The following is a 57671-nucleotide window of genomic DNA, read 5'->3' on the forward strand; positions in this document are numbered from 1 at the left end:
ATGTTTGATTAGCTCATAAAATACTAATTTGTGTTATCTCTAACACTGTTTTGAACCAACAATTTAATGTTGTGTTCGGAATTAACGTTGACATATTGCAATTCAGTTTTCAATGTTCATTTCTTCAATCACAAGAAACAATTTTACTCTCTTTGACTTAGAAAGTCAAGAAGTTTTTTGAAATTATTTTTTGTATTTCATTTGTATGTTTGTCGTTTTGTTTCGTCCGACAAGTAAATACTATACACGCTTAAAAGTCTTTTAACAACGGTAAAATTTACACTTAAACACTTTTAAGGGTTATCTTATTAACCAAAAACCAAACTTTAATTTAGAAATAATGATTAATGTACCTTTTTTAACTGTTATTTCTATTAGTAAGGTATCAATATCTGTAAAAAAAGCTCTATATACATACTTTATTTTTATTTTACATTTTCTTAATTTTATTTATAAAAATAAGGCTATCCCAAAAAGGAATAGCCTTATACTCTATTTACTATGCGCTTCATGCATTGCTACATCTCTGTTCTACCCATTATAGCTTTAGATAATGTAACTTCATCTGCGTACTCTAAATCTCCACCTACAGAAAGACCTTGTGCTAAGCGCGTTACTGTAACACCTATTGGTTTTACTAATCTTGATATATACATAGCAGTGGACTCTCCCTCTAAATTGGGGTTCATCGCTAGTATCAACTCTTTAACCTCTTCGTCTTTTAAGCGCTCTATCAAACTAGGTATATTAATGTCTTCAGGTCCAATTCCGTCCATTGGCGATATAGAACCGTGCAACACATGATACAACCCTTTATATTCACGCATCTTTTCCATTGCAATAACATCTTTATCATCTTCTACTACACAGATGACAGTTCTCTCTCTTTGCTTATCTTGGCAAATATAGCATGGGTCTTGTTCTGTGATATGGCCACATACACTGCAATAAGTTAGTTCTCGTTTAACATCTACAAGTGCTTTGGCAAATTGAACAACATCGTCTTCTTTCATATCTAATACATGAAACGCCAGACGTTGAGCCGTTTTAGGTCCAATGCCTGGCAGTTTCATGAAACTGTCAATAAGTTTCGAGATTGGTTCAGGATAATGCATGCGATCACATTCCAGGAATGTTTAAGCCTTGCGTATGCTTACCTAAACGTTCTTGTGTAAGTTCGTCAGCTTTATTCATCGCTTCATTTGTAGCAGCAATCACTAAGTCTTGTAACATTTCAATGTCGTCTGGATCTACTGCTTCTTCTTTAATTTCTACGTCTAGCACTTCTTTATGGCCTGATACCGTTACAGTTACCATACCGCCACCAGCTGTACCTTGCACTTTTTCTTCTTTAAGCTTCTCTTGTTCTTCGCCCATTTTCTTTTGCATTTTTTGCATTTGTTTCATCATTTGTTGCATATTTCCGCCACCGCGCATAATTATATCCTCCTTAAAACTTTTACATCACTTTGTTGTGATTTATCTTTTGTCTCATTATACATGCCTTTTCGAACATTGTCATGTATCACTCTTCATCTATAACATTTACAGTACTTTCACCGAATAAGTCTTTTGCTTTTTGAACGACATCTACTTCCTCAGGGGTTTGAGTCGTAGTTTGTTCGTCATTTCCCGCTTCTGTTGTTGAACCAGTTTTTCTATTTTGAAGATATTCCGTTCTCACTCTCATCCATTGATCTGCTGGCACTCCAACTACTTTAACTGTTTTATCTATAATATTACAAACGACGTTTTCGATGTTCTCTCGTTTTTCATCATCTTTATTAACAATTTCACAATGAATCTCTTCTTCAAACTTGATAAGCACATGAGTCTCACTAGCTGCAACCGGTTCAGAATTTTGCAACAAGCTAACTAAAGATTTCATATCATTATTTTTTGCATGATCGACAACTTCTTGCCAATGATCTTTCAATTGTTTGATATCATCTTTATTCGCTTTATCTAAAACTTTGGCAATTTGTTGCATTGAAAAGGCATTTTTAGATTGTCCACTCTTGCTAGACGTACGCTTTGTTTGCTGCGGTGGTGTACTTGTTGCTATTCCATTTGCTCTAATTGATTTAAGTTCATTTTCAAGTTGTTCCATTCTTTGTAGCAATACATCATTATTAGGCTCTGTTGCAACACCTATTGTAGCAACTGTTTGAACATGCTCCGGAGTTTCTTTAATCATTTCAGCTAATTTCACTAATAACACTTCAAAATGTACGCTTTGATTCACACTGAATCGGATTGAAACAAGTGTATCGTTAATAATATCTATCATTTTATAGAGTATATCTAACTCAAAATGCATCAATGCATCATATTCAGTTTCTACATTAGAAGTTTTATTCATAATCGTATCTCTAACAAAATAAATCATATCATTAATCAAGCGATTAACTTCTTTACCTTGAGACACAAATTTATGATATGTTGCAAAGGCATTTCTTACATCACCATCTACAACTTCTCTAAACAATTCATTTAACGCATTTGCATCTACACTCCCCGTGACATTCAGAGCATCTTCTAAGGTTAAGCGTTCATCACCAAACGCAATAGCTTGGTCCATAATACTTAACGCATCACGCATACCGCCCTCTGAAGCTTTTGCTATAAAGTCTAATGCCGACTCATCATAAACAATTTGTTGTTCGTCTGCTACAAATTTCAATCTCTCTACGATTTCATTTTGACTAATCGCTTTAAAATCGAACCTCTGTGACCTCGAGATAATTGTAGGCGGAATTTTGTGGGGTTCTGTTGTCGCTAATATAAAAATTGCGTGTGCTGGGGGTTCTTCTAACGTTTTAAGCAATGCATTAAACGCACCAGTCGTGAGCATGTGCACCTCATCTATGATATAAACTTTAAATTTCGATTCACTAGGTGCATATTTAACTTTATCTCTAATATTTCGAATTTCATCTACACCGTTATTACTTGCGGCATCAATTTCAATAACGTCTGAGTTTGTACCACGAGTGATACCTTTACAGATTGCACATTCATTACAAGGCTCACCATCTGTACGCTCGAGACAATTAATAGCTTTGGCAAACACTTTGGCGATACTTGTTTTCCCAGTACCTCTAGGCCCACTAAATATATAAGCATGTGATTGTTTACTTTTTGAAATCGCATTGCGTAGTGTTTTAGTAACATGTTCCTGTCCTACAACATCGTCGAAACTTTGTGGTCGGAACATTCTATATAAAGCTTGATAATTCACTTTCGCACCTCCAATTACATTCATCATTCATTATAGCATTGTATTTTCCACTTTGAATATTAGTTAAAAGCTTCAGAATAAATTACATCACCTTTTGGTTGTTCAAGTAATTGATCCCATAAAAATTTAACCATAAAGTATTTCGAAGGCACATCAAATGGACTATAAATCTCAAAATCTTGCGCTTCTTCGTAACCAAATTTACCATAATACGATGGGTCACCCAATACAATAATTGTACTATAGTCTTGTGCTTTAGCACGTTCTTCAGCAGCTTGAATCAACGCTTTACCTATACCTTTGCCTCTATAATCTAATAATACAGATAATGGGGCCAATGCTAAAGCAGTATAACGGTCATCTCCATTTACAATTGTAATTTCAGATAACATGATATGACCTACGACTTCACCATCATCATTCTTAGCTACCACTTCTAATTCGTAATTATATTCAGGCGCCTTTCTCAACTTCTCCACTAATTCTTGCTCATCGTGATTTGATTCTGCCACATCTAAAAAAGCCGCTTCAATAGCATCTAAACTTGTCTCATAATCATTTTCAGTTAAAGTACTTAAGTAAATTTGCATGGCTATCCCCTCAAAACGTTTAGTTTTATTTTTAAACATTATAACATCAATAAGCGCATTTCATTTGGTCGGATACTAAAACAACTTTACAGCATTTCTTATATTTTAATATAAAAAAAGAGCGACCGCTATCAAAAGATAAGTCGCTCTTTATATATGTATATTTGGATTTACTTAATTTTTAAAATTAAAACCGTGAACCTTCGCTTTGAATACGTATCACAAACGTAACCAAAGTCGACAGCTAAATCTCGGCAACCCTACGGCACATACGATGATCCACTTAATGCTGCTTCCGTCAGGACCTGACATGGTTCATGGGTTCATATTGCATAGGACCGAGATCTTCAAACACTACGTGCTTTGGGCAGACTTCACAAAAACGTATCCTTAGCAAAGGAATTCAGTCTCGCGTAAAGCGGATTTCGAGTACAGGGAACCGCTACCTCCCCACCTATCACGGCAAAATATATCATACTATATTCTTCTATCTGAATGCAAGCATTAGCTTTCATTTAATAAATAGATTATTAGAAGCATTCACAAAACGGTCATCTTGTTAATTTACATTATATTTTATGACGTCTTGAGAAATCTTTAAATTTAAACTCTGTCGCTAAATGTCTAGAAATATTATATTGAAATTGTGTAGTATCTTTTAGATGCACAATTCCTCGTACAGTAGCTGTATACGCCGGGGATACATTACCAAACATCTCGTACTCCAAGTCACCGAATGCTTCAAATGTTATAGCTTTATTAGAATAACTAATATCTAATCCTAATACATTTTCTACATATTCATACAAAGACGTTTTTGCAATCTCGAACGTCAAACCTGGAACAATAGCCTCTATTAAATAATCTTCATCGATTATTTTCACTCTATCATTAATTTTTCTAGTACGAATAACGTGCCACAGGACTTTGCTTTGAGAAATATTTAACGCTTCTTTTACTCTTGGCACATCGCCTGCTGGTATTTTTTCTAAAACTTTCACTTCTGTTTCATGCTGTAACCCTAAGCCCTGTTGCACTTCTCGAAAACTCGTTAAATCTGCAAGTGGAAATTCTGTTAGACCTTGATAGATTACAACCGATCCTTTACCGCGTATTTTTTGTATCATTCCATCTCTCACTAATAAATTCAGCGCTTTACGGACAGTTTCACGTGACGCATCATAAGCTTCTACTAATTCATATTCTGACGGCAATTGTGTACCATAAGATATGCGAGATTCGATGATGTCTGTTCGTAAAGTTTCATATATTGTAATAAACTTTTTTTGTGTCATATGAGCTCACTCACTACCCTTTTATAAATTATTGTGCTACAACAATTGTACCGAAGCCATCTATCAGCCCATCAGAGATGTTGCCATGTTGTATCATCACTTGTCCTTCAATATCTAGGTCCTTAGGTATAGAAACACGTTCTTTCGAAAAGTTCGCCACTACTAACCAAGTCTCATCTTTATAATGACGTTTATATATAAATAATTCGTCATATTCCATATATAATGGTTCTATACTCCCATAAGTTATAATATCGTATTCATGGCGTAAGCGAATTAAATCCCTATAAGTATGCAAAACAGAGTAATTATCTTCAATAGCAGCTTTAACGTTGATTTGGTCAAAATTATCTGGGATGTCTATCCAAGGTGTTCCTGTAGTAAAACCGGCATTTTTCTCGTTCGTCCACTGTACAGGTGTTCGTGAGTTATCTCTAGATTTTTGACCTAATATTGTTAGTATCTCATCTTCATCATAACCAACACGCTTCATATTATTAAAAGCGTTTAACGATTCTATATCTCTATATTGATCAATACTACCAAAACCAGGATTCGTCATACCTATTTCTTCCCCTTGATATATATACGGTGTTCCTTGCATCATATGTAATACAGTTGCCAGCATCTTAGCGCTTTGTTTGCGCAACGTTTCATTACTATCATTTCCAAAACGTGAAACAACTCTTGGTTGATCATGATTGCACCAAAAAATCGCATTCCAACCGCCGCCTTCATATATTCCCAGTTGCCATTCCATTAATATATCTTTTAATTTATGAAAGTCTAATCTTGCATTCGACCATTTTTCACCATTAACGTAATCCACTTTAAGATGATGGAAATTGAAAACACTACTCAATTCTTGACGCTCAGGAGACGTATATTTTATACAATGTTCAATTGTTGTCGAAGACATCTCACCCACAGTCATTAAGTCTTTACCACCAAATGTATGCTCATTCATTTCATGTAAATATTCATGTACACGTGGACCGTCTGTATAGAATTCTTTACCAATTTTTTCTGAATTTTTAAATTCACCTTTTGAAATTAAATTAATAACATCGAAACGGAAGCCATCTACACCAAAATCTATCCAGTAATTGATGATATCGTATAACGCGTGCCTCACATTTGGATTATCCCAGTTCAAATCCGCTTGTGTTACATCAAACAAATGTAAATAATATGCATCTGTTTTTTCATCGTATTTCCATGCATTTCCTCCAAATTTCGATTCCCAATTTGTCGGTGGTTGTGCATCGGATGATCTTTTAAAGAAATAGTAATCTCTAAATTCACTGTCGCTATCTGCGTATGCTTGTTTAAACCATTCGTGCTCTGTAGATGTATGATTTATTACGATATCCATCATTACCTTTAAATTACGTTTATGAGCTTCTGTAACAAGTGTTTCTAAGTCCTCTATCGTGCCGAATTTTTCATTTATTTTATAATAATTACTAATGTCATAACCATTATCGTTCATTGGAGATTCATACACAGGCGTTAACCAAATGTAGTCTATACCTAAATACTGTAAGTAATCTAACTTTTCAATAATTCCTTTCAAATCACCTTCACCGTTACCTGTCGTGTCATTAAATGATTTCGGATATATTTGATAAACTACTGACTTTCTCCAATCACTTTGACTCATAGAATTACCACCTTTACTTATATTATTTAAAAGAAGAAAAACCCGCCAAGTCGTTTTAGCGAGTTTAGTTGTATTGCTTTAGAGTGCTTATTCTTCTACCATTTCTTTTGCTTTATCTTTACTAAATTTTGACAAGAACACCGTTAGAATTGCCGGAATCACCATTGCCAAGAAGGTACATACAAGGTAGATACCCCAATACTCACTTTTAATTGAGATAAAAGCAGGAACGCCACCGACGCCAACACTACCAAGCACGCGTGTTGCACCAATGATTGCTCCTAACACACAAGATGTTGATATCGCTGCGACAAACGGATATTTCAATGGTAAATTGACACCAAATAATGCAGGTTCTGTCACTCCTAAGAAACCTGAAACACCAGAAGTCATTGCCAAACCTTGTTCTTTGCCCATTTTACGTCTTCTATAAACAAACCAAGCGCCGAACGCTGCTGACCCCTGACAAATATTAGATATCGCCAAAATCGGCCATAAGTATGTTCCACCGAGCTCACTACCCATAAGTTGGAAATCAACAGCTAAGAACATATGATGCAATCCAGTAATAACAAGCGGTGCATACAGTAAACCATAAATAGCGCCACCTAACCAACCAGCATGTCCAAAGACGAACGTTACGCCATTTGTAATACCAGTACCTAGCCATAACGCTACAGGACCAATAACAATAAACGCTAAGAAACCTGTTATTAGTAATGCAATTGGACCAACGACTAACATTTTAATTGAATCATGAATATATTTATTTAAGAATTTTTCAATTTGCGCTAAAACATATGCTGCAAGCAAAATCGGCAACACTTGCCCTTGATAATTCAGTTGCTTAATTTCTAAACCAAAAATGTCCCATGTCGGAATGTTACCTTTTGCAATATCATACTGCGAAACAAGCTGTGGGTTCATTAAAATCAAACCTAGTACCAAACCCAATATTTGACTTCCTCCGAATACACGCATACTACTCCAACCAATTAACGCTGGTAAAAATATGAAAGCTGTACTAGCGATTACATTAATAATATTTGATATATCACCTAATTGCGGAAATTGTTCAACAAGCGGTTTCGGACCAAATAAGTCTTCCATTGTAAGTAAGTTATTAATCCCCATAAGCAAACCAGCAGTTACGATTGCTGGCAAGATTGGTATAAAGATATCTCCCAATAGCTTAATCAATCTTTGTAGAGGGTTCCCTTTCTTGGCTGCCGCCGCCTTTGCATCATCTTTGGACGATTCGCTAATCCCTGTTTCTGCTATCAATTGCTTATAGACTTCATCTACCGTTCCCGGTCCAATAACGATTTGATATTGGTTGTCCGCCTTGAACTGACCTTTCACTAAATCGTTATTACTCAGTCGGTCTTTGTCTACTTTATCATCGTCTTTTAAGACAAGTCGTAAACGTGTGACACAATGTGTTGCTGTGTCCAAATTATCTTTGCCCCCAACAGCTTCGACTATATCTTGCACATCTTTCTTTTTAACGGCCATGACACTCCACTCCCTTATCCTTTTAACATTAAAGAAATTATAACTTGTCTATACAAGTTTTGCAAAGGCTTTCATTTAAATTACACAGACTTTTCATCTCATCAATATACACCCATACAAAACTGTACCATTAACAAAAGTTTAAAGAAGCAATAAAACACTATTTGCGCACTCATCAACTAAACTGATTAACTTTTCATTTAAAGCTTAATACTTTTTGTTGGAACAGTATTTCATTTTAAATTTCACATTCGATAGTTTAATGATATGTATAATTTTCCGGACAGCTTATAACGCACAATGCATTCTAACTTAATAAGCACATCAAAAAAGACAAGTACTCAATACGATATTGAATACTTGCCTCATCTATTCATTAGTCTTGGTTTTAAAAATATAATGGCGGAGGAAGAGGGATTCGAACCCCCGCGGGCCGTTAAGCCCCTGTCGGTTTTCAAGACCGATCCCTTCAGCCGGACTTGGGTATTCCTCCAAACACAATATTCATCATATTATAGCCATTTGTAAAAGTCAATCAAAATTACAAAGTTACACTAATGTTTTTTCATTTAAATAAGAATCCACAGAATCTGCAACCGCTCTGCCTTCTTGGATTGCCCAAACAACTAAGCTTTGCCCTCTTCTAGCATCACCTGCAGCGAATATATGAGGTTGATTCGTTCTAAAATCTTTATTATCAGCTACAATTTTATTGCGTTCTGTTTGAATATTAAAAGCATGTGGCACGGTAGTTTCAGTACCTACAAAACCAATTGATAGAAGCACTAAATCCGCTGGCCAATGACGCTCAGTACCATCTACAACTACCATACCCTCATCGGTTTCTTCGAGTATTTGTGTATAGACGCCTTTGACATTACCAATTCTATCCACGTCATAGCGCATCGTTTGCACACCGTAAGCACGTGGCTCAAAACCAAAGCGTGATTGATATTCTTTATGCGCATAATCCATTTTAAACACAGGCATTGCTAACGGCCAATACGTATTCTCATCAAATTCAATTTCTTCAGGCTGTTTTGTATATTTATTAAATTGTACGATTGATTTACAATTTTCACGCAATGCAGTAGCGACACAGTCAGCACCTGTATCTCCGGCCCCGATTACGATCACATTTTTACCTTCAGCAGAAATAGATGGTTCATCGATTTCACCGTTTAAATATTGGCCTTGTTCTGTTAAATAATCCATCGCAAAGTGAATACCTAATCCCATTCTACCCTCTAAAGGTAAATCTCTCGCATTTTGGGAACCAGTACACAAGATAATAGCATCAAATTGCTCGCTAAGCGTCTCTTTGCTAATATCCACACCAATTTCTGTGTCTGTTTCAAAACGTATGCCAGATTCTTCCATCACTTTTATACGACGACGTACTACATCTTTATCTAATTTCATATTAGGTATACCATACATCAACAAACCTCCCGCTTCGTGTGCACGTTCATAGACTGTTACGTTGTACCCTAATTTATTTAATTCATCTGCAGCAGTTAAACCAGCTGGACCACTGCCTACTATAGCTACAGATTCGTCCTTACGATGCTCTGGTACTGTCGGTTTGACCCAACCATTTTCAAAAGCTTCATCTATAATCGTTCTTTCAATCCCTTTAATAGCAACTGATTCACGATTGATCTTCATTACACAAGATTGTTCACAAGGTGCTGGGCAAACACGCCCTGTAAATTCAGGGAAATTGTTCGTTTCATTCAACCGTTCATAGGCAGTTTTGAAATCTTGTCTATAGACAAGGTCGTTCCATTCTGGAATATAATTACCGATAGGACAACCAATGGTTTCTCTACCAAACGGTTCTCCAGTCTGGCAAAATGGTGTACCGCAATCCATACAACGAGCACCTTGTTGTGCCGCTTCATCTTTCGTAAATCTTTGTTGAAACGCGTCGTGATTCTTCAAACGATCAACCAAAGACAATTCGTGTAATTGTTGTTTGTCATAATTCATAAACCCTTTGAATTCACCCATAATAAATCCCCCTTCTACAATTAATATACGGCAGTCAATCGTTGCTCTGGTTCTATATAAGTGCGCTTATCATTAAAAGCGTTTAATAAAGCTTGATCAAGTTCTGTTGAATTTTTCTTTTGTAAGTCGATCTTTTGCATCATTAGCTTGTAATCCTTAGGAATAACTTTAACAACTTTATCTGCAACGTACTCAAAGTTAGCCAAAATGTTTTTCGCCTTCGTACTATTTGTATACTTCACATGTTCTTCTAACATAGTTTTCAAAACATCATATTCTTCTTCTACAGTAATGAAGTCGAAATCCAAACTATCTAATTTATTTTCTGATTTAAATTGTTCTATATTAGATGGGAAAATGTAACTCACACCCCCACTCATACCTTGGCCAAAGTTTTTACCTACATCACCTAACACCACAACTCTACCACCAGTCATATATTCAAGACCATGATCACCAATACCTTCAACAACTACTTGCACACCACTATTTCTAATACAGAAACGTTCACCAGCTTTACCACTTATAAAAGCTTTACCATGTGAAGCACCATAAAAACAAACATTACCCACGATAATTTCGTTTTCACGTTGCTGGTTCGGCGCTTTAACGATTACTTTACCACCAGATAAGCCTTTACCTACGTAATCATTAGCATCTCCCGTGTGGTGAATTGTTAAACCACTTGGTGTATAAGCCCCTAAGCTTTGTCCTGCGTGACCAATAGTCTCAGCGTAAATTGAATCTTCTGGTAACCCGCCCTTCCCATGCACTCTTGTAATCGCACTACCAGTAATAACACCGACATCGCGTTGTTCATTTTTTAATTGATATCGCCCACTAAATGATTGGCCGTTTTCAATGGCAGCTTTAGCATCTGGGTAAAATGCTGTTAAATCAAAACCTTCATCGAGATGATGATTTTGTTCTATTTTTTTAAATCTTTCACCTTCATGTTGATATAATAACGCTTCAATATTCATCGATGCAGCTTTAGGACGGCTGCTAGCTAGATTATCTTTACGTGTTAATAAATCAGTTCTACCTACAAGTTCATCTACAGTTCTCAACCCAAGTTCAGCTAGTATTTCACGCAATTCTTCAGCAACGAAGTGCATGAAGTTGACTACATGATCAGCTTTACCATTAAATAGCGCTCTCAAATCTTGATTCTGGGTAGCGATACCTACTGGACAAGTATCCTTATGACACACACGCATCATAATACATCCAAGTACTACTAATGGCGCTGTCGCGAAGCCAAATTCCTCAGCGCCTAACGCACATGCATAAGCAACATCTTTACCTGTAAGTAACTTTCCATCGGTTTCTACTTTCACTCTTGATCTCAAACCATTCATCATTAAAGTTTGATGCGTTTCTGCTAGACCAATTTCCCATGGCACACCTGCATGTTGAATACTCGTTTTAGGTGAAGCACCTGTACCACCGTCATAACCACTAATAACAATCTTATCAGCGTATGCTTTAGCAACCCCAGCTGCAATTGTACCTACACCAGTTTTGGAAACAAGTTTCACCGTAATGTTTGCATCTTTATTTGCATTTTTTAAATCGTGTATTAATTGTGCTAAATCTTCTATTGAATAAATATCGTGATGCGGCGGCGGTGATATTAAACCTATACCTGGTGTTGAACCCCTTACTTCAGCTATCCATGGATATACTTTAGTACCTGGTAATTGTCCGCCTTCCCCTGGTTTAGCGCCTTGCGCAACTTTAATCTGAATTTCTTTAGCGTGTTGTAAGTAATCGCTCGTCACACCAAAACGACCGGATGCAACTTGTTTGATTGCACTAGAACGGTTTCGTCCTTCTTCATCGACAATATAACGTTCTGGATTTTCTCCACCTTCACCGCTATTACTTTTACCGCCCATTTGATTCATCGCTTCAGCTAATGTTTGATGCGCTTCTTCAGAAATAGAACCATAACTCATCGCACCTGTATTGAAACGTTGAACAATAGAACTTGCAGGCTCAACCTCACTAATATCAATAGCTTCTTGCTTTTTAAATTCCATCAAATGGCGAACATGATCGGTACGTTTGTGATTAACTTCATGTGAAAATGTTTTAAATTTTTCATAATCATTTAATCTACATGCATGTTGCAACAAATGAATAGATGTCGGATTAAAGGTGTGATGTTGACCTTGTTTACGCCATTGGAATGTACTTCCTGATTCTATATATTTATTTATAGGTGTTTGTCTTGCTTTATTTTCTTCATCTATCATATTTATAGATATACCTGAAAGCTTAGTTTGCGTACCCGTAAAATATTTTTCAACAACTTCAGAAGATAATCCTACTGCTTCAAAAATTTGTGCCCCTTGATAACTTTGAACAGTAGAAATCCCCATTTTAGCCATAACTTTTATTACGCCTTCAGATAGTGTATCCGTATATGTTTGAACATTTTCAGAAATATCCCCTTCTAAACGTTGGTTTCGTACCAACTGTTCAATTGTACGTTGTGCTAAATAAGGTACTATTGCGTTTGCACCATATCCTAACAAACAAGCAACATGATGCACTTCTCTTGTTTCTCCCGATAAAGCTACTATACTCGTACGCATGCGTAACCCTTCTCTAATTAACAACTGATGTATATGACTCACTGCTAACAGCATCGGCATAGCGTAACCATCATTTGTACTCACTAATTCACGATCATCTAATACGAGGATTTCCTTTCCTTTTTCAACAGCTTGAATCGCTTTATCTCCTAATTCATCTAAAGCTTCCTCTAAATTATTTTGATAAACCGTAGATAAATGCATAACACTAAATCTACTCTGCTCAATAACTTCTAATTGCGCTTCTGTTAACACTGGTCGTGCTAATTGAATACGATTCAACACGTCTTCATTCGGATTCAATAAATTTCCTTCGCTACCTAAATAAGATAGTTCACTTGTAACTATTTTTTCACGGTAAGCATCGATAGGCGGGTTCGTGACTTGCGCAAACAATTGTTTGAAATAATTAAATAGTGTTTCATGCTTTTCATTTAAAGCCGCAATTGGAACATCGTAACCCATTGCACCGATTGGATCTTTCTTATTTTCGACAATTTCCGTCAGATATTTATCCATTTCTTCTTTTGTATAAACGAACTGTTTTTGTAAACGTGTTAAACTTTCATCGCTCCATTCAGAATTTTTATACGATACTTTAGCTAAACCTAAATCTACCTTGAATTGATTCAACCAACTTTCATATGGATGTTCATCTGCAATACGGGCTTTCAATTCGTTATTTTCTATTACTTTGTTTTGTTTAAAATCGACTAGCAATAACTTCCCTGGGTTTAATTGACCTTTAAACGCTACATTATCTTCTGGTACATCTACCACACCGACCTCCGAGGAGAATACGATATAATTATCTTTCGTAATTGTATAGCGCCCTGGTCTCAAACCATTTCTATCCGTTAACGCCCCTATCTTATCTCCATTACAAAAGGAAATCATTGTAGGACCGTCCCACGGTTCCATCAAATAACTATAAAACTCATAGAATGAACGAACATTAGCATCATTAGCTTTATTGTATAACCAAGGTTCCGGTATCATCAGCATTGCAGCTCTCTCAGGTTCCATAGCTAATGATAAAAATTCTAATGCATTATCTACAATGGCAGAGTCACTACCATCTTCATCTACAATTTCTTTAACCTTATCTTTATCATCACCAAATATTGTTGCTATTAAATCATTTTGTCTTGCTCTCATCCAGTTCACATTACCTTTTATAGTGTTAATCTCACCATTATGCATGAGCAATCTATTAGGATGTGCACGTTTCCAACTTGGAAAAGTATTTGTACTAAAACGCGAATGTACAAGTCCTAACTTTGAAACATAAGTTTTATGATTTAAATCTTGATATAAAGCTTTAATTTGGTCTGAGCGTAGCCAACCTTTATACACAATTGTTCTATGCGATAAGCTTGTAAAATATAAATTCAAACGCTGTTGATTAGCGTAATTTTCAATTTGTTTACGCGCTAAAAATAATTTTCTTTCTATGTGTGAAACATCATTTAACGCAACGAACACTTGTTGTATATGTGGCATCGTTTCAACTACGTGTGATGCAATTGCATTCGTATCTACAGGAACATCTCTATAACCAATGACGCTTAAACCTTCTGCTTCAAAGTGGGCATTAAATTGTGTTTCATGTTGAGATCCAGCTATCTTCTCATTAGTAAAAAACATTCCAACTGCGTATTTACCTTCAGCCGGTAAATCAAAATCAACTTTTGTTGCAAAATATTCATATGGTACTTCCGTCATAATACCGGCACCATCGCCAGTAATACCATCTGAGCCGATTCCTCCGCGATGATCTAACCTACATAACATTTCTAATGACTTTTCTACAATCTCGTGATTTCTCTGATTATCCATATTGGCATAAAACCCTATACCACACGCATCATGTTCTTCGCGCCCATCATATAAGCCTACTTTTTCACCATATTCAAGCATGACCCTCACCTCTTTTACGAAAATTCTGAATATTGAATTAAGTAAGTAAACTATATAGCAGTTGATTAATCTGTTCAATATATAAATTAGATGATATCATTCTAATTATTAGAATGATTTGGAATAGGAGTTATTAACTATGGAAATCAAACAATTAAAATATTTTATAGAAGTAGCTAAAAGAGAGCATTTGTCAGAGGCTGCACTAGAATTAGACATTGCGCAATCTGCTATCAGTAGACAAATCACACAACTCGAAAAAGAATTACAAGTTACATTATTTAAAAGAGAAGGTCGTAATATCCACCTTACCGACGAAGGTAAACATTTATTTACAGAAGCGACTAAGATTATCGATCAACTTGATGAAACTATACGCTTATTCCATAACCAATCCGAGTCGAATCATTTTATCATTCGCATCGGGTATGTTGAGAGCTATATTTCCCAAGTGCTAACTTTATTAATACAGGCCTTTGAAAATAAAAGCGATTCAGTAGTAGAACCCATTCTAATGGAAGAAAGTGATATACTCAATGCTTTACTCACTGATCAAATCGATATTGCGTTTACAGAGTTAACACAAACGCTCAAACAGAATTCTTCATTAAAGATTAACCCTTTATTCGAAGAGAATTTTCATATTTACGTTCCAAAAGACGATCCAATTACTATGGCAACTAATCCACCGTTAATTCAATTTTCAAACAAAATGATATACGAGCTCTATGCCTTACCTTCCAATATCAGGCAAACATTGGAAAAAGTAGTCGAAACTCCAATACGTACAGTTACTCATACACAAATCGCACAATATTTACTTAATAAAGAACGTGGATATATCATCGCACCTTCATATCATCTGCTAGATAAAAACCCACAAAAATGGGTAGATGTTTCGCTAGAACACACAGAACTGAGACGTACAATTTGCAGTGTCGTCCGCCCAGATAATCGTAAAAACGATTTACAATTAATGCTTACAACTATTGAACAATTATTAAGCCGTAGTGCGACTTACCATTAGCCTAGCGTTAAAATTACAACCTATAAATCTTTGAATTCAATAAAACTGGGGCGTATAATCACATTGTCTAAAAATAGAGAGGATTGAGTCAGCTTGAATTCAACTAAAAAAATATTGAAGCGCCCTTTTAATTGGGTTGTCTTTGTTTTTTGCATTATATTTTTAGGAGTTTTTATTTTCACTTTCATGAACGCTAAGTTTTATGACATACCTATAGGTCAAATTACCAGTATTGAAAATAAATCTACATCCCAAATCACAGATGAACATCATAACAAAGATACAAAACACAAAGAACAGTTAACAATCAAAATACTCAACGGAAAATACGAAGGTAAAACAACTACCATTCAACATCAATATATTGAGTCACAAGCAGACAGCGAAGCATATTCAACTAATAACAAAGTCCTACTACATATTGATGACAAACTCAGTAGTGCATATATCACGGAAAAGAAACGCGATAGCCTAATCGTTGCCATTACAGGATTATTTTTATTAACTGTATTACTAGTAGGTAGAAAAATCGGTCTACAATCTATTTTATCATTAGTAATTAATACAATAGTCGTCGTCTTAGCCATTTATATTCATAATCAATACCCTAGCATCAGTTTGTTCGGTTTGATGAGTATAGGCATTTTCATTTCAACAATCCTAACTTTAATATTGGTTACAGGATGGCAATGGCGTACACTTGTTACAATCATCAGCACATTACTCGGGACATTCATCTGCGTCGGAATCACGCAATTAGTCATACATTTCACTGATGGTTCCGGTATAAAGTTTGAAACAATGAGCTTTTTAACTTTGCCACCTAAAGAAGTATTTCTCGCTTCTGTGTTAATTGGTACCTTAGGAGCTGTAATGGATGTCGCTATAACTATCGCAAGTGGTATGGCAGAAATCTTACGCCGTACACCAGACATCAGCATGACGCGTTGGGCGATAGCTGGACGCAATATTGGGCAAGATATCATGGGCACTATGACTAATATCTTACTTTTTTCGTATTTATCAGGCAGCTTACCAATGCTACTCATTTACTTAAAAAATGCAAATACAGTTACATATACCATTTCTATGAATTGGTCACTTGAAATTTCCCGGGCAATCACAGGGGGTATTGGCATCGTACTAACAATTCCAATAACAATCTTATTGATGCAACTATGGTTTAGAATGAGAGGTGCTAATCAATGAGCGCTATTACAATTTTAGGACTAATATTATTCGTATTAATGCTTATATTCGGCGGTAAAAAAGGTCTTATCTCTTATATGACGCTATTCTTGAACTTTGTCATTCTTTTGATCGCAATTGTCATTATTATATTCGGTGCACCGATTTATCTCGTGACACTTATCTTCTGTATTATCATCGCAGCGTGTAACTTATTTATATTAAATAGTTACAACACTAAAACCAAAGCTGCGTTTTACGCGACTATTTTAACTACAGTGATACTAATCTTGGCAATTTATCTTTCTGTTTCAATCGGTGATTTACAAGGCTTTACGACAGAAGAACAAGACGAGACTTATATTTTTTCAATGAATATTGGTATCGACATGATCAAATTCATGGTCTTTACAATTGTGTTAGCAGTCATTGCAGCCGTGATTGATTTAGCGATTACCATAAGTTCTCCAATGTGCGAATTAAATGAAACGAATCCCGAATTAACTCAGAAAGAATTATTTCATTCTGGCATGCGTGTTGGTAGAGAAATATTAGCAACTTCAGCCAATACCATTTATCTGGCTTATTTTGGTGGCCAACTGACATTATTTTTCTGGTTCTTCAAACTTAATTATTCATTTGGCCATGTAATTAATTCGAAAATTTTTGCACAAGAATTTATTTCAATTCTTTTAGGCGGGATTGCCGTTGCTATTAGCATTCCAATTACAGCTTGGCTAACTGCTATTTTAATAAAAAGACAAAATATTTCATCCTCACAAAATAATCAACAATCATAACTTGAACCTATCGGGATTAGAACATGCACTTATGCCTATGTCTCGATAGGTTTTTAATATATACAAACTTTCAAACTTGCCTCTCACTTTCCCAATCGTAAAAACCAAAACTTAAGAGCGTCTATTCAATTTATTCAATTCGCCACTGAAATATGCATTTTCCCCATGAACTACATAGTCTAGACCTTGTTCTTCTTCAATTTTATCCGCAGCAAGTTCGCTAAATAGACCAATTACTTTTGCAATAATATATGTAACTAACCCACTAAATATAATCGTTACGACTACTGCCAATATTTGAACCATTACCGCCTGTATATTACCGCCAAATAGCAAACCATTTGAAATGCCATCATTAACTTTTTGAGATTGGAATACACCCGTTAATATCGCACCGATAACACCCCCGATACCATGGATTCCAAATGCATCTAAGGCATCATTATATTTTAATTTCACTTTGATATAATTAATCGCAAAATAACAACATACGCCACCTATTAATGCAATTAATATAGCACTTGTATAATCAACAAACCCTGCTGCAGGTGTGATTGCTACTAAACCTGCTAGCATTCCAGACAACATACCGATTAAACTTGTCGTCTTTTTCATCCAATATTCTATAATCGACCAACCTAATGAGCCTGCGCTCGCTGCTAACACAGTATTAATAAATGATGTCATTGCGATATGATCAAATGTTAACGCACTCCCTACATTAAACCCATACCAACCAATCCATACGAATATGCCACCTATTAATGAAATAATAAGATTATGCGGTGGTCGTTTATCAAAGTTTTTACCTGCACCTATCATCACTGCTAACACTAGTCCTGAAACACCGGAAGTGATATGTACTACTGTCCCACCGGCATAATCTATCGCACCAAGTTGGTCAATCCAACCGCCGCCCCACACCCAATGCGCTACAGGGCTATATACTAAAATCACCCATAAAAGCACAAAAATAAGATAAGGTATAAACTTCATTTTTTCTGCAATTGAACCAGATAATATCGAAACAGCAATTGTACAAAACATCATTTGGAATAACATAAACAATCCCAGTGGCACATGTGGAGCTATTTCCGTTTGCGTATCAAATCCAACATGTTGTAACCCCAAATATGTAAAATCACCTAAGATTGTATTTCCTGAACCGAAACTCAAACTAAAACCGAGTATTACCCATGCGAATGTCACGACTATGATAGCAGACATACTTTGCATAACTGTGTTCAAAACATTTTTAGACTGTACTAAGCCTCCATAAAACAAACTCAATCCAGGGGTCATCAACCACACTAATAACGTACAAAGAAATAAAAATAATGTATCATTCATATTCATAGCACTCACTCCTTTGTAGAAGATCATACCCCCTAATAAATTGGATCGCAAAAATGCGTCACATAAAATAACACACTGTGTTAATTTATGTGACGCACACATTCACTTTTTATAAATTCTGCTTCAAAATATATACAGGTCGGTCCTCTAAAAATGATGTTCCTACGTTTTGATAGCGACATTGTTGATATAATTTTTGAGCTACTTCATTATCCGTATTTACCGTCAAATAGATTTCATTAACATCAGGAAAATATTGCCTTAAATAGTTTGGTAACGATTGAATGACTTGTTTACCATAACCATGACCTCGATAATTCGAATCAATGCTAAATGATCTGAAAAATATCGCGTTTTTATTGTTTGAATAAGGTGCAACGCCATCCCCTTCATGCAATGTAAAGAAACCAACGCATTCCGACCTCGCATTATATACCAATGTCGGGTGGCGTTCCTCATCATTAGTAGCGAGCGTAATATTTTCTTCGGGGGTTTTTGTAAACTTTCTATCTTCCGCTGTAATATTGAACTGCTTTATATCTGAAATAAGCACTTCTTCGTAAGGAACAACGTTAATAGTCTCCTGTTGATTTGATTGCGCATCAATCCATGTTAAAACTGCTGGTGCAATTTTATAGCTTTCTGATTTATGTATCCACTGCATATCTGTAATTTCTTGGTCTGGTTCAATTGAATCCCAATTTATATTTTCTGTTGTATAGTAGCAATTCAGTTCTGTTTGTGTGTTTTTCTGAGGATATGCTTCTCCAACAACCGTTTTAAGATAAACAAAAGAAGACTCTGGTAAATCAAGTTGTAATTCTTCTTGTATTTCTCTTTTTAATGTTTCTGTATGTGATTCATTCTCATCTATCTTGCCACCGGGAAAATAATATTTTTCTCTATTTCTAACTTGAACAAGTAGTAAATACTCATTAGATTCAATCACCAAACAAACACATTTAATCATTTTTTATCACTCCATCCCCAATATTAGCAATCTTACTATTTTTATATGAATATCGCTTATGTTATCATATTTCAATATTGTATACATCTTATATTTTAAGCGACATTAGACACTTAAACACCAATCGTAAGTTTATAAAGTGTTATAATATTAAAATAAAAGTGCATTTTTAACAATGGAGGGTTTAACCAAATGGCTAAGAAAACAAAGATCAATCGCATTTCAAATGCTGTTAATTTTGTAGGTATTGCAGTAGAAGGTTTTAATTGGTATGCCTATCAGTCAAGAAACAAAAAATTAATCTATGCTAGTATGGCAATTACTAGCGTTGGCGCAGTATTAGATTTCTATACTGCTTTAAAATCACCGCGTAAATTCGCCAAAATATTTTCAACTTTCACACTTGCAAGCACGCTATTCACAACAGCAAAACGAGTTAAATCTTTACGCAAAGAAAGTGTATAATAGAGCATTACACTTTTCATTAATATTTTGTAACTTCAATTTCGCAAGTCTTGCATTATACTAATTTATTTTAAATGCTCATATAAAAAGCTCGTATTACAGTATGAAATATATAACTGTAGTACGAGCTTTTACTATATTTATTTAGTGAATATATTTATATGATTTAACTTGTGACGCTGGAATTGTTCTATACGTAACAGTACCAGGTGCAGCAGAATAATTCATTTCAGATACAGTGATGCTACCGTTCGAATTTACTGATTCTACAAAAGCAACGTGACCATAATACCCTAAATCAGACTGTAAAATAGAACCTACTGTTGCATTATAATCAATAGTATAACCATCAGCTGCAGCACCAGTGTCCCAATTATTGGCATTCCACCAATAAGTACTGATACCTTTACCGATTTGTGCACGTTTATTAAATACATGCCAAGTACATTGTCCCCAATCATATAAGTTAGAATGATTGAATATAGGTGACTTGTAGCCTGATGATCCTGTAGAACCCGTTGAACCAGAACTGCCAGTAGATGCCGTACCTGATACTTTCAATTTTTGACCAGGGTAAATATTAAAATTCGACAAACCGTTTAAGCTCATGATTTTTTGGTATGTCGTTCCATATCTCGCAGCTATTGCTGATAATGAATCACCACTTTTAACTGTATATGTTGTTGTACTTCCACTACTTGTATTTCCTGAAGTATTCGAACTACCAGTAGATGCCGTACCTGATACTTTCAATTTTTGACCAGGGTAAATATTAAAATTCGACAAACCATTTAAACTCATGATTTTTTGGTATGTCGTTCCATATCTCGCAGCTATACCTGATAGTGTGTCTCCTGATTTAACCGTGTATGTCGTCCCAGTTGATGTGTTTGAAGTTGTATTGGAGCTTGATGTTCCTGACACCTTCAATGATTGATTTGGGAAAATAACATTTGAAGTCAAATTATTCAATGACTTCAATTTGTCCACTGAAACATTAAATTTATTCGCTATTGACCATAATGAGTCACCACTCTTAACTTTATAAGTTGTAGCGGCATCTGCGTTTGTTGACGAAACTGCTGCTATGGCACTTGTGCCTATTACAGTCGCAATAATTTTTTTACGCACTTATGTAAACCTCCTAATATATCTCTATTACACTTCGTGTCTATACTCACTCTTTTATTATACAATGTAAAAATGTACATTAATATATTATTTAGATGACATTATGATTACAAACAAGAACATAAAATATAAAAATTGTAATATACAACTTATTTAGGAACGTTCAAAGGTTAATATATTTATATTATCAATACCAAAATAATCATCTAATATCGCCAAATAATTATCACTTGTCACAGTTTTCTTCACTTTTTCACCGTGCTCTGTAATAGTTAGATGGGAATTAGACAATGTTATACGGCCAGTATCAGTCGCTTTACTTATTATTAATTTTTTCACAAATATAGAACTAGGATTGTGTTGGTTATAGGTAATACCCGCTTCAAAGTCTGAAATAGTTTTAGGTACATCCATCGCTCGATATTGAATTTGCCATCCACCATCCTTATACTTACACATCTCAATGGTTTGCGTATCTATATAAGAAGCTTTGAAATAACCATTTATATCACTGATGACTTCTTGAGGATCAGATAAAGGCATAGCCTCTTTAGGTACATCCGCGTACCCAACATCTACTAAATAGTTTTGTTGATTTATCGTTACCTTGAGCGCCATGTGAGACCCTCTCATTGCCCATCCATCTCCCGTATTAATCGTCGCGGATATCAACTCGACGTCAAAACCTTTTCCAACCAAATAGTTTTTGAAAAGACGATTTTGTTCATAACAAAAACCTCCCCTATGTTCTTGAATAATTTTGTGGAGCATAGCCTCATCATTTAATGCAATAGGTTGCTTATTTTGAACATTTATATTTTCAAAAGGAACATGCGAAACATATTGATGAATATAATGGTTTAATGATAATAAATCATTTTGCTTATATTTTTCTGTTTCAACTTCTAAATAATTTTCTAATTGACTGAAATCTGTCATTTTAATTCCCTCCGTCCACACTATCCTGTAATACACATACATTTTAATCCAATAACATTACTGAAAACAATTTTTAGATTTTAAAAAATCGATTAATTCCTGATTTTTTGCAATAATAAATACAGGGATGACAAAATGTATAGGGCATGATAAGTTTGACATTATTCGGATATACAGATAATGTATACTTTCGATACTTTTTAAATAACATCAGAAATCAACACAACTTTATACGTTCTTAAAGTTTTTCATTATAGACGTATGACTAACTATTAAAAATTCTGATTTTTCTAAAATTATAAAATAATATATCTAGGGGGTCATCACTTGGCTAAAGAACAAGAACAACAAACGAATCCACAAGACTTACGTATACGTAGTAAAGTAATTAGTGAAGGGGTCAGTAGAACACCAAACCGTGCTTATTTACGTGCACTCGGATTTGAAGATGAAGATTTTCAAAAACCAATGATTGGAGTTGCCAGTACTTGGAGCGAAGTTACTCCATGTAACATGCATATTGATGGTCTAGCACGCGCAACAAAACAAGGCATTAGTGAAGCAGGTGCTTCGCCGTTAATTTTTAATACCATTACAGTTTCAGACGGTATCTCTATGGGGACAGATGGTATGCGTTTTTCATTACCTAGCCGTGAAATTATTGCTGATTCCATAGAAACAGTTGTTAGCGCCGAAAACCTTGATGGGGTTGTAGCTATAGGTGGCTGTGATAAGAACATGCCTGGTTGTATGATTGGAATTGCTCGCTTGAATTTACCTGCTGTATTCGTTTATGGCGGAACGATTTTACCGGGAAAATTAGATGGCAAAGATTTAGATGCCGTATCTGCATTCGAAGGCGTTGGACAATATAATAATGGAGAAATTGATAAAGAGGCATTACATAAAGTAGAATGTTCTGCGTGTCCTGGTGCTGGGGCATGTGGTGGTATGTTTACCGCTAACACGATGTCATCAGCAATTGAAGCGATGGGTATGAGTTTACCAGGGAGTGCTTCTCATCCTGCGGTTTCTACAAATAAATCTAAAGATAGTAGAGCAGCAGGAAAAGCTGTTTATAAATTACTTGAAAAAGGCATTTATCCAAAAGACATAATGACTAAAGAAGCCTTCGAAAACGCAATTACTGTTGTAATGGCATTAGGTGGTTCAACAAATGCTATTTTACACTTGCTTGCTATCGCACATACTATCGAGGTAGATTTGACACTAGATGATTTTGAGAAAATTCGTAAACGTGTACCTCATATTGCTGATCTTAGACCAAGTGGTAAGTATGTGATGGCACACCTTGACGAAGTGGGTGGCATCCCTGCTGTTATGAAATTACTACATGACAAAGGGTTAATTCATGGTGATTGCTTAACCGTAACTGGTCATACAGTAGCTGAAAATTTAGCTGAACAACCAGACCTAACTGATAATAAGGAAATCATAAATTTCGAAGAACCTAAACATGCAACTGGTCCACTTGTTATCTTAAAAGGTAACTTGGCTCCTGAAGGTGCTGTAGCAAAAATTTCTGGGCTTAGTGTCACTTATATCAAAGGACCTGCACGCGTTTTCGATTCAGAAACGAAAGCAACTAAAGCCATCCTAAATGACGAAATCAAACCTGGCGATGTAGTAGTTATTCGCTATGCAGGGCCTAAAGGCGCGCCGGGTATGCCCGAAATGCTATCTGCGTCCTCTATCCTTGTAGGAAAAGGACTGGGCGAATCTGTAGCATTACTTACAGATGGAAGATTTTCTGGAGGTTCTCACGGCCTAGTGATTGGTCACGCTGCACCTGAATCTCAAGTTGGTGGACCAATGGCACTCTTAGAAGAAAATGATACAATTACCATTGATGCAGAAAAACTTGAAATTAGTTTCGATGTTTCAGAGGAAGAACTTGAACGTCGCTATCAAAATTGGGAAGTTCCACCTCTAAAAGCGACTAGAGGCACACTCGCTAAGTATGCTAAACTTGTTTCTTCAGCGTCAAAAGGCGCAATAACAGACTAAATACCATTATAATATAAGCAAAAAGGTCTTATTACAAAGTGTTTTCTAATACATTGTAATAAGACTTTTTTCTATATAATGTGCATTTATTCACAAAAAGACACTTTATAATGCGCAATTGTTTATTTATTTTATTTTTAGCCGTTGGCGAATGATTTTTCACAACTTAGGGAATATCAAACAAAATTGAACGCAATTGTATTATATTAAACTTAACAAAACAAAGCGAGGTGAGTTACATGAGCTTTATCATTGATATCATCAAAAAAATCGTTGGTTTATTCACAGGTAAATAATTTCTAGAAATTATTTGAGAGATCGAGGCAGTCAATGTCTCGATCTCGTTTTTATTTTATTTTTTATAATGTATGCTACATTTATTCTCCTACACCACGCCATTCAAGTTTTAATATACCCATTTTAACAGCGTCAAAATATTGCCCATTAACACTTCTTGCTTGTCTAATTCTAGCTTCTTCTTGCATACCAACTTTTTGAGCAAGCTTAATCATTCTTTTATTACCTGACCATGTCGAGATTCCTAACCTATGAACAAAATCTTTCTTAAATAAATAATCAATCCATAGTTGAAATACTTCTGTCCCAATACTACTTTCCCAATAATCACTATTGTAAATAACAATACCTATTTCTAACCAATTAGTATTTTTATCTATCCAATATGAACCGACAGTACCTATGAAATTGCCATTCATCATAATTGCTAAAGTGCTTTCTACATTTGAATAGATATAGCGGTTTTTCTCTAGCTCGTTAATAAATGACGATTTATCTATTTGCGGTTCCTTGATATAAGGACCATTCCACTTTTTAGCGTTTTGTTCAATTTCTTCATATTTCCAATAGTATAAATCATTCATAATCTTTTCATTAAGCGACTCTAAAGTTCCCTTTGAAAATTTTATCACTATATCACTCCTAACTATTATGAATTAATATACTTTAATATGACCTATAATTAAAACGCAAAAAGGAGCTAGACATAAATCAATAATTACCAATTGATTTCAGTGCCTTGCTCCCCTGCTTATAGACATTATCATTACTTTGTTAAATTTATTTTTAGAAAAACAATGTTTTAATCACACGGAATAATGATCCTAATAAATCAAATAAATCTCCAGTCATGACATTACCTCCCTTATTAAAATTCAATTTTTGTTTAAGCATCAAATTGCTCGTTACGAACTAAATCTGCTGCTAAATTATGCCAAAACTGTTGCAACTCTTCAGTAGGATGATTGGAATCAGTAGAATCTTGTCCAACAAAATCAACATGATCCCAACCGTGTTTAATTGGAGTCACTTGCCATATACCTTTTTTCACTTCATTTGTAGCTTCCGTAAAGGCTTGATTAAATGGATGTTGTGATGAAATAATAGATACTAATCCGTCATTTTCACGCCACTCTTTTTCTGCAGCTTTACCAATTACATTACCTGTTATAGTAAATGGTAGAAACATATTAATATCTGATTTTTGATTTCCAAGCAAAGTAGGTCTTGTTGATTCTCCAGTATAAGTTTTGTAGATAATGTTAGGATTTAACGACGTGTTTTTATTTAATTTAGCGGCGCCTTCTCTAGTCAAATCATAAAAACCATTATCCTTTGTTTTCCATAACCCGCTATTTTGAACACGCTGTACATACTGAGCATATGTTTCTCCTTCTCTTTGTTTAAGCCCCCATTGGCCAAATCCAAAGTCTACTTTTGAGTTTTTATTACCTTTGAATTTTGCATAATCAAAAGCTAATTGTCTAACAAGAGCCTCATTACCTAATGCATCTGCAGCATGTGTACCATTATGCGGCGTACCTATAGTAGTAATTGAATTCACCATGTTATCGTGCTTTCCCTGGAAGAGTGGAGAAATGTTACCGCCATGTTCTTTTTGATATTCTATTTCTGCTGGGTTACCATTACGTAATAATTCCTCAAGTTGCCTTACTGTTTGACCGCCCATACTATGAGCTACTAAGTGCACTTTTTTACCTGGTTGCCAATCTTTATATACACCTTCATATGTTTTACCATAACGTTCGTGACCGTATTTTTCGGCATGGGCTGCACCATAATCTACTGTACCGCCCTTGATATAGTAATAAAGCTCTACAGCACGGTCATAGTTACTACTTAATGCACCAATACTCGCTTCGTATGTTTCATAACCATTACTTTCTAAATCTTGACGAATATTTAATTTATCTCCACCCCAATAATGTGCTAATACTGATGGGTTAATATCATCAGTAAAACCATTGAAACCATGAACTAAAATGATTGGGTCTTGATTTTTATACTGCCCTTGTTTTGCAGCTTTATTAGGTTGTTCATTCGTTTTTTCTACATTTTGTTGCGTTTGGTTCTTCGGCGTTGCTACCGCATTTTCTTTCAATGTATTTAATGCTTTGTCAGGATTATCCTTATTATCTTGTTCTGAATCATGATCCACAGTTTGATTTGGTAATTTATCTAACGATGTTCCCTCTTTTTTATTTTCATCATTTTTAACAGGTTCATTTAATGGCGTCTGATTGTTTTCTACCACTTTGTTTTGTTTAGCGTCTTTATAATTCACATGATTTTCTTGTTGCTTTAATTTATCTTCTGGATTAAATTCTGGATCTACTTCTGACTCTTCTTGTTCTTTCTCTTTGTCTTTCGCATTAAATTCTGGATCTACTTCTGTCTTTTCCTGTTCTTTCTCTTTGTCTTTCGCATTAAATTCTGGGTCTACTTCTGTCTTTTCTTGTTCTTTCACTTTGTCTTTCGCGTTAAATTCTGGGTCTATTTCTGCCTTTTCCTGTTCTTTCTCTTTGTCTTTCGCATTAAATTCTGGATCTACTTCTGTCTTTTCCTGTTCTTTCTCTTTGTCTTTCGCATTAAATTCTGGATCTACTTCTGTCTTTTCCTGTTCTTTCTCTTTGTCTTTCGCATTAAATTCTGGATTTACTTCTGTCTTTTCCTGTTCTTTCTCTTTGTCTCTCGCATTAAATTCTGGATCTACTTCTGTCTTTTCCTGTTCTTTCTCTTTGTCTCTCGCATTAAATTCTGGATCTACTTCTGTCTTTTCTTGTTCTTTCACTTTGCCTTTTGAATCGTTAACTTTATTTTCAGCGTTTTGTTGATCTTTATGTAAGCTAGTATGAGTTGCTTGATTGTCTTTTTCATCATTCATTTGTGTCTTATCATCATTAACCGGTGTATTTGTGTTGTCATTCACTAAATTTTGATGTTCATCATCTCCCAAACGATTCCCACTACTTTCTACTTGTGTGCCCGCTTCATTTTGCTTATTTTCTTCAGCAGCTTGTACAGTTCCTATATTCAAAAATAATAATGAACCAATTAAAATGGAAGAAGCGCCGACAGCAAATTTACGTATACTATATTTATTTCGTTTCTTCTCCATATCCAACACCTCTAATTTTTATGATTTTAAAACACATCTCATTTACAAAGGACAAACTAGATGAAAAAATTAATAATAAAACGCGGTATTAGTTCAAAAAATTTACCTATCAATGCTTTCATACCACTCACTCCTTCCGAAAGAAAACGCTTACATTGTTTGGGAAAAATTTTATTTATCAAAAGAATTTCCAATCAATTGTTAAAACATCTCGATAATTAACAACAAAAACTTTCAATAAATAATTTAATTAGATTTTACTAAATAAAGTATTTTTAGTCAATAACTGATTACAATTAAATGACGCACAATAAAAATCCCCAGAGCGTTAAGCAGCGGGGATTTTCCATAGTTATATAAATTGAGCTACGAATATCAACACAATAACTACTGGTAAAATAAATTTAATTAAGTAGTACCATGGCATAAATAATTTAAATCTATCTGTTCCAAAATGTGTTTTTAAGTCATTTTTATCTAATAATTGACCAACTACAAGCGTCGTTCCTAATGCGCCTAATGGCATTAAAATATTTGATACTAAAAAGTCCATATTATCAAATATTGTTCCAGCACCAAATTGAATGCCACTTAGGCTACTAAATGACAAAGTGGCCGGTATACTAATGATAAATACTAAAATACTTGCATAAATTGCTATAGCTTTACGTTTTGAATTATCGTTTTTAGTAAAGTTTGAAACATTTAACTCAAGTAATGAAATCGATGATGTCAGTGCAGCAAATAAAAATAGAATTAAAAAGATAAAATAAAACCCTTGTCCATAGGCCATTTGATCAAATACTTGCGGTAACACTTTAAATAATAATCCAGGTCCCTCAGTAGGATTATATCCAAAAGCTGCAATAGCAGGGAATATCGCTAAGCCTGCTAAAATAGATACCAAAATATTCATTCCTACAATTGAAACAGCAGATGTCTTAATTGTCATCTCTTTTGAAGCATAGCTCGCATAGGTAATCATTCCTGTCGTTCCTAAAGATAACGTGAAAAATGACTGCCCTAGCGCAAATAATACACCTTCCATAGAAATATCTTTTAATCTAGGTTGTAATATATATTTTAAACCTTCAATCGAACCTTCTAACGAAAGTGATTTAATTACGATGATAATTAGAAAAATAAATAATAGTGGCATCATAAATTTAGAAGCTTTTTCTAACCCTTTTTCTACACCCATCATTACAATAATCATTGTTAATAGAATAAAAATACCTTGTCCCGTTATCGTTAACCATGGATTTCCTATAATTGACTCAAACTTTATACTTCCTAATGTACTATCGCTAAAAGTCACTATTTGGAAAGCTACATTCAAGATATAGATAATAATCCAACCACCTATAACACTGTAAAAGCCAAATAATATAAATACAGCTAAGTTACCATTCCATCCAATAATATTTAGCCGTTTCTTTTTAGTTAATTTTTCATAAATTTTAGTCGTGTATGTTTTACCCATTTTTCCGACTGTAAATTCCATCATAAGTAATGGCAATCCAACGAAAATGGTAAATACTAAAAACATTAATAAAAATGCGCCACCGCCGTATATCCCAGCCATATATGGGAACTTCCACATGGCACCTAGCCCTATCGCGGAACCAGCACTTGCTAAAATAAACCCTGTCGAGGATTTCCACTGTGATTGTTTATTCATAAATTCTACATCCTTTATATTTTACAAAACTTTATTGCGTTAAAGCGTTTGTGTGACATAGCATCTACTATACCATTTTTCCATATTTGACTCAATATGTTTTTTCGACTACTAAAGCTACAAACTTGCCATTACAGTCATTAAGCAAATTAAAAACTTTTGAATATTTCATGACTTTTCCTACTTGCAATACTTTAAATATTAAAAATTATCTGACATTTCATTGAATAAACTGATTATTTATGTTAAAGTAGCATGTGTTTTGTGCAAGATAATCTCCTTGAAATTGAGGTATATAAAAATGAATAAACTTATCCTAATTTCTGGTCTAATGTTATTCTCATTTTTCTTTGGCGCCGGAAATTTAATATTTCCACCTATGTTGGGTTACACAGCTCAAGAAAATATGTGGGTTTCAATGACTGGATTTGCTATTACTGGTATATTACTACCTTACTTAACAGTTATTGTAGTTGCCTATATGAATGGTGGCGTAGAAAGCATCGGTAACAGAGTCCATCCGGTATTCGGTACGGTCTTTGCAATCTGTATTTATTTATCAATCGGTGCATTATACGGTATTCCTCGTGCTGCTAACGTTGCCTATGAAATTGGAACCAATCATATATTACCCGTACATAATCAATTCACTTTGATTGTGTTTTCATTAATATTTTTCCTTATTGTTTATATTATCGCTTTATATCCAAGCCGCATTATAGATAATTTAGGTAAATACTTAACGCCAATTTTAATAATTATTATCGCGCTTTTATGTATATTGGTAATAATTAACCCTGAAGGTTCAATTGGGCAAGCAAGTGGTGAATATGCTCAAACCCCACTAGTGTCAGGTATTCTGCAAGGATACTTTACGATGGATTTAGTAGCCGCCCTTGCGTTTTCCGTAGTTATCGTCCAAATGTTTAAATTAAATGGCGTTGATAATCAAAAAACACTCGTCAAGCACGTGATTAAAGCAGGTTTAATATCAGCAGCTTTACTGCTCGTTATTTATTTTGCACTTGCTTATGTCGGAGCTACAACAAGTCATCCTGGATTCAAAGATGGTACAGATATTTTAACGTTTAATTCTTTACGTGTGTTTGGATCTATTGGTAATTTATTATTCGGTATTATTGTTATCCTAGCATGTTTAACTACATGTATTGGCTTAGTCAATGCCTGTGCTGCATTTGCTATGAAAAAATTACCTAAAATATCTTATAAAAAGTTCGTATTGGTATTCTCTTTACTTGGTTTTATCGTTTCAACACTAGGTTTAGAACTTATTTTACAAATCGCTGTTCCATTATTAACATTTATTTATCCAACATCGATTGTATTGGTACTGATTTCTTTAGTTAGTATTTTCATTCCATTTGAAATGAGATTTGCTTTTATCTTACCGACTATTGTGACACTCGTTATCTCAGTGCTACAAATACTAAATGATTTCAACTTATTTAAATCGCTAAATGCGTTATATCAAAAGTTACCGTTAGCTGATATTCAATTAAGTTGGTTGTTACCATTTATCATTTTAGTTATTGTCGGTTTAATTATTGATTTTTTAAAAAGAAATACTGTAAAGCCATCATAATCTTGAAAACTTTTAACTGTTAATATCTGAGACATAAGTAATAGTCTTTAGACTTTTTTTAATACTTGTGTTTTAACATAGAATTTAAAGGGAGTGAAGATATGAAATCATGTTATTGAATTCATATCTTCACTCCTTATTTTTAATATGATATCTGAGGATAATATCTATTGAATTTGTTATGATAGCTAATAAGTAATTAAAGCAATATTCCATATAAATAAAAGAATGGAGTTTTAATATGAATGAATTCAAAGATTTTTTAGAGTCTATTGATAATGCATCACACAAAGAGAAAATGGAAGCTATTTTCAATTGGATTTCAGAAACATTTCCAAACCTTGAAACTACAGTAAAATGGAACCAACCAATGTACACAGATCACGGCACTTTTATCATTGCGTTTAGTAAATCAAAAGCACATTTCTCAGTAGCACCTGAACCAAAGGCATTAGCTGAATTCACTCAAAAAATAAAAGCCGCTGGTTACTCACAGACGAATAATTTATTTCGCATAAAATGGGAGCAAGATATTGACTATGCCTTATTAAAAGAAATCATCCAATACAATATCGATGATAAGACTGATTGTGCAACGTTTTGGCGAACGTAATCCAAACATTTTCAACATTTAAAAAAAGAGACCCTCTAACTTCATGAAGTAGGATCTCTAATTTACCTCAGTACAAAAGTTTTATAACTTTTGCTTACTGAGGTTATTTTTTATTTTTCTGTTGTTTGGTTATTGTCGTCATTACGGTTATCTTTTATTTGATTTGGAGTATCTTCAATAGACACTTCATCGTTGCCCTTTTCTCTTTGTTCTAAAGACGTATCATCATTTGTTTCTTCATTTTGTTCGAAAGCATACGTTTTCTTTTGATTTGAAACATTTTCAAGCATCTTAGTTAAATTAAAACCGGTCATTTGGTTTAAACCTTCTTCGGCGTTAGCCATTTGGGCAATAATACCTTTTGATAATGAATTGACACCTTCACCATTTCCACCATCTAAAATACGAATATTTTCAACATTAGATAATGGCTCAGCCAACGCTCTAGCAAACTCAGGCATTGTTTTAATCATCAATTCAGCTAACATAACATCTTTATTCTCAGCAAGCGCATTCGCTCTTTCTCTTAAACCGTCAGCTTTGGCTTTCTCTTGTTCTCTGATAACTTCTGCTTCAGCTTTACCTTCTTTAAGTCGTGCTTCATAAGCAGCTTCAGCTTGCTTTATCTTAATTGTTGCATCTGTTTCTGATTGTTGACGACGCACGTCATCTTTTTGACGTTGAATATGTACATCATTCTCACGTTCCATCTGTATCAAATGTAACTCATTTTCTTTTTCGCTACGTTGAACGTTTAATTGTTTTTCTTTGATTTCTAAAGCTCTAGATTCTTTTTCTAACTGCCCTGAAGCTTCAGCTTGGGCTTGAGCTTTATTTGTTTCACTTAAAATAGCTTGTTCTTTTAAATCTTTCTCTCTACGTGAATCTGCAACATTCATTTGACGAGATATTTTTTCTTTCTCAGTTAATTCAGTATTCTCAGCAATTTTCATTTCAGTTTCGCGTGCCGCATCACTTTCGGCAATGTCAGCTTTTTTCTTAATTTTAGCAATTTCAGGTTTCCCTAAATTCTCTAGGTAGCCTTCGTTATCGCTAATGTCCGATAGCCCTAATGACGTAATAGTAAAGCCCATATTGTTAAGTTGTTCTTGAGCAACTTCGGTTACTTTATTATTAAATGCCTCTCTATCTGAATTGATTTCCTCTACTGTCATTTTAGATAATATTGCTCGTAAGTTGGTATTCAACACTTGTGATATTTCTTCAGATACTTCATCTTTTGATTTCCCTAAGAATTGTTCAGCATATTTAACAATACCTTGTAATTGATCTGCAACTTTAACTGTAGCAACTGCTTCAGCCTCTATGCCAACACCAGCTTTGGTCCACACAACCGGCGTTTTAATTTCCAATTGGAAAGATTTCAATGATATACGTGTTGATGATTGGAACATTTTCATTCTATAACCGCCACCACGGACCACTCTCATATGACGGCCTTCATCATCTTGATAAACATTAGATTCAGTTTTTGGATTACCAATATTTGGTCCAGTAATAATTAAAGCTTCGTTGGATGGCACCGTTTTAAATCTTGCTTTCATATAAAGATACCAAACTAAACCACCAAATAGTATCAGACCTATGATAGTAGCAATACCGATTAGTACTAATAGATTCATGTCACTCGTCTCCTAATTTGTTTTATATTTTGATAAATTCTAAATAAACACTCCATATATCACTTTATTATAAATACAATAATAAGTATATATTTATAATGAATAATCTTTAAATCTATTCAAAAACTTTTGATATTAATTTGATTGCAGACTAATATCAAAATAACAAAAAGTGAGTTTAAGGCATTTCTCATTTTTTAATCTTTAACATAGTATTTGCATTAGTTTGGAATTCATAATCAACTTTTACTTCTTCTATTTTACAACCTAGCTCAGACAAATACTTTATTATATCGTCTAGCTTCTCATAACGTTCACCTTTTAAATTAACAATTGGAAAAATACGTATTTCTTTTTTAGTTACCCTTAACATTTCATTTATCGTCTGTTTATGAAAATTATAATCAAAGTGATCAGCGTACATAAATAAAAAATGCGCAGATAATAAGATATCAAATTCATTATTTTTATACGGTATCTTGGGCAATGAGGCTACTTTATATGATTTAGGATATTGTTCCATATCATAAATACAATCTGTTAATGCTTGCATTCTATGCCTCTTCAAGTGGCTAATATTCTTAAAGTAACTCCAACAATAATTTGATTTTGATGATTGCATCTTCTCCATAGCGTGCTTTAAATCATCTTTCCCCTTATTGTATAATTCTGTAGCATTAAAAGTATATGCAATATCGCATGCCTCTATATTCAAACCCTTGTTTCTACCTATCGCTGTAAATGAACATGCACCAGCAGGGCAATCTAATATTTTTTTGCCTTCCAAGTCAGCTAAATGTAATCTAAACATATGTAAGTACTCTTCATACGTACGACCAATAAAAATAATCCGATCAATCTCTAGTTTCGTACTTTCTCCCTCTTCGCTCATTTATATACTCCTTGTAATTATTACATAAGTCTAATGAAATTTTTAATCATGCTTACATATAGTTTCTAATCCATTAAGCGCTACAATTTTGTAATATTTCAAAGCTCGCAGTTGTTCTTTATTAATAGGCTATATAATCAATTCTATGCTCGTTCACACTAATTTTGTATCATCACCTATAACGTCCATTTGATTAACGTAGATGCATAAGCTAATCCACCGCCAAATCCAACTAATAAAACTAAATCACCTTTTTTGATTTTATTCTCTTTGACTGCTAGATCGATGGCCAACGGAATTGTAGCAGATGACGTATTGCCATAGTATTCAAGACTTTTTAATGCTTTATCTCTTGCTATACCAGATTTATCACATATAGATTCAATCATTCTAGCGTTCGCACTATGTGGTACAAACCAATCTAAATCTTCTTTCGTGTAATTGGCTTTATTCAAAGTCTGCTCAATAATTCTCGGTACATTGCCTACTGCCCATTTGTAGACACCACGGCCATTTTGGACAATAAATCCTGGATTTTCTAACGCTTCGTCAAACATTGCTTCAGATAATTCCGAACAATATAAATTATGACCTTTTTTACCATCTGAGCCGGCATCACTGGCTACAAAACTCGTTTCATCTTCACTATATTCTACTAAAAATGCACCCGCGCCATCTCCGAATAATATGCATGTGCCACGATCTTTATAGTCTGTAATCTTAGATAATGTTTCTGCTCCTATAACTAAAACTTTCTTATTTTGACCTGAAGTTATGAGACCATTTGCAATATTAAGACCATAAGTAAAACCAGCACAAGCCGCATTAATATCTATTGCACCTGCATTTTCCAACTCTAACTTAGCTTGTACATAAGAAGCGACACTTGGCGTTTTATAATCGGCTGTCAACGTTGCATTAACAATCATATCCACATCACTTAAATCGACTTGATATTTCTCTTGTAAATCTAACACTGCTTTATAACTAATATCACTTGTATACTCGTCTTCTTTTGTAATTCTTCTCTCTACAATTCCAGTTCTTTGTTGTATCCATTCATCTGACGTATCTACTATATTTTCAAAATCATGATTATCCATTATTTGTTCTGGAACGTAGGAACCCTGTGCAGTAATTTTGGCAAACGAATTCATCTGATCATCCCCTTTGACTATAATAATTATATATTTCCATATTATTCATGCTACTATTTTCACAAACAAATTTAAATGATAATTTTAATTATAAATTTATAGATTTAAATAAAAAAATCATCAAAAAGCTTGCTTGATATTGCGCTCTAAGGTTTATTGTTGAAATATATTCAAAGGAGGTTTTATAATATGGGAAAATTCAATAGTTTAAATGACAAAGTTGTAGTAATTGCAGGCGGTGCAAAAAACCTTGGTGGCTTATTAAGTAAGAATTATGCTGAGCAAGGAGCCAAATTAGTGATTCATCATCACGATGAACAATCTTTGGATGAAGCTCAAGACACTCTTGCACAAGTTGAATCACTAGGCGGTGAAGGTACATTATTTTCTGGTGATTTAACGCAAGTGAGTAATGTTGAATCCTTATTCCAGCACGCTCAAAATACTTTTGGAAAAATCGATATTGCTATTAACACAGTAGGAAAAGTGCTGAAAAAACCTATTGCTGATACGAGCGAAGAAGAATTTGATAACATGGCAGATATTAATGCAAAATCAGCTTATTTCTTTATAAAATACGCTGAAAAAGCTATGAATGACAACGGTAAAATTATCACGCTGGCAACTGCTTTACTTGCCGCCTATACAGGATTTTACGCTACTTATGCAGGGGGAAAATCGCCCGTAGAACATTACACACGTGCAGCATCTAAAGAATATATGGACAGAGGCATTTCTGTTAATGCTGTTGCTCCTGGACCAATGGACACATCCTTCTTCTATCCTCAAGAGAGCGAAGAAGCGGTCGCATTTCACAAATCACAAGCACTTCATAACCAACTAACAAATATTGAAGACATTGCGCCCATTATTACTTTTTTAACCACAGACGGTTGGTGGATTAATGGACAAACATTATTTGCAAATGGTGGTTATACTACGCGTTAATGTATTTAAAAATTAGGAGGTTATTAAACTATGTATTACTTTGTAGCAATCTTTAAAGATACTGAAACAGAAATACAAATCATTTCAGAAGAAAGTGTTATCGACGACAAGCGCATTACAATTCCTAATGAAAATTATGTGAATGCTTTAGCCAAAGAAATCATAGAATTATCTCATCAAAACCAGTTGTATCATAATGATATTAAACGCATCGGTTTATGTATCAATGATTATACGTTAGTAGGCTACGACACAATGGACGACTTACAAAAAGATTTAGCATCCACATTTGGCTTTGAAGCCATAATTGACAATAATTATGAACATTTATTAGCAACACTTATTAAATAATAAAAAGATTTAAATTCAAATGCAATCATTCTATAAAAAAACTACAAAATGGAATTTTCACAAGTTTTTAGTATATCTTAATTCATATGTTTTATGCTCGTCAGATATATCATAACCTTGTGCTTTAAAAAGGCAGGAATACAAACATAACGTTTAAGTTGTGTGACCTTTCTGTCTTTTCCTTTTAGGAGGTAGACGTATGCAAGTTAAAAAAGCAGCTGAACAATTAGACATGAGTGAACATACGCTTCGCTATTATGATAAGGCCGGGCTTTTCCCGTTTGTTTCAAGAAATCAAAATGGTTATAGAGACTTTTCAGAAGAAGACTTATATTGGATTGAATTTATAAAATGCATGAGACAGACACATATGCCTGTCTCAAAATTAAAGGAAATCGCTGAATTGTATCATCAAGGGAGTACTACCAAACAAAAGCGTAAAGAAATATTTTTAGACCATCAGCAAAATTTAATAGAACAAAAAAAGATTATTGACGAAGGTCTGCAAACACTAGAAGAAAAGTTCAAATTGTTAGAAAGTGAATAAATTCAATGTTAGAAGGAGCTATGGCTTATAGTGCTAGACTTCCGCAAAATATTAAAATGCAATTATTTTCATTCTATTTAATGTTACATAGTGCCCTTAATAGTCTTCAAAAAATGCAATAATATCTTGCTCAACTTCAAGGTGACCTTCACCATGTGTCATCAAATGCTTACACATTTTGTAACCTTGAACTTCCTTTTGTTCATGTTGAATTTGGTTATAGATATAGTCGGCGCTCGTCTTATATGAAGCGTCATCTTGTTCACCATATTTAATAGTGATCGGAGCAGTGACACGATCTAAATTTGACATGACGTTTTCAACTAATAATTGAAATTTTTGGAGTGCTGGACCATAGTTTGGAATTTGTTTTAATTGCGTATCAATTTCTGCTTGATCTAGACCTAATAAGTGCCCTATACGCTGACCATAATCTTCAAGTCTACCAGAGAGTCCCGCATCACTTTTTCTGTATGGCGTTGACATAATAGCGACAGCATTAATATCATACTGTTCTGCCAGTTTCAATGACAATATGCCACCTAAAGACACACCACAGACATTTATTTGCGAATAACCTTTATCTTGTAAAAATTGATAGCCCTCTATCGCGTCATCTAACCAGTCATCTACATCATAGTCTATCAATGTCTCTAGCGTAAGCCCATGCCCTTTATATGGCGGCACATAACATGTGAAACCAGCTTTGTTCAGTTTTGACGCCAACAACTTTACATCGCGAACTGTGCCTGTAAATGAGTGTAGTAATAATATAGCTTTTTCTGCTTCATGATGCTCTAAAAATATCGGGTTTGGTGCTTTTATGTTTATCATCTATTGTCACTCCAAGTTTTAGTTTCCTATTGTATTGTAATTGAAAATTATCCTTTACTCAAAATTATCCGTTTATATATTAATATTCCTCGCTAAAACATAAACTCCCTTTAATACCACATATCGCCATGTCGTTATATTAAAGGGAGTTTATATTTAAATATTCACACACTTCTCTTAGTTTAATGTTATTGAGACATATTAAAAAATTGCAATTCATAGATTGCTTTATCATTATACGCATTAAAGCTATCTATTTTGCCGTTTAAATATAACTCTTGTGTTTTTCTACTAACATTATGTTGGTATGACAACTTAACGTTCAAATCAGATTCATAGCCATTATTTTGGATAGTACTTTCAATTTCAGAAAACACATCTTTATTTATTGGCAATAAATATCCTTCTTTACTAGGTAAGATGTTGACGTATTTTGTCTGTAACACGTCTTGTTCGCCTATATAAATTTCAATTTTTATATTCTTCGCAGCGCCGCCACCAAGGTTATATAGCTTTAAATAATCCTGCTCTGAATGACTATCAATACCAACGTTTTTCAATTGTAATTGATTCGTATCACGTGTAATCAAAATTTGATTAAAACCAAGTGCTGGTAAAAAGCTGATTTTCATTTGATAAAGCTGCACACTTACTGAAATAAAGTAAAACAGTGCCATAATAAAAGTTCCTAAAGAACCTACTGCTGATATAATATTTATCATTATTTTAACTCCTCCACATTTTTTTATTGAGAGGCAGGATAAATATTGTAACATATATTGAATTACAAAAAAACGAGCTACTTATAAAAGTAGCCCGTCAACTAAGAGGAGTCTGTATACATGCCAAAGGACATGTTACAGACCTGCCTCTTAATTAACATGCCCTAAGGCATGAAAATTCATTGTACAACGCTTTTGAAAACTCTGCAACTTAACTTTTAAATAAAATTATATAAATTTCTATTCTTTAACAAAATATATGATAATATTATATTTATAAAATATTTTTAACACTTATAGGAGTTTATTATGTACTTTTTAAAAGCAATTACCGTATCCTATTTTAAACGTATACGGGCGATATCACTATGCTTGTTTGCAACCATCACTTTCGTCACTATTCTACCTTCCTCAAACGTTTATGCCGCTGATTTATATAGTTCTATGTCAGAACTTATGGATGATACTGAAACAGGCACAGATTGGCAACTATCATATCGTAATAATCAAAGTAATACGTTAATTGCCGCAATACATGGTGGCAATATTGAAGCTGGTACGACAGAATTATCAACACTAACTGCTACCTTGGGTAACTATAACTATTATTCATTTCAAGGTATCCGCACATTAAATAATGCCGAACTGCACGTCACGTCAACAAACTTTGATGAACCTGTCGTCGAAGACATGCAACAAGAAGTTTCAAATTCGGTTATGATACATGGGGCGAGTGGTAGTGAACCGGCGGTTTATATTGGTGGTAGAGATGAGCAACTTAAAACATCTATAGAAAATGCATTACTTGCAAAGGGTTTCAATGTTTTAGAATCACCCTCTCATTTAGAAGGTACATCTAGTCAAAATATAGCCAATAAAAATGCTAAAGGCGCTGGTGTTCAATTAGAACTAACTTACGCACTAAGGCAGTCTTTTTTTAATAATCAGAATTTATCCATGAATTCTCGCTCTAATGAAGCAAATTGGAGTATTACAATGTATGCATTTGCTCAGGCCATTCACCAAGCAATTGAAGAAAATAACTAACTTCATCAAATATGGTTCCTTATCAAAAAAGTCGTTCATAAACACTTAATTTTTGTAATATTCTCACAAATAATAAATTATTTTTCATCATTTTTGACGATTAACTCTGTTTTTTATTAGAGTATAGTATGTACTGACATAATTTATAGAAAATGAGGTTAATAATATGGATGATTTGAAAGTAAACAAAAGATTAATTATGACCCCTGGCCCCGTAAGTGTAGATCCTCGTGTCTCTCAAGCAATGTCTAATTCAATTTTAGGTCAATTCGATTATGAATTTGTAGACATAATGAATAAAACGATGGAACTCATTAGAAAATCCTTTTTAACAGACAACCAATGGTCATTTCCTATCGACGGAACAAGCCGTGCAGGTTTAGAAGCTGTTATCGCTAGTATCGTCAAACCTGGTGATACCGTACTTGTCCCAATCATTGGTAGATTCGGTTACTTATTTACTGAATTAGTAAAACGTGCAGGTGGTATCGTACATAATATTCAAAAACCAATGGGTGAAGTTTTTGAACAAGCCGAAATCATTGAAGCTTTAGATACTGTAAAACCAAAAGTACTTGCTATTGTACATGGTGAGACTTCTACTGGTCGCTTACAACCGATTGATCAACTAGGTCACGCTTGTAAAGAACGCGGCATTTATTCAGTAGTTGATGCAGTCGCTACATATCAAGGCATGGTTATTCCAGTAGATGAGTGGGAACTAGATGCTGTCATCGGTGGTGCGCAAAAATGTTTATCCATACCTTCAGGCATTACACCAATTACATTTAACGACAGATTTAGTGAAGAAATCAATAAACGTAAACGCGTAGAACTTGGCATCCGTTCAAACGAAAGTACAGAACAAGACCACTTTATACGTAGTAATTATCTCGATTTAACACAATTACAAGATTATTGGAGTCCTAAGCGATTAAACCATCACACAGAATCAACGACGTCGATTTACGCGCTATATACTGGTCTAAAAATAGCATTGACTGAGGGCATTGAAGCGCGTGCTGCACGTCATGCATATCACCAAGAAGGCTTGAAACAAGCATTGAAAGCTTTAGGTTTAGAAATATTTGGTGATGAGACAAATGAAATGAAAATGGTCATCTGTGTTAATATTCCGGATGGTGCGGACGATAGTAAATTTAGAGAAGGCTTATTAAAAAATTACGGCATTGAGATCGCAGGATCGTTCGGTGAACTACAAGGTAAAATTTGGAGAATCGGTATCATGGGTTATGCTATTGAAAAGCAAAACATCTTAACATTCTTATCTATATTTTCACTTTACCTAGCTCATCAAGGTGTACAAAATTTAAATCCAGAAAAAGCTATCGATACACTATTAGCTTATTACGCATAAAGAAAACCAAAAGGAGAGACCTAGACATTAATCAATGTCTAGGCCTCTCCTTTTATGTGTTGTAATTACCTACTTATATGAATTAAATTGACAGCAGAAAATAGTTTTACATAAATATCATATCAACAATAATTATTAGTGATCTTCTACAACTCTATTTTTAGCAGCTGGATAACCAAAAATAAAGAATAATGCTGACATCACAATCAAAGCAATAATGCCTGAATCCCAACTTTCCGTAGCATCATGAAGATAACCAATCAAGAATGGCCCAACAGCAGCAATTAAATAGCCAACAGATTGACCAAAACCAGATAATGAAATACTGCCATCACTTGTACGTGCTCGAATTGAGAAGAAAGTCATACATAAACTGAAACAAGCACCCATCGCTAATCCTGCAATGATAATACCAATAATCAGTAGCACTAATGATTGTGTAAAGAATAAACTAAATCCTACCAAGAATAGCGCTGTAATAATCACGACTAATATACGTTGGTCTTTCAATTTAGAAGCGATGATTGGGAAGGTAAAGGTCATTGGCACTTGTGAAAATTGGTTGAGCATTAATAAATATCCTGCCGTAGAAGGATCCAATCCTCTATCCACAAGAATTGATGGTACCCAAGCCACTACGGTATAAAATACCATTGATTGAAATCCCATCGTCAACGCAACCATCCATGCCAGTTTAGATTTCGTGATAGCTACCTTTTTGGGTCTATCTTGTTGGTCCGCTATCGCCGTTGCCTTCTCTAATTGTACACCTTTTCGTGCTTTAGGTATCCACAGTATGATTGCAATAATAGCAAAAAGAATCCAAAATGATAATGACAACCTAAAACCTAATGGCGTTATTTCTGACAATGGAAAGCTTAAACCACCGCCTAAGCCTGCAGTAAAATTCATTGTTCCACTATAAATACCAGTAGCTAGACCAATTTGCATCGGGAAATACCATTTAACATAACTTGGTAACACCACATTGCCGAATGCAATAGCAACCCCAAGAATGAGTGTGCCAATTAAGAACAAAGTGAAATCTCCTGCAATACGTAAATATAGTGCAACAATGAGTAGCATCGTAGAATACAATATTGTACGAGACATGGTTAATCGAGCAGTTACTTTTGAAACGAATGGCGAAACAATTGCAAAAATAATCAGCGGTATCGTAGTCAAAATGCCTGCAACACTGTTATTAATTTCCATAACTTGTTTAATTTCATCAACTACAGGACCGACCGACGTTAATGGCGCACGTAATGTTGAAGCAATAAAAACAATTGCAAATATCACGCCCCAATTATTATTAACTTTATTGATGCGGTATGGGTCAGTCATCTTATACCACCTTTCTTAATTCTCTATTTTTATATTTATAATGATGAAGCGGGACAGTAATCTAATATTTCAATTTAGATTTCCATTCCCGCCCCACAAAACGACTGACTAATTAAAAATTGTAATACAAACACAATTAACAATCAGTGTTTTATAATGTTTATTATGCATTTCAATCAAAGCAATATCACTTTGTTCTTATTACTTTTACGATTAATTTACTACTTCTGTTGATGGCTCCAATAAAATACGTGTGCCAGCTTTACCTGCTAAAGCATCTATCGCATCATCTAATGAACAAATAATCGCCTCTTTACCCATTTCAGCAAACTGAATTGCTGCTTCTATCTTAGGTAACATACTACCAGCTGGGAATTGTCCTTCAGCAACATATTGCTTCGCTTGTTCAACAGAGATCGTTTTTAGTTTTTCTTCGTTTGGTTTTCCAAAGTTAACACATACGTTTGAAACGTCAGTTAACATTACAAATGTATCAGCATCAACTTGTTCTGCTAATTTTAAACCTGAGCGGTCTTTATCAATCACTGCTTCTACACCTTGGATATTACCATTGTCGTCTTTATAGACCGGAATACCACCACCACCCGAAGAAATAACGACTGCTTGGTCAATAAGTGACTTGATTTGATCTACACCATGAATAACTAATGGTTCTGGTGAAGGAACGACACGACGGTATCCTCTACCTGCGTCTTCTACCATTACAAAACCATGTGTTTCTTCTAAACGTTGTGCTTCTATTTCATCAAAGAATACACCAATAGGTTTAGTTGGATTATTGAATGCAGGATCATCTTTATCTACTTCTACCATTGTCAATAACGTTACTACATTACTGTCGATATTTAAAGATTTCAAATGATTTTTTAATGATTCTTCCATCATATATCCTATAAAACCTTGTGATTCCGCATTACAAGCATTAATTGGTAAAGGCTCGACAAGGTCTTTAGCCGCTTCATTTTGTGCAATAATATTCCCTACTTGAGGCCCATTACCATGCGTAACCACAATATTGTGTCCTTGCGCTTTTAATTCAGCCATTTTTCGTGTAGCTGAATACACATTATTATATTGATTTTCGTATGACGCTTCTTGCTTTGGTTGAAGAATTGCATTGCCGCCTAAAGCTAATACTACACGTTTACTCATACGCTCCACTCCTTAAAGTTGTTGCTATAAATATGCCATACAATGTATCTTTTCCAGATGATGACCCTACTTCTAACAGTTGATTCATGTGATACACCGTTGGTTGATGTTGCAACACTAATATTTTCGAACTAAACAATCTTTTTAATGCGCTATCCAAAAAGGCTTTAGCAACTATTGTTGTTAACTGTTCTTGAATAAGCTCCTGTATAATCTCTAAATTCCCATCACATATAAAAGGCTTCATGAAATGCACAAATAGCATACCTGTTAATATATCGTCGCCTGAAGGGGTTAAACCTTGTCCTCTTCCAATCAAATAACGCAATGAAGATTCAACTGCCTTATTATCCTCTTGTTTCAATGCCTCCATTATGGACTGCATTTTCAAACAAGAAAAATCCCCCTTGTTATACTCTGAAAAATCATATGCTGTGATATTTTCATGTAACATTGCCCATAATAATGGCTTTGAATTTAGCTCAACCTTACTCGCATGTACCGCTTGATTACGCCAAACCAATTGACAATTATCGGTAATAAACATTGCATTTGCAGTTATTTTTATAGGTTGATTCACAGCAATGTTTTCTAACAGTTGTTTTTTAGTTTGATGATCTACAGTAACGCCAAACGGAAACGTACCATTTTCGTCACTACCTATAAAAATAAGGTTTTGATCTTCATTTACAATGTTGAAGCCTTTTTCAAAAATACTATGCACATAAAACGTTTGTTGCTGTCCGAGTATTTCCTGGGCAATTGACCCTATTGAACGCACATGGAAAATCACGCTTTGAAGCCTAATTTTTCTGCATATGCCGTAATTGCTTTTTCAAAACATTCGATTGGCGGGTGTACTGTTCCAGCACCAATTTGACCGTAACCTGCAATTTTATGTGCAATACCTGTATTAATTACGGGTGTGATTCCTGTTTCTACTACTTTACGCGCATCTATGCCTAAACATGCACCTCTAAAATTCCATGTAGGGATTGCAAAGTTAGGATTTTCACCGATACAAATTTCAGTCATTTCGTTGCTGATTTCTAAAGCATCATCAAATCCGCCTGTACCTACGAATCTTGTTACTGCAGGTGCAGCAATCATTGCCATACCACCAACACCGATAGTTTCAGTAATAGCAGAGTCACCAATATCCGTATTAGCATCGTCTGCAGAATAACCTGTAAAATATAAACCTTGAGGCGTATTTACTGGTGCAGTGAACCATTCGTCACCCATACCAGCAATGCGCACACCAAAGTTTTCACCGTTACGGCATAATGCAGTCACAACTGTACCGTGTTCAATTGTACGTGCAGCATCCATCATAGCTTTACCTGTTGCCATCGCAATATTTAAGAAGAACTGGTCTGTATCAGCTAAGAATTGAAGCACTTCCGTACGTTTTTCTTGTTCTACATCATCTAACGCAGCGATAATTGGTGTTACCTCTTTTAGAAATGCTAATGAAGCGGCTATATTACGTTGGTGGAATTCATCCCCCATTGCAATGGCTTTCGCAATAAGCACATTGACATTCAAACCATCTTTCATTTGTTTTAAAGCTTTACTAAGTACAGGACCCAAAACATCTTTCATCCAGCGCAAGCGGTTTACTACTGTTTCGTTATAAGCGCCAAAGCGTAGGACTGCACCAATACCTTCATTCATTTGACAGTAAGCTTCATTACCAGTTTCTCTATTTTCTACAACTAAGACCGGCATATTTGCTGATGTGATGCCACCCATTGGTCCAACAGCTTTAACATGATGGCACGGAATAAAAGTTATTTTATCGTTTTCTAGTAATGAACGTGCATCTTCTTCATTGTTCGCCCATCCTTCAAATAAGATAGCGCCTACACATGACCCTTGCATAGGATCTGTCATATTTTCATATTTAATCGGTGGTCCCGCGTGTAACAGTACGTGCTCTGTTAATTCAGGAATTTTTGATTTCGCTGGCACTACATCTACTAAAAACGGTGCTGCAGCAATCATTTTATCTATAACCGCTTGGTTTGCTTCATCTATTGTTTTGTAACCCATGTTATACTGTCTCTCCTTCGAAATTATTTAAATATTGGAGTACTTTCATTAGTTTTTCATTTCCACCAGCAATTGGACGCCAGTTAAACTGTACAACTTCTGCACCGCCATTTTGAATCGCTGATGTAAAACTTTGTAGGCCAATATTAATTACGCTAGGTGTCATATTGATTAAATTCATCACTTTCTCATCAACAGTTAAATCAACTTGTTCTACTTCAAAAGATTTTATTTCACGGTTTGGTTGCGTCACATTACTACCAATGATGTTTAACGCTGTACGCACCATTTGATCATTCGTTTCGCATACTACAGCGCCAGCTGCTTCTAAGGTATTTATTTGTGCTTGATAATCTTGATGATCATGTTCTGTTCCAACCACAGTTGCTAATACTGCTAAAGAGCGTCCTTCTTCTTGTACTTTTTGAAGAATATTCTTAATTGTTGGCGCTAATTCATTTGCCATATCATCATGACTACCATAGCCAATGACATTATCTAACATAATGACTGCAGTTGATGGATCAGCTGATGATGTTTCTAACATTTCAATACGCTTTGTCGGATCAATCATTGGGTGTGGTCTACCTTGAGTATAGATATCATCACCTAAATCAATAATTTCATGATTTCCACCTTTGTATGAGTAACCTTCTGGCATTACATCTGTTGAATCATCACCTAATGTATCTTTAACTAACATCGCTGCTTCAGATGCTAAAGTACCTCCAGAGTAATAACCCTTGATACCGTTTTGTTTTGCGTTTAAAGTCACCGAAATATTCTCTTTCACATGTGGTTTGAATTGTGGTGTTTCATCGTTTGAAAGTTGAACAGAAATACGAGCAGCCTCTTCCAATGTATACGCATGATAAATGTTTTCTTCAGTATAAGTAGGTTTTGAGCCTAAGAATAAAGTAACGACTGGTTTATCAATATTACGTAATAGATTCAACACTTTTTCTTCTACTTCTTTAGCTGGTGGCTTAGAAATAACAGTAATCACTTTAACTTTTGGATCTGAATTTAAAGCTTTTATGCTATCTAACATTGTGATTGCACCAACTTCAGTTGATAAATCACGGCCACCTGTACCTAATGCATTCGTTACGCCTTTACCCTCTCTATCGATAATCGTTGTAACTTCTTGAATACCTGTACCTGATGCACCTATGACACCGATATCACCTTGGTTGACTGTATTAGTAAACGCGAGTGGTAAACCATGAATAATTCCCGTACCACAGTCTGGTCCCATAACTAGTAACCCTTTATCATGGGCAAGTTTTTTCAGGCGTACTTCATCTTCTTTAGCAACGTTATCACTGAACATAAAGACATTTAAATTGTGGTTCAAAGCATTTTCTGCTTCCATAGCTGCATATTGTCCAGGAATAGAGATTAATGCAAGATTAGGATTATTAGCTAATTCTAACGCGCGCTTCCAGTTTGAAGCTTCATCTTGTTTTTGTGATTTTTCGTCACTTTCATTTTTACCTTTTAGTTCTGCTTCTACTTCTTGATTAACTTCTTCAACTTTAGCTTCATCATCTGTATCAACAACAATAACAATATCGTTTGGTTTCGCTTCTTCTAGCTCAGGTGTACCTAAGCCAGATGATTTGAATATATCTTTATTGGCAGGCGTGCCCATCATAATAGATACTTTATTAACACCTTCAATAGCAGATAATTTGTTTGATAGTAGCATTAATACAATTGAATCTTGATACGTATTTTCTTTAATTATTGTGTATAACATCTTATGCCTCCATTATTATTCTGCGAATCTATTTTTTCCGTGGTAGCGATCATAATGTACATCATCCGAAATTAAGTATTCATAGATGTCATCAACAATTTCTATACCATCTTCGTCATATTTTTCACTGCGCATACGGCCACGTTCACCTGGGTAGAAAATTTCGCCGTATCCTTCTGCGGCAGGTTGTGCTTTAAGCTCATCTAGCATAGTTGAAATACGTGTCTTAAACTGTCCTAAGTCAGTGAAAAACGCTGGATTTATCACGATATGCAACTGACCTAAATCTCGGCCTTTGGTTAAATCTTTATACATTGATGATACATGTACACCATGAGGCACACCTAATAAACTACCGGATAGAATATCGACCATCATCATTAAGCCATATCCTTTAGGGCCAGCTACTGGAACGAGTGCATGTACATCTCTTGCGTCAGTAGTCGGCTCACCTTGTGAATCCACCGCCCACGTATCTGGGATAGATAAATGTTTTGCTCTCGCGTCAAGTACCTTCCCCCACGCTTGCACTGTCGTTGCCATATCAAATGTGATAATACGGTCGTCATTCGACGGCGCACTAAATGCAATCGGGTTAGTTCCAAAGTATGGTTCTGTACCGCCAAACGGCACTACCATTGGATCTGATTGACACATACTAATACCAACCATATTCTCTTTTGCAGCCATTTCGACGAAGTAACCAAGTGCTCCACTATGAGAAATGTGCTTCATACCAACAACTGCAACACCACTCTCTTTAGCCATTGCAATAGCTTTTTCCATTGCTTGTTTCGCAGCTTGGTGACCAGGGCCATTATCTCCTTCAAAGACTGCGGCTGAAGGACCTGTTTGTTCAAATTGATAGTTTGGATTAGCTGTTATGCCACCTTTAGCAATACGTTCTGCATAATACTCAACTCTAACAGCACCATGAGAATGAATACCCCTATGGTCTGCAAATGTAAGTACGTCTGCAACATCCATTGCAGCATTTTCATTTAATCCAGCTTTTACCAATTTATTTTTCATGAGTTCAAGTAATTGTTCTTTCGATACACGCATACGAAAACCTCCTCACTTTATAGTCAATTCCAATAAAATTTGTCTCCGTTCAGTCTATTTATTGCATTAAAAAGGAAGCTACTTGGGAGAGTAAGCTTAATCTTGAAATGTACACCATCGTACATTTCATAACGTTCCCCTTTCACTTCCTTTAGTTGTATTTAATACAGTTGTTCTGAGACTAAATAGTCATAAATACTTTTAGCCACTGGAATACCACTTTTAGCATAACGTTGTTTAACTGTTTCTTGGATTTCTCCAGGATAGTAGACTTGTTCAAATCCCTGTGCTGGTTTAATATCATGTAACTCATCAACCATTTCAGAGACTTTTTCTAAAAATAATCTTTCGTCTCCGAAATAAGCCGGATTAATTACAATATGGAACTGCCCTAATCTACGGTACTGGCTTAAATCCTTATACATTGAAGTGACATGTTGACCGAATGGCAATCCTAGGAGGCTGCCGGCTAAAATATCAACCATCATCATTAGCCCATAACCTTTAGGCCCTGCAACTGGTAATAACGCTGCTACTTCGAAGGGGTCGGTTGTCGGTTCACCTTGGTTATTCACCGCCCATGTATCTGGGATTGCTTTATGTTTAGAACGCGCATCCAAGATTTTTCCCCAAGCTTGTACTGTCGTTGCCATATCGAACAAAATAGGCTCGCCTGATTGTCGTGGTGCAGCAAATGCAATAGGATTCGTGCCAAAGTATGGCTTCGTACCACCAAATGGAACAACCATCGGATCTGATTGACACACTGTAATAGCTACCATACCTCGTTTTGCAGCTTGTTCTGCAAAATAGCCAATCGCGCCACTATGTCCCATTTCTTTAACACCTACCATACCAATACCACTATTCTTAGCCATAGTGATTGCTTCTTCCATTGCTTGATATGCCACATAATGTCCTACTGCATTATCTCCAAAATAAGTTCCAGCTGAAGGACCATTTTGCGTAAATTCAAAATTAGGCTCTAAATTATAGCCTTGCTTCGAAATACGTTCTGCATAATATTGCATACGTACGGAACCATGAGAATGAATGCCGCGCTCATCAGCAAATATCATAAGGTCAGCCGTTTTATCTGCTTGTACTTCAGGAAGACCAGCTTGTGTCAATTTTCTCTTGAACAGTTCACGTAATTTATCTCTTTCAACGTATACTAACGTCTCTTCTTCCATCGTTAACAACCTTCCTTAAATTTCAATATCTCTATTAGCATCTTTTGAATAGATATATGCAAATGGTTCATCTAAACCTACTGCATATGTCGCTTGAGGCGCATAGGCACCCATAAAGATATAATCTCCTTTATCAACTGGCATCCATTCATTATCTAAATTGTACATGCCACGTCCGCTTAAGATATAAGCCCCGTGTTCTTGTACATGTGTTTCAATATAGCCATGTGACGCACCAGGCTTAAATGATAAAATATGAATATTCATATCATATGCAAGTCCTTTTGGTAAAAGATCCAAGATTTTAACTTCTTCCATACCTTCATACGGTTCTTGCACCATGTCATTAACGTTGCCAGTAACCACTTCTGGTTTATATCCTTCTAATGGTTGATAACGTTTTTTATATAAAAATACTCTACTATCATTATTTTGATTACTGTTTTCAAACGTCATAACTTGATGAGCTGGCACATATAAATAACCGCCTGCGCTTAACTCATACTTTTTATCATCTGCGTATGCATTGATATTACCGTATTCGACATAGATAAATGTTTGTACACCATTTCCACCAAAGCCTTGTTTATTGCCGCCTTGATTTTTCAAAGTAACTAAATAATCAACAAAGCGAGCTCCTAACCTTGGAGATCCCATGATAGTTACATCACAATCTTCGAAACCTGGGACTACATTATTAACTAAGCCATCTGGCGTAATTACTGCATAGTTATCCTTTTTAATTACTGAACGTGTTTCTAACAATCCTTCTCTATAACCTTGATTGTGGTTTAAATAACCCATAAAAACATTACTCCTTTTCTCTTTTTGGAATTATTATTTTCTCGTTAAAAATTATGGAACAATTCATATTAAACTGTTTTAATCCGTGCTTATTTAATACTTATTCTTCATAAGCAAGTTGATATAATACTTGTTTAAGCACCTCTATGCCTTTAACCAAATCTTCAATGTTGGTTTCTTCTGTAACATTATGACTCACACCATTAATAGATGGGACAAACAACATTGCGGTCGGTATGTATTTAGCAAAGATTTGAGAATCATGCCCTGCGCCTGATGGCATCATCTTACTGTCATTAGAACCAACTACTTGTTCAGCAGCTTGTTCTACTACTTTGACTAAGCTTTCATCCATCATGGTTGGTGCTTCGTCCATCCACAAGTTAATGTCGTATTCGACACCTTCTTGTTCTGATACCGTTCTGATGCAATCATCAATTGTCTTTGCAAAATCATTTAACGCTTCTTGATTGATATGTCTACAATCAATTGAAAAAGTCACTTCCCCTGGCACTACGTTTACTGTGTTTGGAACAGGATCAACACGACCAAAAGTAATCACTAGTGGGTCACCAATTGTTCTTGCTTTATCAGTTAGCTCTGTTGCGATTTTACTGAAAGCAACTACTGCATCTCTTCTTAACCCCATCGGTGTTGTTCCCGCATGGTTTGCTTCGCCTTTTAAATTAATCGTATAACGTTTTTGTCCAACGATGCCATTGACGACGCCGATTGCTTTCTGCTCGGTTTCCAATACTTTGCCTTGTTCGATATGTACTTCAATAAATGACTTAATATAGCTATAATCATTATCTTCATTACGATAATCAAAACCAGCGTTGTTCATTGCTGCTTTAAAATTAATACCTTCGCCATCAGCAATATCATTTACGTCTTCGCTTTTAGCTAAGTTAAAGAAATTTTTACTTCCCCAAAATGCGTACGGGAAGCGGCTACCTTCTTCTTCTGCTAATGCCAAAACTTCAAGCGAACGTAGTGGTTGACCATGCTCAGCTTTCAATGATTGCATTGCAACTAACGCTGCTAATACACCAAACTGACCATCTAAATGACCACCTTCAACAACGGTATCAATATGTGAACCAGACATAATTGTCTCTTCAGGGTATTTGCTACCTTCGATACGTCCTTTTAAATTACCGACACTGTCGAAACTAGCTTCAAACCCTTCCTTTTCTAATGTATGTTTTAATTCATGTACAGCATTTGACCACTCATCTGAATATAGTAAGCGCGTAATACCGCCACCGTTCAATCCACCAAAACTGGTGAACTTTTTATCTAAAGATTCAAAAGAAGATCGTATGTCCATTAAATTCAACTCCTTTTTCATTTCATAACCAATTATAAGCGTTTACATTTTAGTTATCATTCACATTTCTAACAATAATGGTTAAGACTTTTATTCGATTTATACAAATACTTCTAAACATTTCTTTGAGATACTATAGTTAGCAAATTATATATAGGAGGATGATAGGTTTGTCTCAATATCATTCTGAAATTATAGCTGAAGATGGATTCACCTTACCTTTAACAGTTATTGAAGCAAAAAATGAGCATGTAAAAGGCGTTATCACTTATTTTCATGGAGGCGGATTAATCTTTGGAAGTCCTGACGATCTTCCACAGAGTTACATAGACTTATTAACACAAGACTTTCATCTCGTTCTAGTTTCTTATCGTCTCGCACCTGAAAGTAATATGGATACAATTATTAGCGACGCCATACTACAATATGATGCTATCAAAAAATGCTATCCGTCACTACCCTTATTTACCTTTGGCCGTTCTGCTGGTGCTTTTTTAGCAATGATTGTCGCAACACATCGTCATGTTGATGGTATTGTTGATTTTTATGGTTATTGCCGTGTACATGTACCATCTTTTTTAAGACCAAATTCACAGTACCAGACACTGTCATCTAAAATTACTCCTGAGATACTTAACCAACTGATTCAACAGCAACCATTAGTCTCTGGGCCAATGCAAGCCAGATATCCTATTTATATTCATGCACGTGGAGAAGCTAAATGGTTAGATTTTCTTGGCATTCAGACTTCAACACAAAGTGATTATAATATTTCAGCTCAGCAACTCAATCACTTTCCACCAACATTCATTGTCCATTGTATCAATGATTCAGATGTGCCATATAGCGAAAGTGAATATATCTATCAAAACGTGAAAAATTGTCATATGGAAACTTTAGAAGATAACCAACATGACTTTGATAGAACAGTAAATGAAACTAGCATTAATTTATATATGAAGGCCGTACATTTTTTAAACCAACTCATTTAATTGAAGGAGAATGTTTATAGTGAATTTACAAAATGTCTTAGATAATTTTCAAACGTTTAATAACTTTGCTCGAAACGAACGAAATGGTGGTATTAATCGTATCGCATTTACACATCCAGAGAGGTTAGCTGCATTGAAGTTTTCTATGTTATGTCAAAAAGCTGGATTAGATGTATATTTTGATTTCTTCGGAAACGTCATTGCACGCAGAGAAGGTAAAGACCCATCTTTGAAACCGGTAGTTTTAGGTTCTCACATCGATACTGTAAAAGACGGTGGCCAATATGACGGGTTACTTGGTGTACTAGCTGCTTTAGAGGTTATTGAACATTTAAATGCACATCAAATAGAAACTGACCACCCTATCATCGTTATTGCTTTTGCCTGTGAGGAGTCAACAAGATTTAACGAGGCTACGTTAGGAAGTAAATATCTAACAGGTAAAATGACTAAAAATGACATGAAACATATTAAAGACAATGAAGGTAATATACTTTACGATGTCGTCGAACCCTTATCTCAAGACATGCACGGTAAGGCCGCCTTATTTGAACGTAATCAGATTAAAGCTTTTTTAGAGCTACACATTGAACAAGGCCCTATCCTTGAAAAGAACGACAAAGATATCGGTATTGTCACAGATATTGCTGCCCCTCACCGTTTCAAGTTGAGTATCCAAGGTGTTACAAGTCACTCTGGTTCAACTCCCATGCCTATGAGAATTGATGCGCTTACTGCATCATCAGAAATTATTTTAAGCATTGAATCTATAGGCCAAGTCTACCATGATCAAGGCATTGTTACGACAGTTGGTTACGCTAATGTATATCCAAATACGATGAATGCAATTCCAGGAGAAGTTACTTTGCTTATTGATATTCGTGGAAAAGACCTAGCAGTACGTGAACAAGTTGTTACAGAAATCCAACAACAAATTCAAACTATTACTCAAAAACGTAAAACAGTATATCATTTAGAAGATTTAGGCCAAGATGACCCACGAAGTTTCAACCATAAAATGGCTCAAATTACTGAACAGAGTTGTCTTCAGTCCGACTATAGTTTCCGTTATATGTATAGTGGTGCAGGACATGATGCAATGAATTTCGCACCTATTTGTCCCACGAGTATGATTTTCATTCCTTGTAAAAAAGGGATTAGTCATTCACCTGAAGAATCAGTCACTGAGCAACAAATTGCCAAAGGTATTCAAGTTTATATAGATACAACGATTGAGTTAGCTAAACTAGAAACAATATTAGAAGATTAATATATCAATTGTAATATGTTGTTTTCGTTGATTTTCTCCAAAATAATAATATAATTAACAACTAAAGTGAGTATCCTATCATACAAAGTAGGTTTCTCACTTTTTTACGTACTATATTCACAAAAAACTTTACCTGTTAAAATTAAACTTTTAACTTTAAAATAATTTTCAAAACTATACAATAATAAAGGTTGATTATAATGACGAAGATATGTTTTATCAGACATGGAGAAACAGATTGGAATACTGCTGGGAGATTACAAGGACTTACAAATACCGTTTTAAACGAGAAAGGTATCGACCAAGCAAAAGCTTGCGGTCAGTATTTAAAAGAATCACATTGGGATGTAATACTTACAAGCCCCTTATCAAGGGCTAAAACAACTGCACAATGGATTCAACATTACTTAAATATTCCATTAATAGAAAACGACGCGTTTATCGAAGTTTCTTTTGGAGATGCTGAAGGTTTAACTTCGGAGGAGCGTATCGCCAAATTCCCTTCGCTTGTTTATCCAAATAAAGAAAGCGAAGAGGTAATCAAAGACCGCTTCCTAAAAGGTATAGACTCAGTTAGAAGTAATTACAAAGATAAAAATATTTTAATTGTTTCTCACGGGGCCTTTATTAATGCAATATTTCATTATTACTCAAATGGCAATATTGGAACCGGCATCACAAAACTGACAAACGGCAGCATGAGCACATTAAAAATTACTGATGGTCATTATACTATTATCAATTATGACCAAACTTCACATTTGCCGATGCAAAGCTCAGGCATCTAAAAACATTAAACGCATGAAACAGAAATCTAATATATTAAAAATTTTTCGTTGCCCTACCTTGGCAAGATAGCTAGATTTGAAAGGGTTAATTGTTTACCTGAGCTTACCCTCATGCACAAACCCACTAACTCTTAAAAGCGGAACATCTGAGTAAGTACTCATGTGTAAGAGCCACTAATTTTTAAAAGTAGAACACCTGAATAAAACTCAAGTATAAGAAGCACTAAATTAATAAGTGCTTCTTTAAAAAAGTGGCTCTTTGTATAAGCGGAACTTTAAAGAAGTGGGACTTTAACAGTTAGTATTCACTTTTCAAAATAGCATAGTTTAATGTATCCCTATATTCACCGTCCACTAGTCTATTTTCTCTAAATACGCCTTCTAGCTTCATTTCTAAATTTTGTAACACCATTCTTGCCGCTATATTATTTGAATCAATAGATGCCCATACTCTATTTAATTTCAGCACTTTGAAAGCATATTTTATAATGGTTTTAGCTATATTTGTTGCGATACCGTTATTCCAATAATTCGGATGAATAATAAATTCAATTTCGGCACTTTTATTCCCTTCATCTATAGCTAATTGTATCGTCCCAATAACTTTATCAGTATCAGGATTAACTAAAACATTATAAACTAAATCCGAATCTTGGGTTATAACCTCGTCAATAAATTCCTTTGTGTCTTCATAACTTTGAACACCCCAAGTTTGATACTTATTTACTTCTGTTAAGTTATATAATTCATTTATGTCCTCTATATCTGTATCTTTTAAATCTCTAGAATAGAAATCCATATTTATCCTCCTAAAATTTTTGAAGTTAACTATTATTGTTTCTTTTTTTATATTTTTAGCTTTTGAAAATATAAAAATTAGTTTTTTACATAAAATACCATAAAAACCACGTGAATTTGCAGTAATAAATGCTTGATTTTCTACTAAATTGTTAGCCTTATAAATATTAAATCTGATTAATTTATAATTTATTTTATTTAAATCTATCTACTATCATTTTAATTTATCATAGGTGAAATACTTCTAAAAACGAAAACATTCGTGTTAGTGATTGTACGCACTAAACACGGTGGCCCTCAATTTAAACCTTATTGATGAACAACTTTAAAAACACCAACAAATCAATAATTTGTAATTATATTTGTATTAATTGATTTGTGGTATTTTCAAAATTTAAATTTATTAAAATAACCATTAATAGATATTATAACTTTATATATACACATTAGTTAAATATTAAGTTATCATTTAATAATAACTTAATGTTTCACATTTTTATTTTATCAATATATTTCAGTAAAAGTTCACCCTGATTGGTGAACTTTTACTGTTCAAATTACGTATTTTTATAAACAAGGAGGGGAAGGCATGCTAGATGAAAATGATCTATATAAACTGATTGTTGAAAAAAAGGATAGCAAAAGTCTAGAAGTCCTATACGATCGGTACGAATCATTGTTATTTAATTTGGCTTACAAAATCACACAAGACAAACAATCAAGTGAGGAAATTTTACAAGATATTTTTATGAAAATTTGGCATCAAAAAGCAATTTTTAAATCTGAAAAAGGTAAATTATCAACTTGGCTCATTACATTATGTCGTAATGGAGCAATTGATATTGTAAGAAAACGAAAAATCTCAGAAAGTGAATTCAACGAAGAATTTCAGGGATTACAACTGAGTGGCTTACCTGAATATGATTTATTAGATAAAGAATGCTCAGAACAAATCCAAAAAATGATTTCATATCTAAATAAAGATCAACAAGATATCATTGCTCTATTTTATTATAAAGGTTTAAGCCAAAAAGAAATTGCACATAAATTAAACACACCTTTAGGTACTGTAAAGAGCAGATTAAGATTATCAATACAACATTTAAATAACTACTTTAAAAACATTTCAAGAAGGGAGCGTGAAGAAAATGAACGATAAAATATATGATTATTTTAATGGCAAGTTAGACGAAAACGAAAAAGAAGAAATTGAACAAGACTTATATTCATCTTCTGAAAGTAATGAAACTTTGGATAGCATTAATATTCTTCATGACACGCTTCCTTATAGTAATAAAGAAGTTGAACCTCCAACAGGTATGAAGAAAAGAATACTAGACGCAGTTATTAATGAAGAACATGAAAATCAACAGGATAAAACCAACGATTTCAATAAAGACGCCACACCTTTCCACAAGAATAATAGACAAAATTCAAATGAATCTAAACAATATAAAGAAAACAATATAAAAACAAAACAAAGTGATTATAAGCA

Annotated in this window: 48 protein-coding genes, 1 tRNA gene and 1 other RNA gene (1 of these 50 running past the window's edge); 17 read left to right on the top strand and 33 right to left on the bottom strand. The window is 34.7% G+C overall.

Going from position 1 to position 57671, the window contains the following annotated elements:
- Window positions 1-518 precede the first annotated feature (518 nt).
- From recR to gltB, 11 genes are all read right to left on the bottom strand, one after another.
- Complete coding sequence (gene recR, locus ACF91D_RS03205; RefSeq protein ID WP_101094375.1) at window positions 519-1115, bottom strand: recombination mediator RecR; 597 nt, start codon at window positions 1113-1115, stop codon at window positions 519-521.
- Window positions 1116-1119: 4 nt separating this feature from the next.
- A complete protein-coding gene (locus ACF91D_RS03210) occupies window positions 1120-1437 on the bottom strand; it encodes a YbaB/EbfC family nucleoid-associated protein (RefSeq protein WP_002484224.1) in 318 nt (105 codons plus the stop codon).
- An 88-nt stretch (window positions 1438-1525) separates the two neighbouring features.
- On the bottom strand, window positions 1526-3241 hold the full coding sequence (dnaX, locus tag ACF91D_RS03215; RefSeq protein WP_327620911.1) for a DNA polymerase III subunit gamma/tau: 1716 nt from the start codon (window positions 3239-3241) through the stop codon (window positions 1526-1528).
- Window positions 3242-3300: 59 nt separating this feature from the next.
- The gene (locus ACF91D_RS03220) at window positions 3301-3831 is read right to left on the bottom strand and encodes a GNAT family N-acetyltransferase (protein ID WP_039068519.1); all 531 of its coding nucleotides are present in this window, start codon (window positions 3829-3831) and stop codon (window positions 3301-3303) included.
- Between the two features lie 193 nt (window positions 3832-4024).
- Window positions 4025-4294, bottom strand: an RNA gene (gene ffs, locus ACF91D_RS03225) — signal recognition particle sRNA large type.
- A 106-nt stretch (window positions 4295-4400) separates the two neighbouring features.
- Entirely contained in the window at window positions 4401-5126 is a 726-nt protein-coding gene (gene treR / locus ACF91D_RS03230) for a trehalose operon repressor (protein WP_119585757.1), read from the bottom strand.
- A gap of 28 nt (window positions 5127-5154) precedes the next feature.
- Window positions 5155-6789 carry an alpha,alpha-phosphotrehalase gene (treC, locus tag ACF91D_RS03235; RefSeq protein ID WP_327620912.1) on the bottom strand — a complete coding sequence of 545 codons (1635 nt, stop codon included), beginning with the start codon at window positions 6787-6789 and terminating at the stop codon, window positions 5155-5157.
- 87 nt (window positions 6790-6876) lie between these two features.
- Complete coding sequence (treP, locus tag ACF91D_RS03240) at window positions 6877-8304, bottom strand: PTS system trehalose-specific EIIBC component (RefSeq protein WP_327620913.1); 1428 nt, start codon at window positions 8302-8304, stop codon at window positions 6877-6879.
- A gap of 400 nt (window positions 8305-8704) precedes the next feature.
- A tRNA-Ser gene (locus tag ACF91D_RS03245) sits at window positions 8705-8797 on the bottom strand.
- 56 nt (window positions 8798-8853) lie between these two features.
- Window positions 8854-10317, bottom strand: a complete 1464-nt coding sequence (locus ACF91D_RS03250) for a glutamate synthase subunit beta (protein ID WP_039068514.1) — start codon at window positions 10315-10317, stop codon at window positions 8854-8856.
- Between the two features lie 20 nt (window positions 10318-10337).
- Window positions 10338-14840 carry a glutamate synthase large subunit gene (gene gltB / locus ACF91D_RS03255; RefSeq protein WP_327620914.1) on the bottom strand — a complete coding sequence of 1501 codons (4503 nt, stop codon included), beginning with the start codon at window positions 14838-14840 and terminating at the stop codon, window positions 10338-10340.
- A gap of 139 nt (window positions 14841-14979) precedes the next feature.
- On the opposite strand from gltB, the gene gltC reads away from it, so the two are divergent.
- The 3 genes from gltC (at window position 14980) to ACF91D_RS03270 (ending at window position 17855) form a co-directional block, all read left to right on the top strand.
- Window positions 14980-15867, top strand: a complete 888-nt coding sequence (gltC, locus tag ACF91D_RS03260) for a glutamate biosynthesis transcriptional regulator GltC (RefSeq protein ID WP_039068511.1) — start codon at window positions 14980-14982, stop codon at window positions 15865-15867.
- 93 nt (window positions 15868-15960) lie between these two features.
- Window positions 15961-17076: a YibE/F family protein gene (locus tag ACF91D_RS03265; RefSeq protein ID WP_039068510.1), complete on the top strand. Its 1116-nt coding sequence runs from the start codon at window positions 15961-15963 to the stop codon at window positions 17074-17076.
- Window positions 17073-17855, top strand: coding sequence for a YibE/F family protein (locus tag ACF91D_RS03270; RefSeq protein ID WP_039068509.1), 783 nt, complete (start codon window positions 17073-17075; stop codon window positions 17853-17855). The genes ACF91D_RS03265 and ACF91D_RS03270 overlap by 4 nt, the downstream gene beginning before the upstream one ends.
- A gap of 111 nt (window positions 17856-17966) precedes the next feature.
- On the opposite strand, the gene ACF91D_RS03275 is transcribed toward ACF91D_RS03270, so the two are convergent.
- Together ACF91D_RS03275 and ACF91D_RS03280 are read right to left on the bottom strand one after the other, a co-directional pair.
- On the bottom strand, window positions 17967-19211 hold the full coding sequence (locus tag ACF91D_RS03275; protein ID WP_327620915.1) for an ammonium transporter: 1245 nt from the start codon (window positions 19209-19211) through the stop codon (window positions 17967-17969).
- 109 nt (window positions 19212-19320) lie between these two features.
- Entirely contained in the window at window positions 19321-20181 is an 861-nt protein-coding gene (locus ACF91D_RS03280) for a GNAT family N-acetyltransferase (protein ID WP_327620916.1), read from the bottom strand.
- A gap of 192 nt (window positions 20182-20373) precedes the next feature.
- Between ACF91D_RS03280 and ACF91D_RS03285 the strand changes: the two genes are divergently transcribed.
- Window positions 20374-20646: a hypothetical protein gene (locus tag ACF91D_RS03285; RefSeq protein WP_208181639.1), complete on the top strand. Its 273-nt coding sequence runs from the start codon at window positions 20374-20376 to the stop codon at window positions 20644-20646.
- Between the two features lie 144 nt (window positions 20647-20790).
- Here ACF91D_RS03285 and ACF91D_RS03290 read toward each other — a convergent pair whose 3' ends face one another.
- Together ACF91D_RS03290 and ACF91D_RS03295 are read right to left on the bottom strand one after the other, a co-directional pair.
- Window positions 20791-21777, bottom strand: a complete 987-nt coding sequence (locus tag ACF91D_RS03290) for a LysM peptidoglycan-binding domain-containing protein (RefSeq protein ID WP_101050881.1) — start codon at window positions 21775-21777, stop codon at window positions 20791-20793.
- 153 nt (window positions 21778-21930) lie between these two features.
- Complete coding sequence (locus tag ACF91D_RS03295) at window positions 21931-22716, bottom strand: arylamine N-acetyltransferase family protein (RefSeq protein WP_327620917.1); 786 nt, start codon at window positions 22714-22716, stop codon at window positions 21931-21933.
- Between the two features lie 327 nt (window positions 22717-23043).
- On the opposite strand from ACF91D_RS03295, the gene ilvD reads away from it, so the two are divergent.
- A complete protein-coding gene (ilvD, locus tag ACF91D_RS03300; RefSeq protein ID WP_039068502.1) occupies window positions 23044-24744 on the top strand; it encodes a dihydroxy-acid dehydratase in 1701 nt (566 codons plus the stop codon).
- A gap of 377 nt (window positions 24745-25121) precedes the next feature.
- On the opposite strand, the gene ACF91D_RS03305 is transcribed toward ilvD, so the two are convergent.
- The 3 genes from ACF91D_RS03305 to ACF91D_RS03315 form a co-directional block, all read right to left on the bottom strand.
- Window positions 25122-25673 carry a GNAT family N-acetyltransferase gene (locus ACF91D_RS03305; RefSeq protein ID WP_039068500.1) on the bottom strand — a complete coding sequence of 184 codons (552 nt, stop codon included), beginning with the start codon at window positions 25671-25673 and terminating at the stop codon, window positions 25122-25124.
- A 254-nt stretch (window positions 25674-25927) separates the two neighbouring features.
- Entirely contained in the window at window positions 25928-28180 is a 2253-nt protein-coding gene (lip, locus tag ACF91D_RS03310) for a YSIRK-targeted triacylglycerol lipase (protein WP_327620919.1), read from the bottom strand.
- Between the two features lie 352 nt (window positions 28181-28532).
- The gene (locus ACF91D_RS03315; protein ID WP_327620920.1) at window positions 28533-29861 is read right to left on the bottom strand and encodes a sodium-dependent transporter; all 1329 of its coding nucleotides are present in this window, start codon (window positions 29859-29861) and stop codon (window positions 28533-28535) included.
- A 301-nt stretch (window positions 29862-30162) separates the two neighbouring features.
- Here ACF91D_RS03315 and brnQ point away from each other — a divergent pair, with 301 nt between their 5' ends.
- Both brnQ and ACF91D_RS03325 read left to right on the top strand, forming a co-directional pair.
- Complete coding sequence (brnQ, locus tag ACF91D_RS03320) at window positions 30163-31464, top strand: branched-chain amino acid transport system II carrier protein (RefSeq protein ID WP_039068494.1); 1302 nt, start codon at window positions 30163-30165, stop codon at window positions 31462-31464.
- A 241-nt stretch (window positions 31465-31705) separates the two neighbouring features.
- Window positions 31706-32077: an iron chaperone gene (locus ACF91D_RS03325; protein ID WP_069792918.1), complete on the top strand. Its 372-nt coding sequence runs from the start codon at window positions 31706-31708 to the stop codon at window positions 32075-32077.
- Window positions 32078-32187: 110 nt separating this feature from the next.
- Here ACF91D_RS03325 and ACF91D_RS03330 read toward each other — a convergent pair whose 3' ends face one another.
- The 3 genes from ACF91D_RS03330 to ACF91D_RS03340 form a co-directional block, all read right to left on the bottom strand.
- Window positions 32188-33720 carry a flotillin family protein gene (locus ACF91D_RS03330; RefSeq protein WP_069792919.1) on the bottom strand — a complete coding sequence of 511 codons (1533 nt, stop codon included), beginning with the start codon at window positions 33718-33720 and terminating at the stop codon, window positions 32188-32190.
- A gap of 190 nt (window positions 33721-33910) precedes the next feature.
- Window positions 33911-34612 (bottom strand): SAM-dependent methyltransferase, encoded by a 702-nt coding sequence (locus ACF91D_RS03335; protein WP_327620921.1) that lies wholly within the window; start codon window positions 34610-34612, stop codon window positions 33911-33913.
- A gap of 176 nt (window positions 34613-34788) precedes the next feature.
- Window positions 34789-35769 (bottom strand): ketoacyl-ACP synthase III, encoded by a 981-nt coding sequence (locus ACF91D_RS03340; protein ID WP_039068490.1) that lies wholly within the window; start codon window positions 35767-35769, stop codon window positions 34789-34791.
- 189 nt (window positions 35770-35958) lie between these two features.
- Between ACF91D_RS03340 and ACF91D_RS03345 the strand changes: the two genes are divergently transcribed.
- The 3 genes from ACF91D_RS03345 to ACF91D_RS03355 all read left to right on the top strand — a co-directional run bounded on the left by ACF91D_RS03345 (window position 35959) and on the right by ACF91D_RS03355 (window position 37615).
- Window positions 35959-36717, top strand: coding sequence for an SDR family oxidoreductase (locus ACF91D_RS03345; RefSeq protein ID WP_039068489.1), 759 nt, complete (start codon window positions 35959-35961; stop codon window positions 36715-36717).
- A gap of 30 nt (window positions 36718-36747) precedes the next feature.
- On the top strand, window positions 36748-37068 hold the full coding sequence (locus ACF91D_RS03350; protein ID WP_101050888.1) for a hypothetical protein: 321 nt from the start codon (window positions 36748-36750) through the stop codon (window positions 37066-37068).
- A 199-nt stretch (window positions 37069-37267) separates the two neighbouring features.
- Window positions 37268-37615: a MerR family transcriptional regulator gene (locus ACF91D_RS03355; RefSeq protein WP_039068487.1), complete on the top strand. Its 348-nt coding sequence runs from the start codon at window positions 37268-37270 to the stop codon at window positions 37613-37615.
- A 96-nt stretch (window positions 37616-37711) separates the two neighbouring features.
- On the opposite strand, the gene ACF91D_RS03360 is transcribed toward ACF91D_RS03355, so the two are convergent.
- Window positions 37712-38449, bottom strand: coding sequence for an alpha/beta hydrolase (locus ACF91D_RS03360; protein ID WP_039068486.1), 738 nt, complete (start codon window positions 38447-38449; stop codon window positions 37712-37714).
- Between the two features lie 188 nt (window positions 38450-38637).
- A complete protein-coding gene (locus ACF91D_RS03365; RefSeq protein WP_069792924.1) occupies window positions 38638-39171 on the bottom strand; it encodes a hypothetical protein in 534 nt (177 codons plus the stop codon).
- Between the two features lie 309 nt (window positions 39172-39480).
- On the opposite strand from ACF91D_RS03365, the gene ACF91D_RS03370 reads away from it, so the two are divergent.
- On the top strand, window positions 39481-40218 hold the full coding sequence (locus ACF91D_RS03370) for a poly-gamma-glutamate hydrolase family protein (protein ID WP_052253440.1): 738 nt from the start codon (window positions 39481-39483) through the stop codon (window positions 40216-40218).
- A gap of 166 nt (window positions 40219-40384) precedes the next feature.
- Window positions 40385-41596 carry a pyridoxal-phosphate-dependent aminotransferase family protein gene (locus ACF91D_RS03375; RefSeq protein ID WP_069792925.1) on the top strand — a complete coding sequence of 404 codons (1212 nt, stop codon included), beginning with the start codon at window positions 40385-40387 and terminating at the stop codon, window positions 41594-41596.
- A gap of 135 nt (window positions 41597-41731) precedes the next feature.
- On the opposite strand, the gene ACF91D_RS03380 is transcribed toward ACF91D_RS03375, so the two are convergent.
- The 9 genes from ACF91D_RS03380 to allC all read right to left on the bottom strand — a co-directional run bounded on the left by ACF91D_RS03380 (window position 41732) and on the right by allC (window position 52328).
- Window positions 41732-42943 (bottom strand): CynX/NimT family MFS transporter, encoded by a 1212-nt coding sequence (locus ACF91D_RS03380; RefSeq protein WP_101050892.1) that lies wholly within the window; start codon window positions 42941-42943, stop codon window positions 41732-41734.
- Between the two features lie 213 nt (window positions 42944-43156).
- Window positions 43157-44116 (bottom strand): carbamate kinase, encoded by a 960-nt coding sequence (gene arcC, locus ACF91D_RS03385; protein ID WP_039068480.1) that lies wholly within the window; start codon window positions 44114-44116, stop codon window positions 43157-43159.
- Window positions 44109-44909 carry an oxamate carbamoyltransferase subunit AllH family protein gene (locus tag ACF91D_RS03390; RefSeq protein ID WP_392436491.1) on the bottom strand — a complete coding sequence of 267 codons (801 nt, stop codon included), beginning with the start codon at window positions 44907-44909 and terminating at the stop codon, window positions 44109-44111. The genes arcC and ACF91D_RS03390 overlap by 8 nt, the downstream gene beginning before the upstream one ends.
- Window positions 44906-46171 carry a YlbE family protein gene (locus ACF91D_RS03395; protein ID WP_327620923.1) on the bottom strand — a complete coding sequence of 422 codons (1266 nt, stop codon included), beginning with the start codon at window positions 46169-46171 and terminating at the stop codon, window positions 44906-44908. Before ACF91D_RS03395 ends, ACF91D_RS03390 begins: the two co-directional genes overlap by 4 nt.
- A 1-nt stretch (window position 46172) precedes the next feature.
- A complete protein-coding gene (locus ACF91D_RS03400) occupies window positions 46173-47933 on the bottom strand; it encodes an acyl-CoA synthetase FdrA (RefSeq protein ID WP_327620924.1) in 1761 nt (586 codons plus the stop codon).
- A gap of 15 nt (window positions 47934-47948) precedes the next feature.
- Window positions 47949-48998 (bottom strand): ureidoglycolate dehydrogenase, encoded by a 1050-nt coding sequence (allD, locus tag ACF91D_RS03405; RefSeq protein WP_318760420.1) that lies wholly within the window; start codon window positions 48996-48998, stop codon window positions 47949-47951.
- Between the two features lie 161 nt (window positions 48999-49159).
- The gene (gene allD / locus ACF91D_RS03410) at window positions 49160-50191 is read right to left on the bottom strand and encodes an ureidoglycolate dehydrogenase (RefSeq protein ID WP_039068474.1); all 1032 of its coding nucleotides are present in this window, start codon (window positions 50189-50191) and stop codon (window positions 49160-49162) included.
- A gap of 15 nt (window positions 50192-50206) precedes the next feature.
- Complete coding sequence (gene allE, locus ACF91D_RS03415; protein WP_327620925.1) at window positions 50207-50995, bottom strand: (S)-ureidoglycine aminohydrolase; 789 nt, start codon at window positions 50993-50995, stop codon at window positions 50207-50209.
- Window positions 50996-51095: 100 nt separating this feature from the next.
- Window positions 51096-52328: an allantoate deiminase gene (gene allC / locus ACF91D_RS03420; protein ID WP_039068470.1), complete on the bottom strand. Its 1233-nt coding sequence runs from the start codon at window positions 52326-52328 to the stop codon at window positions 51096-51098.
- Window positions 52329-52489: 161 nt separating this feature from the next.
- Here allC and ACF91D_RS03425 point away from each other — a divergent pair, with 161 nt between their 5' ends.
- From ACF91D_RS03425 to ACF91D_RS03435, 3 genes are all read left to right on the top strand, one after another.
- On the top strand, window positions 52490-53320 hold the full coding sequence (locus ACF91D_RS03425; RefSeq protein ID WP_327620926.1) for an alpha/beta hydrolase: 831 nt from the start codon (window positions 52490-52492) through the stop codon (window positions 53318-53320).
- A 19-nt stretch (window positions 53321-53339) separates the two neighbouring features.
- Complete coding sequence (locus ACF91D_RS03430; protein WP_392436495.1) at window positions 53340-54590, top strand: Zn-dependent hydrolase; 1251 nt, start codon at window positions 53340-53342, stop codon at window positions 54588-54590.
- Window positions 54591-54790: 200 nt separating this feature from the next.
- Complete coding sequence (locus ACF91D_RS03435) at window positions 54791-55378, top strand: histidine phosphatase family protein (RefSeq protein WP_101094394.1); 588 nt, start codon at window positions 54791-54793, stop codon at window positions 55376-55378.
- Between the two features lie 298 nt (window positions 55379-55676).
- Here ACF91D_RS03435 and ACF91D_RS03440 read toward each other — a convergent pair whose 3' ends face one another.
- Window positions 55677-56177: a GNAT family N-acetyltransferase gene (locus ACF91D_RS03440; protein WP_039068466.1), complete on the bottom strand. Its 501-nt coding sequence runs from the start codon at window positions 56175-56177 to the stop codon at window positions 55677-55679.
- A gap of 588 nt (window positions 56178-56765) precedes the next feature.
- Here ACF91D_RS03440 and ACF91D_RS03445 point away from each other — a divergent pair.
- Window positions 56766-57335 carry an RNA polymerase sigma factor gene (locus ACF91D_RS03445; protein ID WP_039068464.1) on the top strand — a complete coding sequence of 190 codons (570 nt, stop codon included), beginning with the start codon at window positions 56766-56768 and terminating at the stop codon, window positions 57333-57335.
- Window positions 57325-57671, top strand: partial view of an anti-sigma factor gene (locus ACF91D_RS03450; RefSeq protein WP_327620928.1) — the beginning only. Its footprint extends 472 nt past the window's final position; 347 of the gene's 819 nt are visible here — the first part of the coding sequence; the start codon lies at window positions 57325-57327; its stop codon lies beyond the right edge, outside the window. Before ACF91D_RS03445 ends, ACF91D_RS03450 begins: the two co-directional genes overlap by 11 nt.

It is taken from the genome of Staphylococcus sp. 231237_7MaSpsaltlick (genome assembly GCF_043107035.1).

Bases quoted from the DNA above. Each gene is read 5' to 3' on its own strand.
- ACF91D_RS03370 (WP_052253440.1), top strand. From the start codon at position 39,481: ATGTACTTTTTAAAAGCAATTACCGTATCCTATTTTAAACGTATACGG.
- arcC (WP_039068480.1), bottom strand. From the start codon at position 44,116: ATGAGTAAACGTGTAGTATTAGCTTTAGGCGGCAATGCAATTCTTCAA.
- treP (WP_327620913.1), bottom strand. From the start codon at position 8,304: ATGGCCGTTAAAAAGAAAGATGTGCAAGATATAGTCGAAGCTGTTGGG.
- ACF91D_RS03325 (WP_069792918.1), top strand. From the start codon at position 31,706: ATGAATGAATTCAAAGATTTTTTAGAGTCTATTGATAATGCATCACAC.
- ACF91D_RS03350 (WP_101050888.1), top strand. From the start codon at position 36,748: ATGTATTACTTTGTAGCAATCTTTAAAGATACTGAAACAGAAATACAA.
- lip (WP_327620919.1), bottom strand. From the start codon at position 28,180: ATGGAGAAGAAACGAAATAAATATAGTATACGTAAATTTGCTGTCGGC.
- brnQ (WP_039068494.1), top strand. From the start codon at position 30,163: ATGAATAAACTTATCCTAATTTCTGGTCTAATGTTATTCTCATTTTTC.
- ACF91D_RS03335 (WP_327620921.1), bottom strand. From the start codon at position 34,612: ATGAGCGAAGAGGGAGAAAGTACGAAACTAGAGATTGATCGGATTATT.
- ACF91D_RS03425 (WP_327620926.1), top strand. From the start codon at position 52,490: ATGATAGGTTTGTCTCAATATCATTCTGAAATTATAGCTGAAGATGGA.
- ACF91D_RS03285 (WP_208181639.1), top strand. From the start codon at position 20,374: ATGGCTAAGAAAACAAAGATCAATCGCATTTCAAATGCTGTTAATTTT.
- ACF91D_RS03440 (WP_039068466.1), bottom strand. From the start codon at position 56,177: ATGGATTTCTATTCTAGAGATTTAAAAGATACAGATATAGAGGACATA.
- ACF91D_RS03270 (WP_039068509.1), top strand. From the start codon at position 17,073: ATGAGCGCTATTACAATTTTAGGACTAATATTATTCGTATTAATGCTT.
- allD (WP_318760420.1), bottom strand. From the start codon at position 48,998: ATGCGTGTATCGAAAGAACAATTACTTGAACTCATGAAAAATAAATTG.
- treC (WP_327620912.1), bottom strand. From the start codon at position 6,789: ATGAGTCAAAGTGATTGGAGAAAGTCAGTAGTTTATCAAATATATCCG.
- gltC (WP_039068511.1), top strand. From the start codon at position 14,980: ATGGAAATCAAACAATTAAAATATTTTATAGAAGTAGCTAAAAGAGAG.
- treR (WP_119585757.1), bottom strand. From the start codon at position 5,126: ATGACACAAAAAAAGTTTATTACAATATATGAAACTTTACGAACAGAC.
- recR (WP_101094375.1), bottom strand. From the start codon at position 1,115: ATGCATTATCCTGAACCAATCTCGAAACTTATTGACAGTTTCATGAAA.
- ACF91D_RS03345 (WP_039068489.1), top strand. From the start codon at position 35,959: ATGGGAAAATTCAATAGTTTAAATGACAAAGTTGTAGTAATTGCAGGC.
- allD (WP_039068474.1), bottom strand. From the start codon at position 50,191: ATGGAAGAAGAGACGTTAGTATACGTTGAAAGAGATAAATTACGTGAA.
- ACF91D_RS03380 (WP_101050892.1), bottom strand. From the start codon at position 42,943: ATGACTGACCCATACCGCATCAATAAAGTTAATAATAATTGGGGCGTG.
- ACF91D_RS03330 (WP_069792919.1), bottom strand. From the start codon at position 33,720: ATGAATCTATTAGTACTAATCGGTATTGCTACTATCATAGGTCTGATA.
- ACF91D_RS03315 (WP_327620920.1), bottom strand. From the start codon at position 29,861: ATGAATAAACAATCACAGTGGAAATCCTCGACAGGGTTTATTTTAGCA.
- ACF91D_RS03210 (WP_002484224.1), bottom strand. From the start codon at position 1,437: ATGCGCGGTGGCGGAAATATGCAACAAATGATGAAACAAATGCAAAAA.
- ACF91D_RS03395 (WP_327620923.1), bottom strand. From the start codon at position 46,171: ATGGGTTACAAAACAATAGATGAAGCAAACCAAGCGGTTATAGATAAA.
- ACF91D_RS03445 (WP_039068464.1), top strand. From the start codon at position 56,766: ATGCTAGATGAAAATGATCTATATAAACTGATTGTTGAAAAAAAGGAT.
- ACF91D_RS03400 (WP_327620924.1), bottom strand. From the start codon at position 47,933: ATGTTATACACAATAATTAAAGAAAATACGTATCAAGATTCAATTGTA.
- ACF91D_RS03360 (WP_039068486.1), bottom strand. From the start codon at position 38,449: ATGATAAACATAAAAGCACCAAACCCGATATTTTTAGAGCATCATGAA.
- ACF91D_RS03250 (WP_039068514.1), bottom strand. From the start codon at position 10,317: ATGGGTGAATTCAAAGGGTTTATGAATTATGACAAACAACAATTACAC.
- allE (WP_327620925.1), bottom strand. From the start codon at position 50,995: ATGGGTTATTTAAACCACAATCAAGGTTATAGAGAAGGATTGTTAGAA.
- ACF91D_RS03280 (WP_327620916.1), bottom strand. From the start codon at position 20,181: ATGATTAAATGTGTTTGTTTGGTGATTGAATCTAATGAGTATTTACTA.
- allC (WP_039068470.1), bottom strand. From the start codon at position 52,328: ATGGACATACGATCTTCTTTTGAATCTTTAGATAAAAAGTTCACCAGT.
- gltB (WP_327620914.1), bottom strand. From the start codon at position 14,840: ATGCTTGAATATGGTGAAAAAGTAGGCTTATATGATGGGCGCGAAGAA.
- ACF91D_RS03355 (WP_039068487.1), top strand. From the start codon at position 37,268: ATGCAAGTTAAAAAAGCAGCTGAACAATTAGACATGAGTGAACATACG.
- ACF91D_RS03365 (WP_069792924.1), bottom strand. From the start codon at position 39,171: ATGATAAATATTATATCAGCAGTAGGTTCTTTAGGAACTTTTATTATG.
- ACF91D_RS03275 (WP_327620915.1), bottom strand. From the start codon at position 19,211: ATGAATATGAATGATACATTATTTTTATTTCTTTGTACGTTATTAGTG.
- ACF91D_RS03435 (WP_101094394.1), top strand. From the start codon at position 54,791: ATGACGAAGATATGTTTTATCAGACATGGAGAAACAGATTGGAATACT.
- ACF91D_RS03220 (WP_039068519.1), bottom strand. From the start codon at position 3,831: ATGCAAATTTACTTAAGTACTTTAACTGAAAATGATTATGAGACAAGT.
- ACF91D_RS03295 (WP_327620917.1), bottom strand. From the start codon at position 22,716: ATGACAGATTTCAGTCAATTAGAAAATTATTTAGAAGTTGAAACAGAA.
- ACF91D_RS03340 (WP_039068490.1), bottom strand. From the start codon at position 35,769: ATGAATTCGTTTGCCAAAATTACTGCACAGGGTTCCTACGTTCCAGAA.
- ACF91D_RS03375 (WP_069792925.1), top strand. From the start codon at position 40,385: ATGGATGATTTGAAAGTAAACAAAAGATTAATTATGACCCCTGGCCCC.